The sequence below is a fragment of the Marinitenerispora sediminis genome (assembly GCF_003336425.1).
GTDB classification, from domain to species: domain Bacteria; phylum Actinomycetota; class Actinomycetes; order Streptosporangiales; family Streptosporangiaceae; genus Marinitenerispora; species Marinitenerispora sediminis.
Window position 1 is genome coordinate 1 of sequence record NZ_QEIO01000004.1, and the last position, 57,142, is coordinate 57,142.

At 74.0% G+C, this 57,142-nt stretch carries 45 protein-coding genes, 2 tRNA genes and 3 pseudogenes; 24 read left to right on the forward strand and 26 right to left on the reverse strand.

What is annotated here, in order from left to right; all coding sequences use genetic code 11:
* Positions 1 to 97: 97 nt before the first annotated feature.
* Positions 98 to 170, forward strand: a tRNA-Val gene (locus DEF28_RS01210).
* 76 nt (positions 171 to 246) lie between these two features.
* Here DEF28_RS01210 and DEF28_RS01215 read toward each other — a convergent pair.
* Both DEF28_RS01215 and DEF28_RS01220 read right to left on the reverse strand, forming a co-directional pair.
* Complete coding sequence (locus tag DEF28_RS01215) at positions 247 to 1,215, reverse strand: 2-hydroxyacid dehydrogenase (protein WP_114397255.1); 969 nt, start codon at positions 1,213 to 1,215, stop codon at positions 247 to 249.
* 141 nt (positions 1,216 to 1,356) lie between these two features.
* A complete protein-coding gene (locus DEF28_RS01220) occupies positions 1,357 to 3,282 on the reverse strand; it encodes a helix-turn-helix domain-containing protein (protein ID WP_199493080.1) in 1,926 nt (641 codons plus the stop codon).
* 557 nt (positions 3,283 to 3,839) lie between these two features.
* On the opposite strand from DEF28_RS01220, the gene DEF28_RS01225 reads away from it, so the two are divergent.
* From DEF28_RS01225 to DEF28_RS01240, 4 genes are all read left to right on the forward strand, one after another.
* Positions 3,840 to 5,129, forward strand: coding sequence for a hydroxymethylglutaryl-CoA reductase, degradative (locus DEF28_RS01225; protein ID WP_114397253.1), 1,290 nt, complete (start codon positions 3,840 to 3,842; stop codon positions 5,127 to 5,129).
* On the forward strand, positions 5,126 to 5,587 hold the full coding sequence (locus DEF28_RS01230) for a hypothetical protein (RefSeq protein ID WP_114397252.1): 462 nt from the start codon (positions 5,126 to 5,128) through the stop codon (positions 5,585 to 5,587). Before DEF28_RS01225 ends, DEF28_RS01230 begins: the two co-directional genes overlap by 4 nt.
* Entirely contained in the window at positions 5,584 to 6,942 is a 1,359-nt protein-coding gene (locus DEF28_RS01235) for a tripartite tricarboxylate transporter permease (protein WP_233515020.1), read from the forward strand. The genes DEF28_RS01230 and DEF28_RS01235 overlap by 4 nt, the downstream gene beginning before the upstream one ends.
* Positions 6,943 to 7,204: 262 nt before the next feature.
* Positions 7,205 to 7,278 (forward strand) — tRNA-Ile (locus DEF28_RS01240).
* A 70-nt stretch (positions 7,279 to 7,348) separates the two neighbouring features.
* Here the strand turns inward: DEF28_RS01240 and DEF28_RS27190 are convergent.
* Positions 7,349 to 7,792: a hypothetical protein gene (locus DEF28_RS27190; RefSeq protein WP_147280088.1), complete on the reverse strand. Its 444-nt coding sequence runs from the start codon at positions 7,790 to 7,792 to the stop codon at positions 7,349 to 7,351.
* 475 nt (positions 7,793 to 8,267) lie between these two features.
* On the opposite strand from DEF28_RS27190, the gene DEF28_RS01250 reads away from it, so the two are divergent.
* Positions 8,268 to 9,416, forward strand: a complete 1,149-nt coding sequence (locus DEF28_RS01250) for a macrolide family glycosyltransferase (RefSeq protein WP_114397250.1) — start codon at positions 8,268 to 8,270, stop codon at positions 9,414 to 9,416.
* Between the two features lie 119 nt (positions 9,417 to 9,535).
* Here the strand turns inward: DEF28_RS01250 and DEF28_RS01255 are convergent, their stop codons facing one another.
* A complete protein-coding gene (locus DEF28_RS01255; RefSeq protein ID WP_114397249.1) occupies positions 9,536 to 10,276 on the reverse strand; it encodes an SDR family NAD(P)-dependent oxidoreductase in 741 nt (246 codons plus the stop codon).
* Positions 10,277 to 10,325: 49 nt separating this feature from the next.
* Positions 10,326 to 11,513 carry an MFS transporter gene (locus tag DEF28_RS01260; protein ID WP_114397248.1) on the reverse strand — a complete coding sequence of 396 codons (1,188 nt, stop codon included), beginning with the start codon at positions 11,511 to 11,513 and terminating at the stop codon, positions 10,326 to 10,328.
* Between the two features lie 51 nt (positions 11,514 to 11,564).
* On the opposite strand from DEF28_RS01260, the gene DEF28_RS01265 reads away from it, so the two are divergent.
* The gene (locus DEF28_RS01265) at positions 11,565 to 12,602 is read left to right on the forward strand and encodes a LacI family DNA-binding transcriptional regulator (RefSeq protein WP_233515021.1); all 1,038 of its coding nucleotides are present in this window, start codon (positions 11,565 to 11,567) and stop codon (positions 12,600 to 12,602) included.
* Between the two features lie 458 nt (positions 12,603 to 13,060).
* Here the strand turns inward: DEF28_RS01265 and helR are convergent, their stop codons facing one another.
* The 3 genes and pseudogenes from helR to DEF28_RS28240 all read right to left on the reverse strand — a co-directional run.
* Entirely contained in the window at positions 13,061 to 15,211 is a 2,151-nt protein-coding gene (gene helR / locus DEF28_RS01270; protein ID WP_114397247.1) for an RNA polymerase recycling motor ATPase HelR, read from the reverse strand.
* 406 nt (positions 15,212 to 15,617) lie between these two features.
* Positions 15,618 to 15,827, reverse strand: coding sequence for an ArsC/Spx/MgsR family protein (locus DEF28_RS28235; protein WP_233515022.1), 210 nt, complete (start codon positions 15,825 to 15,827; stop codon positions 15,618 to 15,620).
* A gap of 14 nt (positions 15,828 to 15,841) precedes the next feature.
* A pseudogene (locus DEF28_RS28240) lies at positions 15,842 to 16,102 on the reverse strand (GTP cyclohydrolase I); the annotation flags it as partial.
* Between the two features lie 256 nt (positions 16,103 to 16,358).
* Here DEF28_RS28240 and DEF28_RS01285 point away from each other — a divergent pair.
* Positions 16,359 to 17,282 carry a LysR family transcriptional regulator gene (locus DEF28_RS01285; RefSeq protein WP_114397245.1) on the forward strand — a complete coding sequence of 308 codons (924 nt, stop codon included), beginning with the start codon at positions 16,359 to 16,361 and terminating at the stop codon, positions 17,280 to 17,282.
* On the opposite strand, the gene DEF28_RS01290 is transcribed toward DEF28_RS01285, so the two are convergent.
* The 6 genes and pseudogenes from DEF28_RS01290 to DEF28_RS01315 all read right to left on the reverse strand — a co-directional run bounded on the left by DEF28_RS01290 (position 17,279) and on the right by DEF28_RS01315 (position 25,720).
* On the reverse strand, positions 17,279 to 18,340 hold the full coding sequence (locus DEF28_RS01290) for a formylglycine-generating enzyme family protein (protein ID WP_114397244.1): 1,062 nt from the start codon (positions 18,338 to 18,340) through the stop codon (positions 17,279 to 17,281). The genes DEF28_RS01285 and DEF28_RS01290 overlap by 4 nt on opposite strands.
* Complete coding sequence (locus tag DEF28_RS01295) at positions 18,333 to 20,693, reverse strand: arylsulfatase (RefSeq protein ID WP_114397243.1); 2,361 nt, start codon at positions 20,691 to 20,693, stop codon at positions 18,333 to 18,335. Before DEF28_RS01295 ends, DEF28_RS01290 begins: the two co-directional genes overlap by 8 nt.
* A 160-nt stretch (positions 20,694 to 20,853) precedes the next feature.
* Positions 20,854 to 21,687 (reverse strand): annotated as a pseudogene (locus tag DEF28_RS01300) (ABC transporter permease); the annotation flags it as partial.
* The gene (locus DEF28_RS01305) at positions 21,680 to 22,876 is read right to left on the reverse strand and encodes a quaternary amine ABC transporter ATP-binding protein (protein WP_114397241.1); all 1,197 of its coding nucleotides are present in this window, start codon (positions 22,874 to 22,876) and stop codon (positions 21,680 to 21,682) included. The gene DEF28_RS01305 and the pseudogene DEF28_RS01300, both read right to left, overlap by 8 nt.
* The gene (locus DEF28_RS01310; protein ID WP_158562738.1) at positions 22,869 to 23,849 is read right to left on the reverse strand and encodes an ABC transporter substrate-binding protein; all 981 of its coding nucleotides are present in this window, start codon (positions 23,847 to 23,849) and stop codon (positions 22,869 to 22,871) included. Before DEF28_RS01310 ends, DEF28_RS01305 begins: the two co-directional genes overlap by 8 nt.
* Before the next feature lie 1,058 nt (positions 23,850 to 24,907).
* Positions 24,908 to 25,720: a sulfite exporter TauE/SafE family protein gene (locus tag DEF28_RS01315; RefSeq protein ID WP_199493085.1), complete on the reverse strand. Its 813-nt coding sequence runs from the start codon at positions 25,718 to 25,720 to the stop codon at positions 24,908 to 24,910.
* Positions 25,721 to 25,806: 86 nt separating this feature from the next.
* Between DEF28_RS01315 and DEF28_RS01320 the strand changes: the two genes are divergently transcribed.
* The 4 genes and pseudogenes from DEF28_RS01320 to DEF28_RS01340 all read left to right on the forward strand — a co-directional run bounded on the left by DEF28_RS01320 (position 25,807) and on the right by DEF28_RS01340 (position 29,837).
* Positions 25,807 to 26,571, forward strand: coding sequence for an AraC family transcriptional regulator (locus DEF28_RS01320; protein WP_114397239.1), 765 nt, complete (start codon positions 25,807 to 25,809; stop codon positions 26,569 to 26,571).
* A gap of 402 nt (positions 26,572 to 26,973) precedes the next feature.
* Positions 26,974 to 27,549: pseudogene (locus DEF28_RS28245) on the forward strand (cupin domain-containing protein); the annotation flags it as partial.
* Positions 27,550 to 28,188: 639 nt separating this feature from the next.
* Positions 28,189 to 28,611, forward strand: a complete 423-nt coding sequence (locus DEF28_RS28250; RefSeq protein WP_114397258.1) for a YciI family protein — start codon at positions 28,189 to 28,191, stop codon at positions 28,609 to 28,611.
* A complete protein-coding gene (locus DEF28_RS01340) occupies positions 28,608 to 29,837 on the forward strand; it encodes an RNA polymerase sigma factor (RefSeq protein WP_114397238.1) in 1,230 nt (409 codons plus the stop codon). Before DEF28_RS28250 ends, DEF28_RS01340 begins: the two co-directional genes overlap by 4 nt.
* Positions 29,838 to 29,961: 124 nt before the next feature.
* Here DEF28_RS01340 and DEF28_RS01345 read toward each other — a convergent pair whose 3' ends face one another.
* Positions 29,962 to 30,552 (reverse strand): GNAT family N-acetyltransferase, encoded by a 591-nt coding sequence (locus tag DEF28_RS01345; RefSeq protein WP_114397237.1) that lies wholly within the window; start codon positions 30,550 to 30,552, stop codon positions 29,962 to 29,964.
* A complete protein-coding gene (locus DEF28_RS01350; RefSeq protein ID WP_158562739.1) occupies positions 30,549 to 31,154 on the reverse strand; it encodes a TetR/AcrR family transcriptional regulator in 606 nt (201 codons plus the stop codon). The genes DEF28_RS01345 and DEF28_RS01350 overlap by 4 nt, the downstream gene beginning before the upstream one ends.
* A 510-nt stretch (positions 31,155 to 31,664) precedes the next feature.
* On the opposite strand from DEF28_RS01350, the gene DEF28_RS01355 reads away from it, so the two are divergent.
* From DEF28_RS01355 to DEF28_RS01365, 3 genes are read left to right on the forward strand one after another with little or no spacing between them, the layout of a single operon-like run.
* Complete coding sequence (locus DEF28_RS01355) at positions 31,665 to 33,662, forward strand: serine hydrolase domain-containing protein (protein WP_233515023.1); 1,998 nt, start codon at positions 31,665 to 31,667, stop codon at positions 33,660 to 33,662.
* A 48-nt stretch (positions 33,663 to 33,710) separates the two neighbouring features.
* Positions 33,711 to 35,156 (forward strand): sensor histidine kinase, encoded by a 1,446-nt coding sequence (locus DEF28_RS01360; protein WP_158562740.1) that lies wholly within the window; start codon positions 33,711 to 33,713, stop codon positions 35,154 to 35,156.
* A complete protein-coding gene (locus tag DEF28_RS01365; protein WP_114397234.1) occupies positions 35,153 to 35,806 on the forward strand; it encodes a response regulator in 654 nt (217 codons plus the stop codon). Before DEF28_RS01360 ends, DEF28_RS01365 begins: the two co-directional genes overlap by 4 nt.
* A 102-nt stretch (positions 35,807 to 35,908) precedes the next feature.
* Here the strand turns inward: DEF28_RS01365 and DEF28_RS01370 are convergent, their stop codons facing one another.
* Positions 35,909 to 36,484, reverse strand: coding sequence for a DUF4232 domain-containing protein (locus DEF28_RS01370; RefSeq protein ID WP_233515024.1), 576 nt, complete (start codon positions 36,482 to 36,484; stop codon positions 35,909 to 35,911).
* Between the two features lie 695 nt (positions 36,485 to 37,179).
* Between DEF28_RS01370 and DEF28_RS01375 the strand changes: the two genes are divergently transcribed.
* Positions 37,180 to 37,869, forward strand: a complete 690-nt coding sequence (locus tag DEF28_RS01375; protein ID WP_199493089.1) for a cupin domain-containing protein — start codon at positions 37,180 to 37,182, stop codon at positions 37,867 to 37,869.
* Between the two features lie 322 nt (positions 37,870 to 38,191).
* The gene (locus DEF28_RS01385; RefSeq protein ID WP_114397231.1) at positions 38,192 to 38,833 is read left to right on the forward strand and encodes a DNA-3-methyladenine glycosylase I; all 642 of its coding nucleotides are present in this window, start codon (positions 38,192 to 38,194) and stop codon (positions 38,831 to 38,833) included.
* A gap of 670 nt (positions 38,834 to 39,503) precedes the next feature.
* Here DEF28_RS01385 and DEF28_RS01390 read toward each other — a convergent pair.
* The 3 genes from DEF28_RS01390 to DEF28_RS01400 form a co-directional block, all read right to left on the reverse strand.
* Positions 39,504 to 40,664 carry an NAD(P)/FAD-dependent oxidoreductase gene (locus tag DEF28_RS01390; RefSeq protein ID WP_114397230.1) on the reverse strand — a complete coding sequence of 387 codons (1,161 nt, stop codon included), beginning with the start codon at positions 40,662 to 40,664 and terminating at the stop codon, positions 39,504 to 39,506.
* Between the two features lie 54 nt (positions 40,665 to 40,718).
* Positions 40,719 to 41,636, reverse strand: coding sequence for a MurR/RpiR family transcriptional regulator (locus tag DEF28_RS01395; protein ID WP_114397229.1), 918 nt, complete (start codon positions 41,634 to 41,636; stop codon positions 40,719 to 40,721).
* Between the two features lie 192 nt (positions 41,637 to 41,828).
* Complete coding sequence (locus DEF28_RS01400; protein ID WP_114397228.1) at positions 41,829 to 43,163, reverse strand: hypothetical protein; 1,335 nt, start codon at positions 43,161 to 43,163, stop codon at positions 41,829 to 41,831.
* 155 nt (positions 43,164 to 43,318) lie between these two features.
* Between DEF28_RS01400 and DEF28_RS01405 the strand changes: the two genes are divergently transcribed.
* Both DEF28_RS01405 and DEF28_RS01410 read left to right on the forward strand, forming a co-directional pair.
* A complete protein-coding gene (locus tag DEF28_RS01405) occupies positions 43,319 to 43,849 on the forward strand; it encodes a hypothetical protein (protein ID WP_114397227.1) in 531 nt (176 codons plus the stop codon).
* A gap of 121 nt (positions 43,850 to 43,970) precedes the next feature.
* The gene (locus tag DEF28_RS01410) at positions 43,971 to 44,357 is read left to right on the forward strand and encodes a hypothetical protein (RefSeq protein WP_114397226.1); all 387 of its coding nucleotides are present in this window, start codon (positions 43,971 to 43,973) and stop codon (positions 44,355 to 44,357) included.
* A gap of 217 nt (positions 44,358 to 44,574) precedes the next feature.
* Here the strand turns inward: DEF28_RS01410 and DEF28_RS01415 are convergent, their stop codons facing one another.
* The 6 genes from DEF28_RS01415 to DEF28_RS27195 form a co-directional block, all read right to left on the reverse strand.
* Positions 44,575 to 45,642, reverse strand: a complete 1,068-nt coding sequence (locus tag DEF28_RS01415; protein ID WP_114397225.1) for a hypothetical protein — start codon at positions 45,640 to 45,642, stop codon at positions 44,575 to 44,577.
* Positions 45,639 to 46,277, reverse strand: coding sequence for an ABC transporter ATP-binding protein (locus tag DEF28_RS01420; RefSeq protein ID WP_114397224.1), 639 nt, complete (start codon positions 46,275 to 46,277; stop codon positions 45,639 to 45,641). The genes DEF28_RS01415 and DEF28_RS01420 overlap by 4 nt, the downstream gene beginning before the upstream one ends.
* Positions 46,274 to 47,323, reverse strand: a complete 1,050-nt coding sequence (locus DEF28_RS01425) for a peptidoglycan-binding domain-containing protein (RefSeq protein WP_233515025.1) — start codon at positions 47,321 to 47,323, stop codon at positions 46,274 to 46,276. Before DEF28_RS01425 ends, DEF28_RS01420 begins: the two co-directional genes overlap by 4 nt.
* 67 nt (positions 47,324 to 47,390) lie before the next feature.
* Complete coding sequence (locus DEF28_RS01430) at positions 47,391 to 48,056, reverse strand: hypothetical protein (protein WP_114397222.1); 666 nt, start codon at positions 48,054 to 48,056, stop codon at positions 47,391 to 47,393.
* Positions 48,057 to 48,201: 145 nt separating this feature from the next.
* Positions 48,202 to 48,525, reverse strand: a complete 324-nt coding sequence (locus tag DEF28_RS01435) for a hypothetical protein (RefSeq protein WP_147280087.1) — start codon at positions 48,523 to 48,525, stop codon at positions 48,202 to 48,204.
* A gap of 11 nt (positions 48,526 to 48,536) precedes the next feature.
* The gene (locus DEF28_RS27195) at positions 48,537 to 48,818 is read right to left on the reverse strand and encodes a hypothetical protein (RefSeq protein ID WP_147280086.1); all 282 of its coding nucleotides are present in this window, start codon (positions 48,816 to 48,818) and stop codon (positions 48,537 to 48,539) included.
* 237 nt (positions 48,819 to 49,055) lie between these two features.
* Here DEF28_RS27195 and DEF28_RS01440 point away from each other — a divergent pair, with 237 nt between their 5' ends.
* The 5 genes from DEF28_RS01440 to DEF28_RS27385 all read left to right on the forward strand — a co-directional run bounded on the left by DEF28_RS01440 (position 49,056) and on the right by DEF28_RS27385 (position 56,566).
* The gene (locus DEF28_RS01440) at positions 49,056 to 49,349 is read left to right on the forward strand and encodes a hypothetical protein (protein ID WP_114397220.1); all 294 of its coding nucleotides are present in this window, start codon (positions 49,056 to 49,058) and stop codon (positions 49,347 to 49,349) included.
* 809 nt (positions 49,350 to 50,158) lie between these two features.
* A complete protein-coding gene (locus DEF28_RS01445; RefSeq protein ID WP_114397219.1) occupies positions 50,159 to 50,698 on the forward strand; it encodes a hypothetical protein in 540 nt (179 codons plus the stop codon).
* Between the two features lie 835 nt (positions 50,699 to 51,533).
* A complete protein-coding gene (locus tag DEF28_RS01450) occupies positions 51,534 to 51,839 on the forward strand; it encodes a hypothetical protein (protein ID WP_114446091.1) in 306 nt (101 codons plus the stop codon).
* 93 nt (positions 51,840 to 51,932) lie between these two features.
* Positions 51,933 to 56,390 carry an HAD-IC family P-type ATPase gene (locus DEF28_RS01455; protein ID WP_114397217.1) on the forward strand — a complete coding sequence of 1,486 codons (4,458 nt, stop codon included), beginning with the start codon at positions 51,933 to 51,935 and terminating at the stop codon, positions 56,388 to 56,390.
* A 29-nt stretch (positions 56,391 to 56,419) separates the two neighbouring features.
* Positions 56,420 to 56,566: a hypothetical protein gene (locus DEF28_RS27385; protein ID WP_158562741.1), complete on the forward strand. Its 147-nt coding sequence runs from the start codon at positions 56,420 to 56,422 to the stop codon at positions 56,564 to 56,566.
* Positions 56,567 to 57,142 lie beyond the last annotated feature (576 nt).

The window sequence follows — 57,142 nt, forward strand, 5'->3', positions numbered from 1 at the left end:
CATCCCCACCGACCGCCCCTCGCCCGCGCGACCGCCGCGCTACCGTCGCTGGAATCGGTCGCGACCGCGTATCCCCTGCTCGGCCGGAGACAGGGAGGGGCGGTGGCTCAGCCGGTCAGAGCGGGGAACTCACCATCCCCGGGGCGCGGGTGCGAGCCCCGCCCGGCCTGTTCGGAGAAAGTGCGAGGCGGCCGCGCCACCTCAGATGCCCGGGCCGCCGGATCGCACCGATCACACCACGCCCGCTCACTCGGCCGGTACCAGGATCGGGGAGGGGACCGGGATACCGGTGAGCACGGCTTCCACGTTCTCGACGGCCAGGGCGGCCATCCGCGTGCGTGTCTCGGTGGTGGCGGACCCCAGGTGCGGCGCCAGTACCACGTTGTCCATCTCGACCAGCTCGGGCTGCACGGCCGGCTCGTCTTCGTACACGTCCAGGCCCGCCCCGGCGATGCCACCGGAGCGCAGTGCGGCCACCAGCGCCTTCTCGTCGACCACGGGGCCACGGGCGGTGTTGATCAGATAAGCGGAGCTCTTCATGCGCACCAGGGCGTCGGCGTCCACCAGGTGCCTGGTCTCGGGAGTGAGGGGGCAGTGCAGGGAGACCACGTCGGAGGAGGCGAGGAGTTCGTCCAGCGGTAGCCGTCGGCTCGGGCCCGCGGCGTCGAGGCCGCGCCGGGAGAAGTGCACGATCTCCATGCCGAACGCGGCCGCTCGCTGCGCGACGGCCTGCCCGATACGTCCCAGGCCGACGATGCCCAGTCTCTTGCCCCGGAGGCCGGTCCCCAGCATGAACGAGATGTCCCACTCCCACGGGGTCCCCGATCGGATCAGCCGGTCGCCTTCCGACACCCGCCGGGTGACGTCCAACAGAAGTGCCATGGTGAGGTCCGCGGTGGCGTCGACCAGCACGCCCGGCGTGTTGGTGGCGATCACCTGGTGCGCGTTCGCTGCGCGCAGATCGAGGTTGTCGTAACCGGTGGCGACGTTGGCCACGACCCGCAGCTGCGGCCCGGCGGCCTTGAGCACACCTTCGTCGATGCGGTCGTTGATCGTCGCGATCACCGCGTCGGCACCCCGGACGGCCTCCCGCAGTTCTCCCGGGGACAGCGGCCGCTCGTGCGGTGAGACCCAGACCTCTCCCAAGCGCTCAAGGGGGGCGAGGACCTGGCCGGGCAGGGCCCGAGTGACAACAATTCGAGGATTCGGACTCATCGATTATCCCGCTTTCTTCCTTGGGGCGGAGAGCTTCGAATGGTTTACCGGATCAGAAGTCACGTGACCAGGTGTCGCGACGCGGCCTGTGCTCCCGTCAGGCGATCAGAGACGCAAGCGGAAGGGGATCGCCGAAAACCGTCAGGAGTCCTGGATCCGCTGCGAAGCGCTGGAGTCTGTCGCCGAAAGAGCCTGCAGGCGCACCGCCACCGAGATGCGGAAGAACGGCTCCGGTTCGCGCCACGCATGGCCGAGCAGCCGCGTGATCCTCTCCAGGCGCTGGAGCACGGTGTTGGTGTGCACGCCCATCAGCCGCGCCGTGCGGGCGGGACTCGCGTTGCAGTCCACGAACCGGTGGAGGGTGGTGAGCAGGTCTGTCCTGCGTTCGGTGTCCCAGCACCGGATGGGACCGATCGTGTGGTCGATGAACCGCCGTACGCTGGTCGGGTCGTGGGCGAACATGGCGGTGTAGGGCAGGTAGGCATCAGCCGCGACCGCAGCGGATTCGATCCCGAGGGCGACCAGCACACGGCCGCAGTCCCGCACCGCGGAGAAGCGGGCGCTCAGTTCGTCGAGGGTGTCGGCAGGGGCCGCGGCCACCGTCAGCACTTCGCTGGTACCTGTTCCGGCACACACGCGGTCGCGGGCGGCGGTCGCGGCATGCCGCGGGTCGGTCTCCGGAACGACGAGTGTGATGAAGCCGTCCACATCGCCCGCCAGGCCGCCCCGTGCGGCCGCTGCCTGTGCGGCGCGCAGCGCTGCACGGCGCTGCGCTGGCGCCACCACGGTGATGACGAGGGTGCGCAGGTCCTCCGGGCGCAGCCCGCGGGCACGCAGCCGGGCAGGCAGATGGGAACGGCGTCGGACGTCTGGGCTGACCAGGTCACCGAGGAGTTCGCCGCGCACCCGGCCTTCGGCGTAGACGACCGCGTCCTGGTTCAGGGTGAGCAGCGCGGTGATCTGTGCGGCCCGTTCGATGGTGCGCTGCTCCACCGCGCCGAGCTCCACCGCGCCGTCGCCGATGAGCAGGCCGCCGAGCATCGTCTCCCCGGCGAGGACGGCGACCGCGGCGTGGACGTCGTCCACCGGTGGGTCCAGCAGAGTGCAGCGTCCGGAGCGCCGACTGGCCGTGATCGCCGACCGGACAGCGGGCGGGTCGATCACGGCGGCCGTGGTCCGGTCGTCGGATGAGGCGAGCACGGCGTAGTTCTCATCGAGGATCACGACGGGCCGCTCCAGGGAGGCTCCCAAGGTCCGCGCGACGTCGGCGGCTCCGCCGCCGCGCAGAATCGCCGCGGTCAGCTCCGCGTGCACCCGGCTGGAGCGTTCCATCGCCTCGACGTGCTCGGCCAGCGCGGCATACGCCAACCGCGCCTCGTTGGCGGCCTCGCGGGTCTGGGTGAGCAGGCGGGCCGACTGCAGCACGACGGCGACGTTGTCGGCGAAGGCCGACAGCAGTGCCACCTCCTCCGGGGAGAACGCGTGCTCGTCGCGGTTCGCGGCGAACAGCACGCCCAGCACCTGTTCGCCGGCGATCAGCGGAACACCCAGGAGGGAGACGAGGCCTTCGGCGCGGACCGCGCTGTCGATGCTCTCGGAGCGCGGCACATCGTCGAGCTGTTCGTAGCGCGAGGTCCACTGCGGAGCGCGGGACTCAACGACTTTGCTGGCCAGGCCGATGTGGGGCGGCACCCTCAACCGCTGGAAGGACGGGGCGACCGCCCCGGCAGTGGAGCGTACCCGCAGCTCGCGCGTCGTCTCGTCGAACTCCGACAGATAGGTGACGTCGGTTCCGGCCAGGTCGTGGGCACGCCGCACCAACCGGGCGATCAGCAGATCGACGTCATGCAGTTCGGCGAGTTCCCGCGCACTGGAGAACAGCGCGGACAGTTCCCGTCCGCGCCGGTGCAACCGGGCCATCGCCCCCTGGAGCTCTCGGACCCGCCGAGCCACCTGCGTCGCCGTGGCGACGTCGAGCCGCTCAGCGAGCAGCAGGTCGACCACGGCGTCCTGCTCGTCCGGGCGGCCCTTGGCCGCGAGGTCGAGCAGCGCCAGTACAGCGGCCACCGAGACACCGGGTTGCCGTGCCGGCTCGGTATGCCGGGGCGTCGCCGCAGCGACCGGCGGATGGTGCGCAGCCCGAGCGTCGTCCGGGTCGCCGATCGGCGGTGGGGGAGCGCTCATCCATCCCAACCTGTGTGAACCGTCCACTGAGTACGCCCACTACATGTACTCATCGTACGTGGTCGGTGCCACAGGAAGTGCCTAGAGTCTGGGGTGTGACAGCGGCGCCACGCAGACGGCATTCACAGGTCGCAAAGCCCCACGACGCGTCCGGCCCGTCTCGGACCGCCCTACCCTCCCCGGCGAAACGGGGGCGTCCGATCCGGTAGCACCGCTTCGGTCGCTGCCGCCGGCTGCCCCCCGAGGCGGCGTTCCACCACGCCGCCAGCCTGGCGTCCCTCAACGGCATGGTGCGGCCGTACCGCGGAACCTGGTCGTCGCCGAGACCGTCCGGGTGCCCGTGAGCGGACGTGCCCGCCACTGACCCTCCATCCCAACGAATCAGACCAACCGCTCGCGGGGCTCCCGCACGGCCGATCACTGGAAGTAGGTAAGGATCCATGGCAGTCAACAGCCGGCTTTCCGGCTTGAAGGACCTGTCGATCAGCGAGCGCCGCGCCCGCGTCGCGGACAGCACCGCTGTGGAGCCGACGAGCCTCGAGGTACTGGACCCGGAGCACGGCCTCACCATCGAGCAGGCCGACCACATGGTCGAGAACGCGGTCGGCGTGATCGGCATCCCGCTGGGCGTGGCGACCAACTTCACGATCAACGGTCGCGACTACCTGGTCCCGATGGCCACTGAGGAGCCGTCGGTGATCGCCGCGGCCAGCAACGCCGCCCGCATCGCCCGCGGCACCGGCGGATTCGCCACCTCGACCACCGAACCGCTCATGAGGGCGCAGATCCAGGTCGTCGACGTCGCTGATCCGCGCGCCGCCCGGCTGCGGCTGCTCGAAGCCCGCGACGAGCTCATCGCGCTGGCCAACGAACAGGACCCCCAACTCGTCCGCTTCGGCGGGGGCGCCCGGGACGTGGCCGTGCACGTGGTCGACGCTCCGGCCGGCACGTATGTCGTGCTGCACCTGATCGTGGACGTGCGCGACGCGATGGGCGCCAACGCCGTCAACACCATGGCAGAGGCGGTCGCCGCGCGGATCGGCGAGGTCGCCCAGGGCCGCTCGCTGCTGCGGATCCTCAGCAACAAGGCCGACCTGCGCCTGTGCCGAGCGCGTGCCGTCTTCGACGCTGACGCCCTCGGGGGCGCCGAGGTGGTCGACGACATCGTGCACGCGGCCGCCTTGGCCGAGGCCGACCCGTACCGGGCCGCCACCCACAACAAGGGGATCATGAACGGCATCACCGCCGTCGTCCTGGCCACCGGCAACGACACCCGTGCCGTCGAAGCCGGCGCCCACTCCCACGCCGTCGGGCCCGACGGCCGCTACACCTCGCTGTCCCACTTCGAAAAGGACGCCGACGGCAACCTGGTCGGTGCTCTGGAACTGCCGATGGCGGTCGGCCTCGTGGGAGGAGCGACCAAGGTGCACCCGGTCGCGCGGGCCGCCGTGGCGCTGCTCGGAGTCGCCACCGCCCGCGAACTCGGCGAAGTCATCACCGCCGTCGGCCTGGCTCAGAACCTCGCCGCGGTCCGTGCACTGGCGACCGAGGGCATCCAGCGCGGCCACATGTCGCTGCACGCCCGCAACGTCGCCGTCACCGCCGGAGCCACCTCCGAGGAACTGCCCCTGGTGGTGGCCCGGTTGACCGCCGACCGCGCGGTGAGCGGCGACCACGCCGCGAAGATCCTCGCCGAGGTGCGGGCCGGTCGGCGGGAGAACGCCCGATGAGGCCAGCCGAGCCCCACCCCGGCCACCAGGACGACCAGTCCTACGTCGAGGTGTGGAACGACACCGTCGACCTGCGCCACCTGGCCGCGTCGCTGGTGATCGGCGTGGTCGGCGGGCTGCCGCTGTTCCTCCTCGCCCGCGCCGTGCTGCGCGGGTGGCTGGACACCCTGGCCCTCGCCGACGGCTACGCACTACTGGCAGGGCTGGCCGGCTGCCTGGCGGCGGGTGCCGTCTGCGCCCGGCGGTTCCCGCCCAAGCGCGTCTTCACCGACGACGCCGAGACATCCGCGGCACTGCGGCGCGCGGCCTTGGCCGAGCTGGCCCGGGACACCGACACCACGACGCCCGACCTGCTGCCCGCCGCTGTGCGGAGCGAGCTGGCGGAACTGGACCTGCTGGAGGACCGAGCGGACTCCGAGACCGGGGCCCAGCGTCCGGAAGGAGCCGGATCACGGTGATCACCGACCTGATATGGGCCCTGGGCATGGGCCTGACCGGTGCCCTCGTCTTCGCCGGGATCGGCCTGGTCTCCGGCACGGACGAGACCTCGACGCTCGGCCCCCTCACCCTGCTGGTGGTACTGCTCGGTGTCCCGCCCGCCGGGGTGATCACCTTCTTCCTCGCCGGCGCGGTGGCCAAGCACATGACCCACGCGATCCCCACCACGCTGCTCGGGATCCCCGGCGACACCACCGCCGTGCCGCTGCTGGAAGACGCCCGGGCGATGCGCCGCATCGGCGCCCCGCACATCGCCCTGCGCAAGGCCCTGGCCGGCGGCCTCCTCTCGGCCGCGATCGCCGTCCCGGTCTCGGTCGGCGTCGCCTCGCTCCTGGCACCCTTCGCGGAGCCGGTGCAGGAGGTCATCCCGTATGTGTTCGTGGCCGTCGCCCTGCTCGTCGCGTACTTCTCGCCGGGCCGGTGGGCCGCCGTCGCCGGGCTGGCCCCGTTCACACTCGCCATCGCCGCGCTGAGCGGCTTCGCCCAAGGCGTGCTCGACAAGCCACTGAGCATCAGCTTCTTCCTCGGCATCGCGATCGGGCCACTGGTGATCGACCTGCTCATCGCCGGGTCCCGCTCCGGCCGCGGAACGCTGCCACGCAGCGCGGGCAAGGCGTTCTCACTGGCCCCGGAAGCCGTCGCTTCGTACAGATGGTTCCCCAACCCCTTCCGGGTACTGACCCGGCGGCAGGCCGGTACCACCGCGGCCGTCGCCGCGGTGACGTCCACGACCTTCATGCTCAGCCCGGTGGCCACCGCCGTCATGGCAGGCGAGGTCGTCGGCGCCCGTATCAAGCATCCCTACCAGCGGCTGAGCACCCTGATGTCGGTGAAGAACGGCACCACGGAGTCGACCTACATCGCCGAGACGCTCATCCCCCTGATCGCCTTCGGCCTGCCGCTCAGCCCCGTTGCCGCGGGCCCCGCCGCCGCTCTGTTCAACGCGCCCCCGGTCTTCACCGTGGAGGGCCGCGTACACAACCTGCACACCCTGCTGTCCACCTGGCAGTTCCTGGTCTTCGGTCTGCTCGCCGTCGCCATCGCCGCGCTCGTCGTCTACCCCCTGGCGATGCGGCACGCCCGCACCGCCAGCGCCTGGGTCGCACGCAGGATCAGTCACGAGGCGCTCATCGGGGCGTTCGCCGGGCTGATCTGCGTGGTGGCCTGGTACGAGGGCGGAGTGCTGGGGCTGCTCGTCACGGTCGCCGTCGGCGCACTGGCGGGAGCCTTCCACCGCCTGCTCGGCATGACATCCGGCGCGCAGTACATGGCCTTCTACGTGGCCACCCTCTTCGTCCCCCTGCTCACCACCTGACAGGCGCCATCGCGCCTGGGAGGGACCGTCCCCGCTGCACGGCGTCGCGCCGGGCCGGAGGGCGATGCCGCTGATCGACGCCGCACAGCTCGACGACCGCGCGCACTGTGCGCGGGCGTGGCCCCGGCTGGTCCCGGCGTCGGGCCCCTGGGTACCGCTTACCGAGATGTTCGGTGACCGAATCCTCCGCCGTGCTACCGCCGTGCTACCGTCGCTAGAATCGGTCACGACCGCGTATCCCCTGCTAGACCGGGGATATGGAGGGGCGGTAGCTCAGCTGGTCAGAGCAGGGGACTCATAATCCCTGGGTCGCGGGTTCGAGCCCCGCCCGCCCTACTGCGCACGAAAAAGCGCCGCCGGCCTGTGAAGACAAGGTCCGCGGCGCTTGGCGTGTCAGGCCGACTAATTACGACTGCATCTGGCCGACCGCAGATGGCTGCGGGGGGAACACGCTGAAGTTCTGCGGCTGCCGAATCCACGGGGTCGGGGGCGCGATCCGTTCGAAGTTCGACGGTGTTGTCTCGTAGACGCAAGCGATGCCGAGGTCCGTGAGTAGCTCTATAAGATCTTCTGGCGGACGTGCGGGCAGGAGCAAGGCGAGCTGCAGGCCCTCAATGTCGAGATGGCGGCTGTAATCAAGAAGCTGCCCGATCCCCATCCGGACGGCTTCGCGGGTCGCTGTCCCTTTGGCTTCCAGCAGTTCCTTCGCCTGCTCGTCGTAGAGATCAGTAAGCAGTGGTCTCGATACGCCGGGAGGTACGATCTTCCATCGCTTTGCTGTGTGGTTCAGTCGTTCGAGATGAGTGGTATAGCGAGTTGACTGCTGGGTATGGTCGCTGGCTCGATGCATGATCAGCTAAATCGAGCCAGTGAGCGTGGGGAACGCGGCAAAGCCCTGCTCAGCGTGCCGACGTGCGAGGCGGAGCACGTGCCGTATGTCGTGCGGTCGAAACTGGGACACGCCACTGTCCCGACTCCGGGGAGGGACCGCAGCCGTCGGGGCTCTGCCTTCAGGTGTGCGGCGTGGTGGCGCCGTCGAGGAAGCGGGCACCTCCCGCGGAACCCGTGCGCGTCCCCCGAGGGGGCGGCGGAAAATGCGGTGCCTGGGGGCCGGGGGCCGGGCTAGAGTCGCGGGCATGTGTTTCTACCTGATCTGCGGCTGACGCGGGTCGGGGCGGCGTTGCGCCCCTTACGCGTGACTGGGTGCGTCCCCGGTGACCGGGTTCTCTACCGGAGAGGGCGGCGTACCGGCTTGCCGTGTGTTCCCGCTGCCGTAGACCTGAAGTGAGTGATCTCCCGTGAGTCGTCGCCGTGCCCATATCGCGATGGTCGGTGTCCCCGCTGTCAGCCATGTCCTGCCGAGCCTGGAGGTCATCCGCGAGCTGGTGGCCCGGGGCCATCGGGTGACCTATGCCAACGACCCGGCGGTGGCCGACCTGGTCGCGGGGGCCGGGGCCGAGCTCGTGCCGTGTGCCTCCGTGCTGCCGGTCGCCGACAACAACTGGCCCGACGACCCCATCGCCGCCATGGGGCTCTTCCTCGACAACGCCATCGAGGCGCTTCCGCAGTTGCGCGCCGCCTACGACGGCGATCCCGCGGACCTCTACCTGTACGACATCGGCGGCTACGCCGCGCGCGCCCTCGCCGAGTCGCAGGGGCGGCCCATCATGCAGCTGTCCCCGACGTTCGTGGCCTGGAAGGGCTACGACGAGGAGGTCGCGGCGCACCTGTGGCAGCTGCCGGGGGCCGCCGAGTACCGGGCGAAATTCACGCGGTGGCTCGCCGGCAGCGGGGCGGCCACCACCGACGTGGACGCCTTCTCCGGCCGTCCCGAACGGGCCCTGGCACTGATCACCCGGGCGATGCAGCCGCACGCCGACCAGGTCGACACCGACGCGGTGACGTTCGTCGGGCCCTGCGTCGACGCACGTGCCGCCGAGGAGGACTGGGCCCGTCCGGCCGACGCGGAGAACGTGCTGCTGATCTCCCTGGGCTCGGCCTACACCCGTCAGCCGGAGTTCTACCGCCAGTGCCTGGCGGCCTACGGCGGCCTGCCCGGGTGGCACGTCGTCCTCCAGATCGGCAGGCACACCGATCCGCGGGAACTGGGCGACATCCCGGCCAATGTCGAGGTGCACTCCTGGGTCCCGCAGCGGGCGATCCTGGAGAAGGCGGACGCCTTCGTCACCCATGCCGGCATGGGCGGCTGCGGTGAGGGGCTGCTGGCAGGCGTCCCGATGATCGCCGTTCCGCAGGCCGCCGAGCAGTTCGTCAACGCCGACCGGCTCGTGGAACTGGGCGTGGCCCGCCGCATCGACACCCCGGACGCCACCGCCGAGACCCTGCGGGCGGCCCTGCACGACCTCGTCACCGACGCGGAGGTCGCCCGCCGCTCGGCACTGCTGGCCGCCGACGCCAGAGCCGAGGGTGGCACCATGCGGGCCGCCGACCTCGTGGAGGAGATGCTCGGCTGAGCTCCCCCCGCCGCGGCCCGGAACGGTGCGGCAGCCCTCCGCTGCCCACCGTCCCTCCGCCGCGGCCTCGGCCCGCCGGGCGGCGCTCCTGATCCGGCGGGCACCGGGGCGGCCGGGTGTCAGGTGAAGTGGAAGCCGCCGTTGACGACGATCCGCTGGCCGGACACGAAGCCGGCTTCCTCGGAGGCGAGGTAGGCGACGGCGCCCGCCACGTCGTCGGGAGTGCCCCAGCGGCGGACGGCCTGCCGTCCCAGCCAGTGCTCCGCCACCTCCGCGGGGATGGTGCCGTGCCGCTCGACCGGGATCCATCCCGGGGCGACCAGGTTGACCGTGATGCCGTCCCCGCCGAGTTCCAGCGCCCATCCGCGGGTCAGACCGAGCAGGGCGCCCTTGGCGGCCATGTACGCCGACCAGCCCGGATCCGCCCGGTCGAACAGGTCGCTGCCGATGTGGACGACCCGGCCCCATCCCGCGGCGCGCATGTCCGCGACGGCCGCGTGCAGCAGGGCGAGGGGGCTCTTGGTGAAGAACTCGAAGTGGCGGAGCATGTACGTCCACGACAGCTCCTCGACGGGCACCTCGCCCTGCGGGCCGGAGGCGTTGGCGACCGTCACCAGGACCGGCCCGAAGCGCTCGCGGGCGGCCTGGACCATCGCGGCCACCTGCTCCGGGTCGGTGGCATCGGCGCTGATCGCCACCGCCCGACCCCCGGCGCGCGCGATGCCGCCGGCGGTCTCCTCGGCCGCCACCGGGTCCAGGTCGTTGACGACCACCGGCCGCCCTTCGGCAGCCAGCCGGCGGGCGATCGCCGCGCCCAGTCCGCGCCCGGCGCCGGTGATCACCGCGGTTCCCGTCTTCATCTCTGCTCTCCTTGGTATCGGGCCGACCCGCGTCCGGGGCGGCGGGGGTTCACAGCAGGTTCCTGCGCCGCAGCGCCGGCAGTACCGGCACGAGGGCGACCAGCACCGCGGTCAGCGCCGCGACCCCCAGGAACGCCTGCCGCACGCCGGAGGCGTCGGCGAGGAGGCCGAAGTAGGCCGGGCTGACGAGGAATCCCAGGTAGGCGACCGAGGTGATGGCGGAGGTGGCTCGTCCCCGGGACCGGTCCGCAACGGAGCGGAGCCCGTAGGACACCAGGGTCGGGAAGATGACGGCGGTTCCCACGGCGGCCGCCGCGATCCCGAGCAGCGCCGTCCACAGGGAGGACGCGACCATGACGACCACCCCTCCGGCGGTCGCCGACACGGCCCCCAGGACCACCGCCGCCACCGGTCGCGCCTGCGCGGGCCCGGCGGCGAGGAAGCGGGTCAGCGCCGCCAGGGCCGCGAACGCGGCCGGCGCCAGCGCGGCCAGCGCGGGCGGGGCGAGGTACTCGTCGGTGAACAGCACCGCGCCCCACGACTGGTAGGCGTTCTCGGAGGCGAAGGCCAGGGCCCCGATGACGCCCACGGCCAGCAGCGGGACCGTCCGGACCGCCAGCGGGCCGCGGCCGGTGCGGCCGGCGCCGTGCGGTGCCGGGGACGGCGCCGGGCGGGCGCCCGCCCAGGCGTAGACCGTCCGCGCCAGCACCACCGTGATCACGGCACCCGCGGTGAAGTTGACGAACAGGTTCCCCGTGACGCTGCCGAGGCCGCCCGCTCCCAGGCTGACCACCGCGACGGTGAGGGAGAACGCTCCGTGCGACCGCGAGACCACGGGGCGCCCGGTGCGTCTCTCCACGGTCGCGGCGAGAGCGTTGATCGCGACGTCCGTCGCCCCCGAGGACGCCCCCACGAGGAAGATGGCGGCGCACAGGGCGGCGAAGTTCGCCGCCGCGCCGGCCACGAGCACACCGGAGAGCCCCAGGGCCGCGAGCAGCACACCCGCGACTCTGAGGCCGAGCGCGTCGATGAGCCGCCCGGTGGCGAGCATCGCGGGCAGCGCGCCCGCGCCGACGAACAGCAGGGCGATACCGAACTCGCCGTCGGTCACGCCGGCCCGCTCCCGTAGCAGCGGCAGCGTGGCGCCCCAGATGCCCCAGAAGGTGCCGAGGCCCGCGAATGCCAGATACGGCGCCGCGCTCCGCGGAGGGGCGGAGAGCGTCTGTGAGACCGTCATTGTGTAACGATACACAGATAGGCTCGGTCTGTGGTAGGCAATCGCAGACGCGTGACGCTGAAGGAAGTGGCGACCCGTGCCGGGGTGTCACCGATGACCGCGTCCTACACCTTCAGCAAGCCGGGCCGGGTCGCACCCGCCACCCGGGAGCTCGTGCGGGAGGCGGCGGCGGAACTGGGGTACCGGCCCGACGCCGTCGGCCGGGCGCTGAGGTCCGGCCGCACGCAGCAGCTCGGGGTCGTCTTCGGCGAGCACCTCTCCTACGCCTTCGACGACCCCCAGGCGGCGCAGTTCCTGGCCGGTGTCGCCGAGGTGTGCGTGGCGGAGGTCTTCGGGGTCACACTCATCCCCACGCGGGGTGACACCTCCGACGTGGACCGCGTCCTGTCCGCCGCGGTTGACGGATACGTGCTGTGGACCACCGCCGAGGACGACCCGGTACTGGACGCGGTCGGCGGCGACCCGCGCCCGGCGGCCATCCAGGGCGGTCCGCGGCGCGACGGCATCGCCTGCGTCACCCAGGACGACTACCAGGCCGCCTTCGCCGTCGCCAGCCAGGCGCTGGGGGAGGACCGCGCGCCGGTCGTGCTCTCCTTCCCGGCCGACCGGTCCCGCCGCAGCGCCGTCGCCACCGGAGCGGACCTCCCCGCAGACGTGCTCTTCCCCGTGACCGCCGCCCGGCTGCGCGGGTACCGCGACGCGATCGAGGCCAGCGGCAGGACCTGGGCCGAGACGCCCGTGGCCGTCGCGCCCAGGAACACCAGGGGCGAGGGCGCCGCGGCGGCCCGCCGCCTTGCCCCCGGGCTGCCGGCCAATACCCTGGTCATCGCCATGAGCGACGAACTCGCCCTCGGCGCCTACGAAGCCCTCCACGCGACCCACCCGGACACCGCCTACACCGGTTGGGACGGATCCCGGCCCGCGCTGGAACTCGGGATGTGGTCGGTGACCAACCCGCTCCGCGAACAGGGACGGCGCTGCGCACGGATCGTGGTCGGCGGAGACGGCGGCGGGGACGCGGACGCAACCGCCGGCCGCTTCGTCCCGTGGAGCGTGCGGCGGGGCCCGCTGCCGCGCGAGCACCGCTGAGGGCCGTCCGCGCCGGCTCGGCGTGCTGGGGGCGGCTTCGGGCCGCGGTCCCGCGCCGGTCCGGCCCGGGCTCCCTCGCCCGCCGCCCCGGCGGCCCGCCCCGGCGCCGCGAACCCGACGCCTGCCGACCTTCGTTCACGCGGCTACCCGCGTGAACGGGGGATCGGCGGCGGCTGGACTTGGCTCCTGGCCCCGGAGCGGAGCCGGCGGGCATGTCCTGCCACGCCCGAAGGGCGCGGGCGGGCCTCCGGCGGTCCCGCCGGCGGGCCGCCACGTCAGCGCGTCCCGAAGCTCTCCCGGCGGTCCGGGAACGCTCTCGGCGGGACCGGGCGGCGTCCCCTCCGGCCCCCGTTGCCTCCGGGACCCCGGGCGCGGAGCCGGCCGGGCCCCACCCGGGCGTTTCGAGCCGTTGCCGGCGCAGCCCCACCAGAACCGCTCCGAGGCCGGAAGTTCCGACGTCAGGAACTCGTGAGGACGACGAGCTGGCGGGTCGCCCGGGTCATCGCGACATAGCGGTCGACCGCCCCTTCGATCCCCTCGCCGAACGCCTCCGGGTCGACGAGGACGACCAGGTCGAACTCCAGCCCCTTCGCCAGCTCCGGGGTCAGCGACCGGACGCGCGGCGTCGCCCGGAACGCGGGATCGCCGACAACGCAGGCGGTCCCCTCCGCGTTCTCGGTGAGCCAGGTGTCGAGGACCGCGCCCAGGTCCGCGGCGGATCCGTGCACGACGGGCACACCGGCGCTGCGGATGGAGGTCGGCACGTTGGCGTCCGGGAGCGCCGCCCGGATGACCGGCTCGGCCTGTGCCATGACCTCCTCCGGCGTCCGGTAGTTGATGCTCAGGGAGGCCATGCTGATCCGGTCGAAGCCGGCCCGTTCGAGCCGCTCCCGCCACGACTCCGTGAACCCGTGCCTGGCCTGGGCGCGGTCGCCGACGATGGTGAAGCTCCGGGACGGGCACCGCAGCAGCAGCATCTGCCACTCCGCGTCGGTCAGCTCCTGGGCCTCGTCCACGACGATGTGCGCGAACGGGCCGGCGAGCAGGTCCGGATCGGGGCCGGGCAGCGCGGCCTCGTCGACCAGGCTGTCCTGCAGGTCGCGGCCGCGCAGCATCGTCACCGCGCCCTCGCCGTCGTCGTCGGCTTCCAGCAGGTCGTCGATGACGGTGGCCATGCGCTCGCGTTCGGCGGCGACGGAGGCCTCATACCGGCGCCTGCGCCGCGACGCCCGCGGGTCGCCGAGCCGCTGCCGTGCCGCGTCCAGCAGCGGCAGGTCCGACACCGTCCACGCCTGGGCGTCCTCGCGCCGCAGCTTGCGGATCTCGTCGATGCTGAGCCACGGAGCGCACTTGCGCAGGTAGGCCGGTACCGACCACAGGTCCCCGACGAGGTCGGTCGGTTCGAGCATCGGCCACGCGCGGTTGAGGGTCCTGGTCAGCTCCGCGTTCCGGCGCAGCGACATCCGGAGCACGTCGGGTGAGATGTCGTCATCGTCGTGCTTGTCGGCCAGGATCGCGACCAGCTCCGCCAGGATCTGCTCCCGCGCTTCGTTGTGCGGCGTCCCCGGTTCGACGGCGTCGAAGGCCTCGGCCCAGTCGTCGGCGCTCAGCCAGATGTCGGACCAGTCCGTCATAACCGTCATCCCCTGCGTGGGCGGCTGCTCGTAGAACCGGACGGCCGGTTCGATCGCCTTCACCAGGTCCGCGGACGACTTCAGCCGGGCCACCTCCGGGTCGGCCTCGACCGCCGCCGCGGCCCCTTCGGGGACGAGGTCCCGCAGCGTGCAGGTCTGCACACCCTCCTCTCCGAGGCTGGGCAGGACGTCGGCGACGTAGGCCAGGTAGGGCTGGTGCGGGCCGACGAACAGCACGCCGCCCCGACGGTGGCCGAGGCGGGGGTCGGAGTAGAGGAGGTGGGCGGTGCGGTGCAGGGCGACGACGGTCTTGCCCGTACCGGGACCGCCGTCGACGACGAGGGCGCCGCGGGACCCCGCGCGGATGATGGCGTCCTGGTCGGCCTGGATGGTGCCGAGCACGTCGCGCATCCGGGCCGACCGGTTGGCGCCCAGGCTGGCGATGAACGCGGACTGGTCGTCGAGTGCGGCGTGGCCTTCGAAGCCGTCCGCGGTGAACACCTCGTCCCAGTAGTCGCTGATCCGGCCGCGGGTCCAGCGGTACCTGCGGCGGCTCGCCAGCCCCATCGGGTCGGCGTGCGTCGCCGCGAAGAACGGCTCGGCCGCGGGGGAGCGCCAGTCGAGGAGCAGGCGGCGCCCCTCGCTGTCGGTGAGGCCGAGCCGTCCGATGTACACGGGCTCGGGGTCGTCCGCCCTGACGATACGCCCCAGGCACAGGTCCAGACCGAAGCGGCGCAGGGCGCGCAGCCGAGCGGCCAGCCGGTGGATCTCCAGGTCGCGGTCCAGCGCCTCCCGGCCCTTGCCGCCGGGCGTCCTGCGCCTGGCGTCGAGGCGGTCGGACAGGTCGGCGATCGCCTGCTCGAGGCTCTCCGAGATGGCCGCGAAGTGCCGCTCGTCGTCGGCGATCAGCGCGGGGTCGGCCTTGGCGGAGAGGGTGTCGGGAAGGCCGAACGCGCTGGTGGCCTGCGGGTTCACGTCGTCTCCCGTGCGGTGGGTGGTGGTCACGGTCGACGATTGTGCGGCATGACCGGGGTCTTGCCGCAAGCCCCCGGGTGCGCTATAAGTTCAAAGTGGAGGGAAGTCTCCGGAATCCTCGCCCTCCGTGCCCCCTTGAGCGCCTACAGTGGACAGCACCGTCGACGGCGCGATCGGAGGTCCGCCCCGCTCCAGGTCGGCGGCCCTGCGCACGGCGCGGGCCGCGGCGTCAGATCGCGCGAGTCGACCGGGGCGACGCACCCCGCTCCACTCGGCGGCAGCCACCCAGCACCCCACACGCAGGTGTCGCCGACGGCGCCCGTACCGGCGCGGCGCTGCACCCGGGGCGTGCGGCGGGCGGTGCCGGGGCGGGGCACGGCCTGCCGGCCGGCGCCTGCCGGCTCCGCTACGGCAGGACGGACCGGACCGACTCCGGGGACCGGCCCACCACGGCGGTGCCGTCGTCCGCGGTGATGATCGGCCGCTGGATCAGCACCGGGTGGGCGGCCAGGGCCTCGATCCACCGGCCGCGCTCCGCCTCCCCGCGCGCCCATGCGTCCATGCCCAGCTCCGCCGCCACGGGCTCACCGGTGCGGGCGATGTCCCACGGCTCCACCCGTGGGCGGTTCCGACGAAGGGCAGGAGGTGGTGCTCGCACACCGACCGGAGCGGGATGCCGCGGGCGAGGACGAGTTCGTCGTAGCCCTCGTCGTTGGGGAAGGTCGTCAGGTCGAAGGGGCGGGGGCTGAACAGCTCGGCGTAGGCGCGGGCCATTCTGCCGGGCGTGCCCCGCAGGCTCTCGGAGTCGGTACTGATGCCCAGGGCCTGCAGGAACTGCCCGGCGGCGAGCTCGGCGGCAGCCAGGTCCACTTCCCCGGCCGGCCGGGCCACGCGGACGGGGCCGGCCCCGAGGCGCCGGGGATCCGCGCGGGACGCGGGCCGGACCGGTCCGCACTACCCCGGGCGGAGCGGCCCCGAGCATCCCGGCCGAGTGCCCCCGGGCCGTCGGCGGCGGCCGGGGCCCGGCCGCGTACCCTGCTACGAGGCGCCCGGAGGGAGCCGCCTGCCGGCGTGCATCGCGGCCGATGCGCGCCGGCGGCAGGCGAGCGGCTGCCGCTGCCCCCGCCCCCAGCCGTAGGAAGGTCATGTGGAGCGAAAGCATCTCGAGTACTTTCTCGCGATCGCGAGCCACGGAAGCTTCACCAGCGCGGCGAGCTCGCTGCGGATCGCGCAGCCGTCGCTCTCCTACGCCATAGGCGTCCTGGAGCGGGAGGTGGGGTCACCGCTCTTCCGGCGCGTCGGCCGCGGGGTGGTGCTGACCCCGCTCGGTGAGGCACTGCTCGCGCCGGCCCGGCAGGTGATCCACGACTTCGCACTGGTGCGGACCGCGGCCCGGCAGGTGTCCGGTCTCGTCTCGGGCCGCCTCGACATCGTCGCGGCCACCACCCTGGCCGTCGACCCGCTCGCCTCGTTCGTCGGCGCCTTCCGGCGCCGGCACCCGGGGGTGACGTTCAACATCGTGGACGCGGAGAACGCCGCCGCGGTCGTCGACGTCGTCCGGCGGGGCCAGTGCGAGGTGGGACTCACCGAGCACGGCACCGCCGCGGCGGGGATGCACCAGCTCGACCTGCCCGAACAGGACCTCCTGGCCGTGTTCCCGCCCACCGCCGCCACGCCCGAGGACCCGCTCCGGCTGGAGAAGCTCGCGGACCTCGACTTCGTCACCACTCCCAGCGGCTCCACCACCAGGAGCGCGCTCGACAGCGCGCTGGCCCTCGCCGGGGCGTCTCCGCGGATCGCCGTCGAGACCACCCACCGCGCCGCGATCGTGCCGCTGGTGCTCGGCGGCGCCGGGGCGGCGCTGCTGCCGCGCCGGCTCGCCTGGGAGGCCGGCAGGCTCGGGGCCGTGGTCGTGGCCCTCAGCCCCCCGCTGACGCGCCGCGGGGTCCTCGTGTGGCCGCCCGACGGGCTCTCGCCGGCGGCCCAGGCCTTCGTCGACCTCGTGCGGGCCTGGCCCCCCGATGGCGGTGAACCGGAGGAGGGCCAGGACCTGGGAGCCGGACAGGGCTAGGCGTCCCGGGCGCAGCGGAAACCGGTGTTGCCCATCGACGAATCGGGGGCGATCCCCTGACGCGCGCTGACGCGGTACCGGCGGCAGTAGGAGTCGTGGCACAGGTAGGAGCCGCCCCGTGCGCTGCGGCGGATCCCCTGCTCGGGTGCGCGGGGCGGCCGCGGGTCTTCCCGCTCCGCAGCCGCTCGGGCGTCTTCCCGCTCCGCAGCCGCTCGGACCTCCACCCGCTCCGCAGCCGCTCGGACCTCCACCCGCTCCGCAGCCGCTCGGGCTGGACCCCCTCGTCGGGGCCCGGGGGAGAAGCGGTCGCGGCACCACTCCCACACGTTGCCGGTCATGTTGTGCAGCCCGAAGCCGTTCGGCGGGAACGCCCCGACGGGGCAGGTTCCGTACCAGCCGTCGTCGCGGGTGTTCTCCCGGGGGAAGGCCCCCTGCCAGACGTTCATCCGGTGCTGCCCGCCGGGCTCGCGCTCGTCCCCCCACGGGTAGGCGCACCCGGTGAGCCCGCCGCGTGCCGCGAACTCCCATTCGGCTTCCGTGGGCAGCCGCAGGCCCGCCCAGGCGCAGTACGCTTCGGCGTCGTTCCAGGACACGTGGACCACCGGATGGTCCGCGAGGCCGTCCAGGTCCGACCGCGGCCCCGCGGGCCGGCGCCAGCTCGCGTCCTCGACCTGGCGCCACCAGGGCGCCGCCGCCACGCCGCGGGTGGGCGGGAAGTCGTCGGGGAGCAGCCCGGCGAAGACGAACGACCATCCGAACCGCTCCGCGTCCGTCCGGTACCCCGTGGCGCCGGCGAACGCGGCGAACTCCGCGTTGGTCACCGCCGTCGGGCTGATCCGGAACGGGGCCAGCCCGACCCGCCGGACCGGTCCCTCGCCGTCCTGCGGGTAGGCGTGCTCGTCGGCGCTGCCCATGAGGAAGTCGCCGCCGGGCAGCAGGACGAGCCCGTCCGGGCTGGTCGCGCCGGCACCGGAGGCCGGCGCGGCCGGCTGGGGGCGGGCGCCCCGCCGGCCGGCCGACGGGGCGCAGCACCCGCCGCGCGGGCGCTGCTCAGTCATGGGCGGCCCGGAAGAGCTGGCGTTCGTTCTCACTCTGGACGTCGCTGTACAGGTCGTCGGAGAGGTCGAGGCGGACCTGCCGCAACCGCCCCGTGAACGCGTTGTCCGCGGTGGGGTAGTCGTCCGTCACCGGCGATGCCCGGTCCACCCCGATGTCGAAGGTCTCGTCGAAGGCGAAGTAGTAGGGGATGGTGGCGTCCACCCGGCCGGCCGCGACCTCCGCTCCGTCGACGTGCAGCGTCACGGTTGCTCCCCTGCCGACACCCCCGCCGTCGTAGCCGAACTCCAGCCGGATCTCATGGGCTCCGGGCGGCAGGACGCCTCCGCCCGCCACCTTGTGCACCCGCAGGCCGAAGTAGTTGTAGGCGTAGGCCGGCCGCCCCTCGTGCACGTACAGGGACCAGCCGCCGAAGCGGCCGCCCTGTGCCGCGATCACCCCCTCGGCGCCCCCGGCGGGCACGTCGACGCGCGCGGTGATCGTGTGCGAGCGGTTCTTCACGTTCGGCGCGGTCTCCTCGGTCAGGCGCAGCCCGGGGCCGTGGAACGTCACCGTGCGGCGGTCGCCCAGCAGGTCGAGCCGGCCCGCCTCCCTCGGGTTCTCCCGCTCGGTCATCCGGTCGTCGAGCGGGAACACGTTGTGCCGGCCGGCCTCGACGAGGAACAGCTGCTGCAGCTGGCGCAGCCTGCCGGGGTGCTCGGCGGAGATGTCGCGCGCCTGGGACCAGTCGGCGTTGGTGTCGTAGAGCTCCCAGACGTCGTCGTCGAAGTAGCGGCGCCCGGTCTGCACCATCTCCCACGGGGTGCCGTGCCGGGTGACCGCCATCCAGCCGTCGTGGTAGATGCCGCGGTTGCCGACCATCTCGAAGTACTGCAGCCGCCGGCGGTCCGGGGCTCCGACATCGTTGAAGCTGTAGAGCATGCTGGTGCCCTCGACGGCCTGCTGGGCCACACCGTCCACCGTGGCGGGCGCGGGGATGCCGGCGGCTTCCAGGACCGTCGGCATCACGTCGATCACGTGGTGGAACTGGTGGCGGATCCCGCCGCGCTCCTCGATCCCGTTCGGCCAGTGCACCACCATCCCGTCGCGCGTCCCCCCGAAGTGCGAGGCGACCTGCTTGGTCCACGGGTAGGGCGTGTTCATCGCGAGGGCCCATCCGACCGGGTAGTGGGCATGGGTCGTGGCGTCGCCGAGCGCGTCGGCGTTGGCGTTGATGTACTCGGCGGTGTCGGGGATGCCGCTCGCGAAGCGGTGCTCGTTGAGCGTTCCGCCCAGGCCGCCCTCCGCCGAGGCGCCGTTGTCGCCCAAGACGTAGATGAACAGCGTGTCGTCCAGGGCGCCGGCGTCGTCCAGGGCGTCGACCAAGCGCCCCACCTGGTCGTCGGTGTGCTCGGCGAACCCCGCGTACAGCTCCATCAGCGACGCCGCCGCCCTGCGCTCGGCGTCGGAGAGCTCGTCCCAGTGCGGCACCCCGTCGGCCCACGGCGCCAGTTCGGCGTCCTGCGGGACGACGCCGAGCTCCTTCTGGCGCCGCAGGGTGATCTCCCGCTGGCGGTCCCACCCGTGGTCGAACCTGCCCCGGTAGCGGTCCCGGTACTCGCGCGGCACGTGGTAGGGCGCGTGCGTGGCGCCGAACGGGAGGTAGAGGAAGAAGGGCGTGTCGGGCCGGAGGCTCCGCTGGGTATTCATCCACTCGATCGCCTGGTCGACGAGGTCCTCGGAGAGGTGGTAGCCGTCCTCCGGCCGCCGGTCCGGCTCGACCGGCGTGGTCCCGTCGAACAGCACCGGATGCCAGTGGTTCATCTCGGCGCACAGGAAACCGTAGAACTTCTCGAAGCCCTCGCCGGTGGGCCAGCGGTCGAAGGGGCCGACCGGGCTCACCTCGCGCGCGGGCGTCTGGTGCCACTTGCCGAACGCGGCCGTGCTGTAGCCGTTGGCGCGCAGGACCTGGGCCAGCGGCGCGGCGCTGCGGGGCCGGATGCCGTCGTAGCCGGGAGCCGCGCTCGCCATCTCGGTCGTGACGCCCATCCCCACCGAGTGGTGGTTGCGGCCGGTGAGCAGTGACTGCCGGGTCGGCGAGCACAGCGCGGCCACGTGGAAGCGCGTGTACCGCAGGCCGCCCGCGGCCAGCCGGTCAGCGGCAGGCATCCGGCACGGCCCGCCGAACGTGCTGGGCGCGCCGAAGCCCATGTCGTCAAGGAGGACGAGCACGACGTTGGGGGCGCCCTTGGGCGGCCGCAGCGGCTCGGGCGGGGTGTGCGGCGGGTCCTGGTCGCGCACGTCGATCGACGCGGCCCGCGGACGCGGCCGGTCCCCGATCGGCAGGTTGTACCTGTTGACGTGCGGATCGGTCATCGGGTCCTCCTTCTGGTCGCGCGCCCGATGCGCGGCGGTCCGGACCTTGGCTGGTCGGCTCCTGCGGTGGCGGCCGTCAGGCGGCGGCGTGCTCGGGCTCCCGGGGCGCTTCCTCCCGCGCCCGCCGGCGGAGCAGCGTGTCCAGGGCGGTACGCGTCCGCCGGCCGGACGACCGCGGCCGGCCGAGGGCGCCCGTCACCCGGTCGAGGAAGATGGCGAGGACGACCACGGCGATGCCTCCCTCGAAGGCGAGGCCGATGTCGAACTGGGTGACCCCGCTCACGACGACCCCGCCCAGCCCCTCCGCCCCGACCATGCCGGCGACGACCACCATGGACAGCGCGAGCATGATCACCTGGTTGACGCCCGCCATGATGGACGGCAGCGCCAGCGGGAGCTGGACCTCGCGCAGCACCTGCCCGGGGCGCGGCCCGAACGCCCGGGCCGCCTCCACGATCTCGGCGTCGACCTGGCGGAGGCCGAGCTCGGTGAGGCGGACCGCCGGCGGTATGGCGAACACCGTGGTGGCGACGATCCCCGGCACGACCCCGATGCCGAAGAAGAACACCGAGGGCACGAGGTAGACGAACACCGGCAGGGTCTGCATGAAGTCGAGGACCGGCCGGACGCAGACGCTCACCCGCGCGCTGTTCGCGGCCAGGATGCCGACCGGCACGCCGACGAGGACGGAGATGACGGCGGCCATGATGACGACCGCGAGGGTCTCCAGCGTCTGCGTCCACAGCCGCATGCCGTCCACGAGCAGGAACGCGAGCACGGTGAACACGGTGAGAACGGCGCTGCGGGTCGTCACGGCGGCCACCAGGCCGAAGACCGCGATCAGCACGAACGGCAGCGGCGAGACGAGCGCGGTGTAGACGGTGTTCACGGCGAACAGCAGCACCGCGGAGACGCCGTCGAAGAAGCCGCCGGCGTGGTCCACCAGCCACTGCAGCGACGACTCGACCGCTGTGCCGACCGGGATCCTAGGCATGCTCGCTCCTGTCCTCGGCGGCGGAGGCGATGGCGTCGAGGACGCGGGCCCTGGGCACGACGCCGACCAGGCGCTTGTCGCGGTCCACGACCGCGAGCGGGACGGCGTGCCCGCCCGTGAGATGGCAGAACTCCACGAGCGGGGTGTCGTCGGGGACCGCGGTGTAGTCGCCGCCGAGGCAGTGCTCCAGGTCGGCGCGGCGCTCGGCGGCCGCCGCGGACAGCGCCTCGGGGGTGGCCACACCGGCGATCCCGCCGTCCGGCGCGGTGACGTAGGCGCCGCGGGCGCGCGACCGCTCCAGCCGGGCCAGTACGGCGGCCGGGTCCTCGCCGAGGGCGGCGGTGACCCACGGGGGCCGCATGACCGCGGCCGCGGTGAGGACGCGCGTCCGGTCGACGTCGGAGACGAAGTCGTGGACGTAGCCGTCCGCCGGCCGGGCGATGATCTCGGGTCCGGTGCCGAGCTGGATGGTCCGGCCGTCCCGCATGACCATGATCCGGTCGCCGAGGCGCATCGCCTCGTTGAGGTCGTGCGTGACGAAGATGATGGTCTTGCGGAAGTCCCGTTGCAGTTCGAGGAGCTGCTCCTGCATCGAGCGGCGGGTGAGCGGATCGAGCGCGCTGAACGGTTCGTCCATGATGAGGACGTCGGGGTCCGTCGTCAGCGCGCGGGCGAGTCCGACGCGCTGCTGCATGCCCCCGCTGAACTCGTCGGGGTAGGCGCCGCCGCGCTGGCCGAGCCCGACCTGCTCCAGGGCGCGGTCGGCGCGCCGCAGCCGCTCGCGCCTGGGCACGCCGCGCGCCTTCAGCCCGTAGGCGGCGTTCTCCCGGACCGTGCGGTGCGGGAAGAGCGCGAAGTGCTGGAAGACCATGCCGACGCGCTCGTTGCGCAGCCCGCGGAGCTGCCGCGGCGTCATGCCGCCGACATCGGTCCCGTCGTACAGGACGCTCCCGGTGGTCGGCACCACCAGCCGGTTGATCATCCGGATGACCGTGGACTTCCCCGAACCGGACAGGCCCATGATCACGAAGAGCTCGCCCCGCTCCACCGAGAAGGACACGTCGTCGACGGCGAGCACTCCGCCGGCCTCCCGCACCGCGCGGGCGCGGTCGGGCCCGGCGTCCAGGGTGCGGCGGGCCCGCGCCGGGGAGAGGTCGAACACCTTGGTGAGATGCCGGGCCTCAATCACGCGGGGCCTCCGCGGGCTCGCCGTCCACGGTCTCGACACCCGCCAGCCAGGCGCCCACCGCGTCGGGGTTGTCCGCGATCCAGGCGCGGGCGACGTCCTCCGCCGCCGTGTTCTCCTGGCTCACCGCGTGGACCCAGTCGGAGGCGGTGCCGCTGTCCACCTCCATCTGGGACAGCAGCCGCGCCACGTTGGGGTTGTCGGTACCGAAGTCCTCGCGGGTGGCGACGCGGATCTCGCCCGCACCCGGCCAGGCCTCCTCGGGGTCGTCGAGGTAGACGAGGTCCCACTCGACGTTCATCCAGTGCGGCTCCCAGGCGAGGAAGACGACCGGCCGCTCGTCCGCTACGCGCTGCTCGACCTCGGCGAGCATGGCCGGGGTGCTCGACTCCACGAGGTCCCAGTCGCCGAGGCCGTAGGCGTCGGCGTCGATGGCGTCCTGGATGCTCTGGTTCCCGGGCGCTCCGGCCTCGATCCCGAGGAACTCGTTGCCGAACGCCGCGGCGTTGGGTGCCAGGTCGGCGAGTGACGTCACGTCGTAGCGCTCCGCCACATAGCGGGGGACGGCGGGTTCGAAGGACGCCTCCGTGACCAGTGTGCCGAGGACCTCCACGCTGCCGGTGTCGATGTGCTCGGCGAAGACGTCCTCCTGGCTCGGCCACCAGTTGCCGAGGTAGACGTCGGCGTCCCCGCTGGCCAGGGCCTGGGCGCCGAGCGGAACAGAGAGCTCCTCGATGCTGACGGTGTATCCGAGCTCCTCCAGGAGTTGGCTGACGATCGCGTTCTCGACCATCAGGTCCTCCCAGGGCTGCTCCACCAGCGTGATCGCGGTCCCGCCCGCGCCGCCGGAGTCGAAGCCCCCTTCGGGTGCACTGCACGCGGTGAGGGCGAGTGCGCTGAGCGCCGCGACGGAGGCCGCCAGGGCGCGGCCTGGCCGCAGGTACCCGGCGGGTCCTTCCGGCCGGCCGCCGGCCATGGACCCTTCCGAGTCGCGGCGCTTTCGCGTGAGGTGGGAGTCCCTAATTCTCATTCCACCCCTCTCGGATCGTGCTCGGTCCGAGTTTGCGTTTGCTGTGGAATTCTGGCTCGCTGCCCGTGGCGCATGTCGCTTGATACTGGTTCAGAGGTATGTGTTCGTTCAATACCTGATGAAATGCAAGCTATACCAATATTTGTTAGTGTTTATAGATGCCTTCTATGATGACAGAAATGTTACAGAAATATTGCGTGGTATCCCGCGCGCGGGCGGCGCCGCGCGGGATGGGGGAGAGGGTGGAAAAGCGCAAGTGGGCAGGTCGGCGGGGCTGTGGAATTCGCGGTGCCCGCGAGACGGTGGCCGCCCGCCGGGCAAGCGATTCCGGCGCACTGGGCGAATCCGTTCACAGTAACGTGCACGGACAGCGGCGGCCGGCGGCCTCCTGCGTGTCGGCGGCGCAGGTCGCGCCCGCCGGCGGACGCGGGCCCGGCCGGTCGCGGGTCCGGCGCGGCCTGGCGGGCGGCTCCGGGGGAATTCAGCTCCTCCGTCCGGCGCCGCGGAAAGGTTCTCTGTCGAATTCGGGAATGTCGTCGATTATGGCGGTCGCGACCTTTCTCGGACATGAGTGGAATCCGAGCGTGATTCGCTCCGGCAGGTCGGCGAAAAGGGCGGTGCCGGCGACGGGGAGCAATGGGCCCGGTGCGGTGTTTCCCCCGGTCGGTGGGCCTGGCCGCGGACGGCCCGCTTTCCCGGTGGGGGCGGGGAGGGGGTTTCCGGGTCGGCCGGCTGGACGGCCGATTCCGGCGCCGGACGCGGTGGAAAGGAGTGCCGTTTCCGGGCCGCGCGCCCACGGCGCCGTGCGGCGGCCCTTTCCTGCCGCGGTCCGAGCGAGCTGGTCGGCACGGCGGAAGACGGTGCCTCCGTGCGCCGCCGCGGTGCGTCCCGCCCGACCGGTCCCGGCCAGCCGCGCGCCCGCGGCACACCCGGCAGGAGCACGGGGCCGTGCTCGCAGACACCCGGTCCGGCGACGTGGCGACTCCGGATCCCGCTCAGCCGCGTCACAACGCCGACACCGCCATCGCCGCCGTCACCGCGACGAGCAGCAGCAGGTAGCTCCACGCGTGCACCCGGTCCGGGATCCGGGGCGGTCGGCGGCGCAGGGCGACGATGACCGGCAGGGCCCCCGCGAGCAGCGCGGCCCCGGCTCCCACGTCCACCGCGCCGAGCAGGAGCACGGTCCCCGGGGAGCCGGCACCGGGTGCGGCGTGGTCGAGCAGGAACACGGCCGTCGCCGGCGCGGCGATCACCAGGGTGAGCGGGTTGGCGAGGGCGGTGGCGGTCCGCATGGGGTGGCCGGACCGGCGCAGCAGCGGCACGGTCATCACGCTGCCGCCGACGCCCAGGAACGCGGCGAGCGCACCGATGGGCAGGCCCAGCACCCGGGGGATGCCCGAGGCCACGTCCGGCGCGGCGGGCCCGTCGGAGGGCTGGCGGCCCAGGAACCCCGGCCGCGCGAGCAGGTCGCCGATCGTGAGGACGAGGTAGCCGACGAACGCCCACTGCGTCACGGGGCTCGGCACCCACCGGGCCGCGAGCGCGCCCAGCACCGCTCCGCAGCCGAGCAGCGCCACCAGGGCGGCGCTGCCGCGCAGCGCCCCGAGGACGTCCCGCCGCGTCGCCGCCGTGGCGATCCCGGCGTTGACCACCATGACGATCGCGGAGGTGGCGACCGCCGTGTGCATCGCGTCCGCTCCCAGAGCGGCGTTCACCCAGACGATCACGGGGACCGTGACGAAGCCGCCGCCGAACCCGAACAGCACCGTTGTCAGGCCCGTGAGGACCCCGATCGCGACCAGCACCACAATGCTCACGGATGGTCAGTCCATCAGTCCGGGACCGCCGCCGGCAATCGAAGATCGGCATGGTTCCTTCGAGACCCGGCCGCTATCGTGGCGAGGTGCGCAACATCCGCCTCGCCGAGGTCGACCGTGTCGCCCGTGCCGTCCTGCCCATCGGAACCGACTACGCCAGCGGCCACCTCCTCGACTGGCACGAGCACCGGCGGGCCCAGTTCCTCTACGGGGCAACCGGCGTCATGGTCGTGGAGACCGACACCGGCACATGGACGGTGCCCACCGACCGCGCCGTGCTCATACCGGCGGCGACCCGGCACCGCGTCCGCATGCTCGGCGTGAGCACCCGCAGCCTCTACATCGAGCCCGAGGCCGTCCCGTGGTGGCCCGCCGCCTGCACCGTCGTGGACGTCACGCCCCTGCTCCGCGAACTGCTGCTCGCCGCCGTCGAGTTCGACGCCGACTACGACCTCGCGGGGCGCGAGGGCGCCGTCGCCAAGCTGCTGCTCCACGAGATCGCGGCGCTCGCGCCGCTGCCCCTGCACGTGGACCTGCCGTCCTCGCCCGACCTCGCCGCGCTGTGCCAGGACTACCTCGCGCGCCCCGACGCCCGGCTCACCAACCGCGACTGGGCCGCGCGGCTCGCCATGAGCGAACGCGCGTTCACGCGCCGCTTCCGGCAGGAGGTGCACGTCAGCCCGGCGGTCTGGCGGACGCGGGCGCGGCTGCTGGCCGCCGTGCCGCTGCTGCGCACCCACCCGGTCACCCGGGTCGCGGCCCGTCTCGGCTACGCCTCGCCCGCCTCGTTCACCGCCGCGTTCTCCCGCGCGTTCGGGATCGCCCCGTCGAAGCTGGTCCGCCCGGGCTGAGCGGCACCGGCCGGCCGGGGCGCACGTCGGAGCCGGCGGGCCCGCCCGGTCCGGTCAGCCGTCCGAACGTGCTCCGGTGCTCGCGCCGTGCCGGCACCGCCGGAGCGGGCCGGCAGGTGCGCAGGTTCCGCCGCCCTGGGTGCCGCCCCCGTCACTCGATGCGACATTGGGAATATTTCGGACGCCTGTTCGACTACTTAACGAAGCAGGGCCGTCACAGCGCAGCGGGAGTGGGATCACCGGAGGTTCGGGAAGTAAAGCCGGGCGAAGGAACTGGCCGCCTCCCGGGGAGCGCGGACCGCTGCGCCGGAATCGGAGGTCGCGCATGCCGGACGCCCCCAGCCGGTCTCCGGCAGAGGGGCGAGCGGCCGCCCAGGTCAGCTGGAGGGAACGCGCCCGATGATGGAGAAGGTGTTCGACAGCCGGGACCTGCCCCCGGCTGAGCGGATCCCGGTATGGCGGGAAGCCACGGCGAGCGCCCTGGTGCCGAACGAGTTCGATATCGACCCCGAGGCCGACTTCCTGGCCTCCATCCGCGCCGTGCACCTGGGCGAGGCGCAGGTGACCTCCCTGACGTACTCGACGCTGAGCTCCCGGCGGACTCCGGAGCTGATCCGCAGGTCCGACCCGGGCATGTACGCGGTGGGGCTCATCCTCGGCGGCCGGCAGCAGATCATCCAGGGGCGGCGCACGTCCTCCCTGCGTGCGCGCGAACTGGTGGTGTACTCCACCTCGCAGCCCTACCAGGGCGTGGTGGACGCGCCGTGCGGCAGCGCGGCCTCCGTCGTGGTGCAGGCTCCGTACCACACGCTGCCGCTCCCCGCCGACCGCGTACGGGCGCTCATGGCGACCCGGCTGCCCGGGCACGAGGGGATCGGCGTGCTCCTCGCGGGCTTCCTCACCCACCTCGCCACCGACGCCACCCCCTACCGGGCCGCGGAGGCGCAGCGGCTCGGATCGGTGCTCCTCGACCTGATCGCCGCGTGGCTGGCCCACCACATGGAGGCCGAGGACCGGACCCCCACCGAGACCCGCGAGCGGACGCGGTTCCTGGAGGTCCAGGCGTTCATCCTGCGCCATCTGGGTGATCCGGACCTGACGCCCGCGACCGTCGCCGCCGCGACCTGGCCGACCCCCGCGCGGCCACCCGCCCGGTCCAGGCGGTCGCCGCCCGCTGGGGCTACACCCGGCCCGCCGACTTCACCCGCGCGTTCCGCACCGCGTTCGGCGCGACCCCGACCGAGTACCGCCGCACCTGCCTGCCCGAGATCGGCGCGTCCCGCCGGGCAGCCGGTGCCGAGGGGTGACGGCGCCCTCTGGTGCCGCGGTGCCGGTGACCCGGACGCGGCGGCCGACCGCGCCCACGCGGCCCGGTCCGGCCGCCTCCCGTGGCAGGTCCGCCCGCGCAGCGCCGCCGGCCCGGACGCCGCGGCGGCCCGGACGCCGCGGCGGCCCCGGACGCCGTCACCAGCGCGCTTCCCCTTCCGGACGCCGCGCGCACCGGTCTATCGTCACCTCCAGAAAAAAGTTCCGTCGAGATGTCGATCCTGTCGCGCGCCGTTCGACGTCCAGATGAGAGGCGCCGAACGCGGCGCCGTCCGACGAAGGGGACCGGCCATGAAGTACATGCTCATCATGCGCACCACGGAAGCGGCGATCGCGGCTGCGAAGGAGGTGCCGTTCGAGGAGATCATCAACGCGATGGGCGCCTTCAACGAGTCGATGATCAACGCCGGCGTCCTGCTGGCGGGCGAGGGCCTCGCCGACGCCGAGGAGGGGGCCGTGGTCGACTTCACCGGCGAGGAGCCCATCGTCACCGACGGCCCGTACGGCGAGACGCACGAGCTGTTCAACGGCTTCTGGATCCTGCAGGTCGCCAGCAAGGAGGAGGCCGTGGAGTGGGCCAAGCGCATCCCGTTCAGCAGCTGCTCCAAGGTGGAGGTGCGCCGGGTCACCGACGAGAGCGACTTCGCGGACTTCGCCGACAACGAGTACGTCAAGAAGGAAGAGGGCTGGCGCGAGCAGCTCGGCACGAAGTGACCGACGACGCGCGCCGGACCGTCGAGGCGGTCTGGCGGATCGAGGGCGCCCGCGTCGTCGCGACGGTCGCCCGCATGGTCGGCGACGTGGGCCTGGCCGAGGACCTCGCCCAGGACGCGCTCGCCGACGCGCTCGCCCAGTGGCCGGAGTCGGGCGTCCCGCGCAACGCGGGCGCTTGGCTCACGGCCGTGGCCAAGCGCAGGGCGGTCGACGGCTGGCGCCGCCGGGAGCGCCTCGACGAGCGGTACCGGGCCATCGGGCGCGACCTGGAGGTCGCGGCGGAGGACGAGTGGGAGCCGATCGAGGACGACGTGCTCAAGCTCGTGTTCGCCGCCTGCCACCCGGTGCTGGCGCGTGAGGCGCAGGTGGCGCTGACGCTGCGCGTGGTCGGCGGTCTGACGAGCGAGGAGATCGCGCGGATGTTCCTCGTGTCGGTGCCGACGATGCAGCAGCGCATCGTGCGCGCCAAGAAGACGCTCACCGCGGCCCGGGTGCCGTTCGCGGTGCCCGAGCCGAGCGAGTGGGCCGAGCGCCTGGCCGGGGTGTTCGCGGTCGTCTACCTCGTCTTCACCGAGGGGTATGCGGCGACCTCCGGGGACCGGTGGATCCGTGCCGACCTCGCGGCCGAGGCGCTGCGGCTCGGGCGCATGGTCGCGGCGCTGGCCCCGCGGGAGCCCGAGGCGCACGGCCTGGTCGCGCTGATGGAGCTGCAGGCCTCTCGCTTCGCGGCCCGCACCGGCCCCGGCGGGAGCCCCGTCCTCCTCGCCGACCAGGACCGCGCCCGGTGGGACCGCGGGCAGATCACGCGCGGGCTCGCGGCCCTCGCCCGAGCGGACGCGCTGGGCCGCGGGCGGGGACCCTACGCGCTGCAGGCGGCGATCGCGGCGTGCCATGCGAAGGCGGGCAGCGTCGCGGAAACCGACTGGGAGCAGATCACCACGCTTTATGCGGCGCTGGAGCAGATCACGAGGAACCCGGTCGTCACGCTGAACCGGGCCGTGGCGGTGTCGATGGCAGCGGGTCCGGAGGCGGCGCTGCGCGTCGTCGACGAGGAGGTCGACGCCGAGCGCCTCCGCGGTGGCTACCTGCTGCCGAGCGTCCGCGGTGAACTGCTCGCCCGGCTCGGCCGCCGTGCCGAGGCCCGCGAGGAGCTGCTGCGGGCCGCCGAGCTCACGCGCAACGAGCGCCAGCGGGAGGTGCTGCTGGACAAGGCGGCGGCGTTGTGAGGCCCGGGCGGGGTCCCGTCCGGGAGGTCCGCCCGGACCGCGCCGGCGGGCTCGGGGCCTGCGGGTGGCCCGCTCCGCGCGACCGCCGCGCGCCGGTCCGCGCCCCGAGCGGGCGGTTCCCGCCTCAGCCCCGCACGAGCCGCAGGGAGACGTAGTAGCGGATGCCCGTCCAGCGGGTGTGGCGGACCCTGCGGCGCCGGTACTCGGTGAAGCCGAGCTTGCGGTAGAGGGACAGCGCGGCGGTGTTGGTGTCGGCGACGTCCGCCAGCACGTACTCGGTGTACCCGGGGAGCGCGAGCAGGTGGTCGAGGACGGCCGTGGCGACGCCCCTGCCCTGGTAGTCGGGGGAGGTCGCCACGAACTCGATGGAGGCGGCGCCGGGCCGGATGCCGGGCACTCCGCCCTGGAACTCCGACCGGAACGCGAGGTCGGCGATGGTGCCCCGCACCAGGCCGAGGTGCCGGCGGAGCTCCGCGGCGCTGTGCCGGGTGGAGGGCCGCACGCCGTCCGTGAGCGCGGCGATCCCGGCGGGCCGGCCGTCGACGAGGCCCACGTGGAACGTGTCCAGGACGAGCATGTGCTCGAAGGCGTCGGCGAGCCGGCGGGGGTCCTTCGAGAGAGAGGCGAAGTCCGGGCCGAAGCCCCCGACGAACACCTCGGTGATCCGGCGCCGGTAGCCCTCGCCGAGCCGCGCGGCCGGGACGACCTCGATCATGGATTCCTCCCTGTCAGCAAGCCCGCCAGCACGTCCGCGCCGGGCGGGACGAAATCGCGCCCCAAGGCGAGGCGCATAGTGACCAGCCCGCTGACGGCCGCGAGGTAGCAGGTCGCCAGCTGCCGGGCGTCCCCGGCCCGGAACTGGCCGAGCCGCTGCCCCTCTTCGACGAGCGCGACGACGGCCTCGACCACGGCGTAGTGCTGCCGGACGAGCTCGCGTACTTCGTCGGGCGGGTCCGGCATCGAGAACGCCTGCGTCATGAGCTGGAAGAACTCCGAGGCGCCGTCGTCGGCGGCGATGTCGGCCACCATGACGGCGCTGAACTCGCGGATCGCGGCCTGCGGGGACTCGGCGTCGCCGAACCTGCCGACCAGCCGCTCCAGCCCTTCGGCGCCCTGGGTGACCAGTGCGGCGAACAGGGCCTCCTTCGTCGCGTAGTGGCGGTACATGAGTCCGGTGCTGACCCCCGCGGCGCGGGCGATGTCGCGCACGCTGGTCGCGGCGTAGCCCCGGCGGACGAAGAGCCGGACCGCCGCGCCCGCCAGGCGTTCGCGCGTGGCGGTGCGCAGTGCCTCGTTCTGCTTCTCGGTCCTCGGCACCCGGCTCTCCCTTCCGTTTTTGGATGAACGCTCGTTCATTATATGTGCGGCGGCGCCCGGGCGCCACCTCCGCACCCGGCCGCCGCCACCCCGCCGGAGTCCGGGGGCCGGACCGGGTCCGGGGCGGCCGCACCCAGCGGGGCTCGCGCCGGGCGGCTGCCGTGTACGCAGCGGCGCACGGCGGAGCGGCGCACGGCCGGAGCGGCGCACGCGCCGACGTCCGGCATCCGGCCGCACCCGCGCCGGTTCCCTCCCCGCATCCGCCTCCCCGGGCGCGCACGCCGCCCCGCGCGGCGGAGGCGGGCGGCCGCCGCCGTCCGCGCTGGTCGCGCCGCCGACCTCCCGCCCGGGGCGGCACCCGCCTCCTCCTTTGGTCGCAATCCGGTTGCCGACCTGTGCCCGATGCCCCGGCCCGGCGCTCCCCGGCATGCTCGGAGAGCGACGCCGGGCGGCACCTGAAACAGGCCGACCCAACGCCCGGCGCCTCCCACCAAGAGCAGGAGCACGTTCGTGACGACCAACGACCAAGCCACGCGGACCGACCGGGTGGAACCGGCGAGACCAGGACCCTCCCAGCGCGGGTCCCGCAGCCGGCGCGGCATCGGAGCGCGGATCACCGCGCTCGTGGCGGCCGGCCTCGCCGCCGCGGCCATCACCGGCTGCGGCGCCCCCGCCGCCGCGGGGGCGCCCGCCCCGCCGATCCCGGCGCCCGCGGCGGCCGGCGACCTCACCGAAGCCGACGTCAACGCCTGGTTGGACGGCTTCATGCCGGCGGCGCTGGAAGACGCCGGTATCGCGGGCGGCGCGGTCTCCGTGGTCCACGACGGCGAGGTGCTCACCGCGCGCGGCTACGGCTACTCCGACACCGGGACCGGCGACGGCGAGCCGCGGCCGGTCGATCCGGAGGAGACGCTGTTCCGCGTGGGGTCGGTCTCGAAGCTGTTCACCGCGACGGCGGTGATGCAGCTGGTCGAGAGCGGGGACCTCGACCTCGACGCCGACGTGAGCGAGTACCTCGACTTCGAGCTGCCCCGCAGGTTCGAGGGCGACATCACCCTCCGCCACCTGCTGACACACACGGCCGGCTTCGAGGAGCGGATCGGCGGCCTCATCGGCTCCGAGGGCGGCACCGTGGACCTGCGGGAGGCGGCCACCGCTGACCCGCCGGAGCAGATCTTCGAACCCGGCACGGTTCCGGCGTACTCCAACTACGGCAACATGCTCGCCGGGTACGTCGTCGAACGCGTCAGCGGGACGCGCTTCGAGGAGTACGTGCGGCAGAACATCCTCGACCGGACCGGCATGGCGTCCTCCACCTTCGAGCAGCCGCTGCCGGAGGACCTGCGGGAGCGGATGTCGAACGGCTACGCCGTCGACTCCGACCCCGCCGCGCCCTTCGAGACCATCGGGACCCCGCCCGCCGGCTCGCTCACGGCGTCCGCGACCGACATGGCGCGCTTCATGCAGGCGCAACTGGGCGAAACCGGCCCGGAGCAGGCGCTGCTCGACCGCGAGACGCTCGCCCTGATGCACGAGCCCGCCCTCACCTCCGACACCCTCGGCACCCTCGCCGACGGCCAGCGCATGACCCTGGGGTTCTTCGACGAGAGCCGCAACGGCCGCCGCATCATCGGCCACGGCGGCGACACCAACTACTTCCACTCCCACCTGCAGATCTACCCGGAGGAGCGGACCGGGATCTTCGTCACGCTGAACGGCGGCGGGAGTGCGGCCTTGGACTCCCTGACCCTGCGCAGCTCCCTGCTGTCCGGGTTCGCCGACCGCTACTTCCCGTCGGAGGGCGGGCAGGCCCAGGTCGAGTCGACGGCGGCCGAGCACGCCGCGATGGCCGAGGGGCGCTACGAGAGCTCGCGGTCGATGCAGAGCACGTTCCTCTCCGCCACCAGGGCCCTGAACCAGACGACCGTGACCGCCCGCGGCGACGGGACCATCCTCATCTCACCCGGACCGGAGACCGTGCACCCGACCGTCTACGAGGAGATCGCCCCCTGGGTCTGGCAGGAGGTGGGCGGTCAGCGGATCGTCACCATGCGGGTGGCCGGCGGCCAGGTCCAGGAGATCGGCTACGCCTCCGCGTTCACGCTGACGCGCGTCGACCCGGTCCACGACTCCGCTGTCGTCCTGCCCATCCTGCTGTTCTCGGTCTCGGTCCTGCTGGTCAGCCTGCTGTCGCTGCCGATCGGCGCGATCGCCCGGCGGTGCCTGTCCGCGCCGGCCCACCGCCGTCCGGGCCGGGTGGCCCGGGTCCTGACCCGCCTCTGCTCGCTCGGCGCCGTGCTCGCCCTCGCGGGGTGGGCGGGGAGCATCGTCATGATCATGGGGCTCCAGGACGTGCCGGAGGCCGCGATCCGCGTCATCCAGGCCGCGCAGTGGCTCGGGGTCGCCGGAGTGCTCCCGGCGGCGGTCAGCCTGGTCGTGGACATCCACCGCCGCACCGATTTCCGCCGATCCCGACTTCCTGATATCAACCACACAGCTCTCGAATGACGTGACGACATGGGCGGGCGAACGCCCCAGCGGAGGGAAGGCCACAGCGTGGACGTCCGGACCGACACCGACGGGGCGCTGCCCGAGGCGGGGCCCTCCCCGCTCGGGGGCCGCCTCGACCGCCTGCTCACCCGGGTCGGGATCGCCGGCGAGTTCGCCCGCGACTGCGCCCTCGCCGGCGTCGTGGCCCTGTGCTCGGCCGCCATCCTGGTGCCGCTGCCGCGCATCGCCGAGGCGGAGGGCTTCCTGCTCACGCCGCTGTCGGTGACGGCGATCGGCGTCCTGGCCGCCGCGCAGTCGCTCCTGCTCGCCATCCGGCGCACGAACCCCGCCCTCTGCCTGGTCCTCGTGGCGCTGACCCAGATCGCGCTCGTCACCGCCGTCCCCACCGGCCTGTCCTTCCGGGGGCTGGCGCCCTTCATCGCCGCCTACACGTGCGGGACCCGGCTGGCCGGCCCTCCGATGCTGCGCTTCGTCGCGGCTGTCGCGGTCGTGGAGGGGATCGTGGCGGGAGCGGCTGCCAGCACCCTCACGGGGCTGATCGCACCGGAGCAGCCCGCGGAGGTGGCCGGCAGCCCGCTGGGGGACGGGCCCCTGGCGCTGTGGACGCTGCAGTTCGTCGCCAGCGTGCTCACCTACCTGCCGGCGGCCCTGATCGGCGGCCACATGGCGACGCGCCGGCGCTACGTCGAGTTGGTGAAGGTGAGCGCGGCCGAGCGGGTGCGGGCCCAGCAGGACCGGGCCGACTCCGCGATCCGGGCCGAGCGCGCCCGGATGGCCCGCGAACTGCACGACATCGCGGCGCACCACCTCTCCGGCATGGTGGTGCAGGCGGCGGCGGTGGAGCGGCTGATCGACCGGGACCCGCGGGCCGCCAAGGAGGCCACCGCGTGGATCCGGGGGCAGGGCAAGGAGACGCTGGACAACCTGCGCCTCGTGGTCGGGGCGCTGCGGGATCCGGCGGACGGTGCCGCCGCGAACGGTACCGTCGGCCGCGGAGGCCGCGACCTGGGCGGGGACGGCGCGCCGGTGCCGGGACTCGCCGTCCTGGACCGGCTGGTCCAGACGGAGCGCGACCTCGGGGCGGACGTCGAGGCCGAGTGCGAGGGGGAGCGGTACGAGCTCGCGCCGGTCGCCGACGTCGCCTTCTACCGGGTCGCGCAGGAGGCGCTGTCCAACGCCCGGGACCACGCACCGGGTGCCCGCGTGCGGGTCGGGGTCCGCTACCGGGAGTCCGCCGTCGCGCTTGAGGTGACGAACGAGCCCCGCCCCGGCAGCCGCCCCGCCGGGCCCGGTGCACACGGCCCCCGGGCCTCTGGCGCCCCCCGCGGCCACGGCCTGATCGGCATGCGGGAGCGGGCCCAGCTGATCGGGGCGGCCTTCGACGCCGGGCCGACGGAGTCCGGCGGCTGGCGGGTGTCCCTCGAACTTCCGGTCGACCAGGACACGAAGGCGGCCGGCTCCCTCACCGCGGAGACGGGTGGTGCGGCGTGATCAGAGTCCTCCTCGTGGACGACCAGTCCGTCGTCAGGGCCGGGTTCCGCGTCATCCTGGAGCTCGCCGGCGACATCGAGGTGGTCGGCGAGGGCTCCAACGGCCCCGCCGCGGTCGAACTCGCCCGCCGCCTGAAGCCGGACGTCATCTGCATGGACGTCCGGATGCCGGGCGGCGACGGTCTCGCCGCGACCCGCGAGATCGTCGCCGCCGAGGAGACGCCGCCGGCCGTGCTCGTGGTGACGACGTTCGACCTCGACGAGTACGTGTTCGGGGCGCTGGAGGCCGGTGCGAGCGGCTTCATCCTCAAGGACACCGAACCCGACGACCTCATCGACGCCGTCCGCAGGCTCGCGAAGGGCCACGGCCTGGTCGACCACACCGTGACCCGGCGGGTGATCACCGAGTTCGCGCGGCGCAGGTCACCGCGTCGCGGCAGCACGGAGGTCCTCGACCGTCTCACCGCGCGGGAGGTCGACATCGTCCGCCTGCTCGCCGAGGGGCTGTCGAACGCCGAGATCGCGCGGCGGCTCTTCATCGAGACGAGCACGGTCAAGTCGCACCTGGGGCGGGCCATGGCCAAGATCGGCGTCCGCGACCGCCTGCAGACCGTGGTCTGGGCCTACCAGAACGGGGTGGCGCCCCACTGAGGGGGTGTGCGGCCATCCGCTTATCGGAGCACGGACCGGTCGGGCGCGGCGCCCACGGGCGCCGCGCCCGGCCGGTCCTGGTGAGTGGTGCGGTCAGTGCCGTCAGGCCCCGACCGGGGTGATCGCCGAGACGCGCGACGCGCCCAGTTCGGGGTTGGCGCAGACGCGGTCCCTGCCGTCCGTGGGGACGTACTGCGCTCCCTCGTCGTTCAGGAAGAACAGGTGCGCGCCCGCGACCTCGGTCGGCTGGCACTCCACCGGGTCGTAGTTCTCCGGGTTGGGACGGGCGATGGTCACCACGGCCTGGTCACCGGGGAAGAGGGCGAACGGCCCGGTGGTGACGCTGTCCTGCTCGGCGGACGCGCCGATCCGGTGGCCCTCGGAGTCGCCCCAGTACACCTGGGCCAGCTCGCCGTACATCACACAGGCTTCGTCGGAGTAGGGGGTGCGCGGGGGCAGCTTCTCGATGAGGAGGTCGACGTACACCGTGCCGGCCGCGCCCTGGCGGCTCTGCTCGGTGACCTCCAGGTCGGCCGCGGTGCAGTCCGCGACGCTCATCGTCCCGAACTCGGACGTGCTGTCCGCGAGGGCCGCCGGGGCGCCCATGGCGAGGGCGGAGGCCGCTACGGCGCCGACAGCGAGCGCCTGGGCGGCGCGAATACCCGTCGATTTCGACATTTCAGACATTTTTCTCTTTCTTGGTCAGGTTTATATGGGGTGCGCCAATGGGACGCCGGACCACGGGATGTGGTTGACAGGTGGAACGGAGATCGCCGGGCGCTCGGCCCCGTCGAAATCTCCTCTTCGGCGGTAGGGGAGGACGGAAATGGGCGCTGTTGCCGGGGGAGAGGTGTCTGGGGGGCGGCCTCGCCTGGCTCGCGATCCGTGCGGGGAGGGGGCGCCGCATTTCGATGAATAACAATATTTCGGACATTTGGTGTGGGGTGGTGGGAATGCGCCCTGCTTTCCTGCCCTCTTCCTGCCGTCCGGAATTCGGCGCCGCCAGCCGCCCCCCGTCGGAACGGCTGCTCCGGCGCGTCGAGGCATCGACCGCCTGGCGCCACGCGCCCTTTCGGTCACCGGTCCGGCCGGGTGCGCACGCAGGTACGCGGACCGCGTCGGAGCCGTCCCGGGTGATCGGGGCGTCCGAGGCGCCCCCGCGCCGTGCCGTCCCGACGGCCACGCGCCTGCGTGCGCACCCCGGTGGCGCGCGGTTCCGCGGTGGCCCGCGCGCCTCCTTCGAGGGAGTGGAGCGGCGTGCCAGCATGTTGCTCCGACCGCGCGGGCCAGGCCCCGGACGCGGCCGGTGACGGTGAGCGGCGGCCGGCCGCGCACCGGCTCCTGTTCGGCCGACAGAGGCGGGGGACACCGGAATGCCCGACGACCGCGACCGCAGCGATCCCGGCGTCCAGCCGGACATGGACTCGGGCTTCCGGCACCGCCCCACGCCGAACGCCGGACGGGCCACCGGCACCCCGCAGCCGGGGACCGTCGTGCCGGGCCGCGACGCCGACCCGGCGGTCCCGCACAACTTCCCGCTGTCCCGGTCCGAGGCGCGGTCCTTCGACGGCGGCCGGCTGCAGGGAGCGCACGGCGCGAACTGGCCGATCCTCGTCGACCAGCAGGCCGCCGTCTACCTCATCACCCTGGGGCCTGGCGGCATCCGGGAACCGCACTGGCACCCCAGCGCCTGGGAGGTGAACTACGTCATCTCCGGCACCGTCCGCTGGACCTTCGTCGGGCCCGACCAGACCCAGGCCGCCTTCGAGGCCGGTACGGGGGACGTGGTCTTCGCCCCGCAGGGCCACTTCCACTACTTCGAGAACGCCAGCGACACCGAGGACCTCCGAGTCCTCGTGGTGTTCAACTCCTCCGCACCCGAACCGGGGGACGACATCGGGATCGTCCACTCGCTCAGCGCGATGCCGCGGCACGTCCTCGCGTCGGTCTTCGGCACGGGGCCGGAGGCCTTCGACGCGATCCCGAAGCGGCTCGGCCGCGTCGTCATCTCCCGGCGCACGGGTCCGGCCGAGGAGGACGCGGCGCCGAGCGGCGGGAGGTGACCGGCGGCGGTCGAGGCGGCGGCCCCCGCACCGCGGCCGCCGCCCGGGAGGGGGTCGAGGCCCTCGGAGCCGAGACTCCCTCCGGACGGCGGCTGGACGAGATGACGCGGTTCTTCGAACTGGTCAGCCGCGACATGGCGGAGATCGCCGAGCACTGGCACGCGGTGTTCTCCGCCCGGCGGGGCGATGACGGGACGCCGGAGGCCGGCGCTGCGGCCGCTCCGCCGGGGGCTGACCCGGGCCGCGGCGCACGTCCCGGGGCCGCGGAGCGTCTACCCTCGGACAGGCGCCCCGACGTCGCCCCGCAGGGAGGAAACCGCACATGACCGCCGCCGAGAGCCAGGCGACCCCCGCCGCACCGCCCGCCGCGACCGGCGCGGTGCTGTGCGAGGACGGCCTCGCCCGCCCGCCGTGGGCGGCGACCGACCCGCTGCTGCGCGCGTACTACGACACCGAATGGGGCATGCCGGTGCGCGACGAGCAGGGCATGTTCGAGCGCATCAGCCTGGAGGCGTTCCAAGCCGGCCTGTCGTGGGCCACCATCCTGCGCAAGCGCCCCGCCTTCCGCACGGCCTTCCACCGCTTCGCCCCCGACACCGTGGCGGCCTACACCGAGGACGACGTCGAGCGCCTCATGGCCGACGCCGGGATCGTGCGCAACGAGAAGAAGATCCGCGCCACCATCACCAACGCCCGGGCCACCGTGGCGCTGCGCCGCGAGGGCGGCCTGGCCGCGTTCGTGTGGTCGTTCCAGCCGGAGGAGACCCCGGAGCCGCGGACGGTGGCCGACATCCCCACCCGCTCCGCCGAGTCGGTCGCGCTCTCCAAGGCGCTGCGCGCCAAGGGCTTCGCGTTCACCGGCCCCACCACCATGTTCGCGCTGATGGAGGCCACCGGCATCGTCGACACCCACCTCGTGGACAGCCACCGCCGCGGCAGCTCCGGGGTGTGGCCCAAGGCGTGAGGGGCGGAGCGCCCGGCACCGCCGGTGCGCCCGGTCTCCGGCACGGCCCACCGGCACGGCGCCGGCGGAGCGCGGCTCGGGCCGGACGCTCAAGGCCCGGATCCCGGTGACGGCCGTCGGGCGCGGAGCTCGGGGCGGCCGCACCGCGTTCGGCGGGCCGCGGCGGCCCGGTGCGTGCGTGCCGCGCGGGCGCCCCCGGACCGCCGGCGGGGCGGGGCGGGCACCGCACCCGGGGCGCTGCCCCGTGCACGAGGTTCGGCTGGGAGCGCCGGCGCCCGGCGTCATCAGCCGGAGCTGGGAGCGGAGGCGGGCGCCGGTGGCGGCGGCCACCACGCCGCGCGGCGGCGTTTCCGGGGACGTCGCGTCAGCGGCGGCCCGAGCCCGCCCGTCCGGACGGCCTGGCACGGCCGGCGCCGCCCCCGCGGACATCGTGGAGGTGAGTGCGTCGCGGTGGCGCGCCGCGACCGGGAGCGCTTGTTCGGTCCGGTCCGCGAGGCCGCCAGGTCGGCGGGTGGGATCCCGCGATGACGGTCGGGGCCCATGCGGGACCGGTGGCGACCGCAGCATGCGGGGCCGTTCGACGACGCGGGCCACCCCGGGCGTCCGCCCGGGGCGCCGCATGGCCCCGGCTGGCGGCCCGGGGACGGTGCCGTCCGCGGGGGAGCGGCCGTCACTGCTCCCCGGGTTCGCGGGCCGCGGTGACCGGGGGGAAGGGGCCCTCGGCGGCGAAGCGGCCGGGGCGGAAGGCGGCCAGTTCGGCGGCGGGCTCGCCGGTGACCAGTTCGTCCGCGGCGAGCGACCCGAGGAGCGGCGCCAGGGTGACACCGCTGTGGGTGGCCAGCACGTACACGGACGGATGGTCCTCCAGCGGGCCCGCGACGGTGAAGCCGTCCGCGGGGAGGACGCGCCGGCCGGTGCGGACGGACTCGATCCTCGGGACCGGGCCGCCGGCGAGCACGGCGGCCAGCCGGTCTTCGAAGACCGCCGCGAGCGACGCCTCCGGCTCCGCTCCGGGGTCGGCGCCGGAGTCGAGGTCGAGGGCCTGGACGAGCAGCCGGCCGCCGGGCCACGGCCGCAGGTTCACCCGGTCGGTCGTGACGACCCCGCGCACGCCGGCCGCCGCGGCGGCGCTCACCGCCAGGAACCCCACGGCCGCGTTGCCGCGGGCCGGCTCGACCAGCGGCACGGAGGCACCGATGGCGGCCAGAAGCCGCCCGGTGCCGTTGCCCGCGCAGCACACCACCCGGTCGGCGTCCAGCCGCTCGCCCGACTCCAGGACCGCCGCGGCGCCGGCGGGCCGCTCGACGAGCCCCGCCACCCGCGCGCCGAACCGCACGCGCGCGCCGAGCGACCCCGCCTCCGCCAGCAGGGCCTCGGCCAGCGCCGCGGGGTCGCAGTGCGCCTCCTGCGGGAACAGCGCCACGTCGGCGTCGGCCGGGACCAGCAGGTGCGGCTCGCGGCGGCGGGCCTCGGCGGGCGTGAGCCAGCGCGCCGGGTAGCCGCGCTCCGCCAGCCGTTCGACCCGCGCGCGCAGCTCTTCGCGGTGCGCCGCGTCCACGGCCCACTCCAGGTGTCCGGCGGGGTGGAACCACGACGCCGCGCGGCCGTGCCGGCGGGCGAGCTCGTGGTGGGCCGCGACGCCGGCGGCGTTGAGGCCGTGGTAGTCCGGGCGGACCTTCCGGTTGGCGTTGACCCAGGCGAAGCTGGTTGCGGAGGTCCCGGCCGCGGCCCGCGGCTCCGCCTCGACGAGGGTGACGGCGACGCCGCGGCGGGCGAGGGCCGCGGCCGCGGCCGCACCCGTGACCCCGGCGCCGATGACCAGGCAGTGCATGTCGATCTCCGCTTCTGACTCGGCAGGCGGGCGCGAGGTGGTGGGCCCCGGCCCTCAGACGGCCCCGCCGCCGCCGGGGGAGGCGAGCGGCAGTATGTCGAGTGAGCTGCCCACGAGCTCCGCGCGCAGCCGGTTGACCAGCTCCATCCGCTCCACCGCGGCCGCCCGGGAGTGCGCGGCGAGCGCCAGGACGAGCGCGTGGCTGATCACGAGGCCGCCGACCAGTTCGCTCGCGGTACTGATGGTGGACTGCGGGGTGGTCAGGGCCACGTGCACCCGTCCGGCCAGCGCCGTGCCCAGGGACTCGGTGACCAGCACGGTCCGGGCGCCGACCCGCTCGGCGTGGTCCAGCACCACGCCGGTCTCCCGGAACTGCCGGATCGGGGCGAACACGACGACCGCGTCGCCCGGCCGCAGGTTGACCAGGGCGTCGGCGGCCCGGAAGCCGGCGAGGGTGCTGCTCACCGCGTCGACGCCGATGCGGGTGAGGTTGAGGCTCAGGTGCTCGGCGAGCAGGCCGGCCGGCCCCAGCCCGAAGGCCAGCACGCGCTCGGCGGAGCGCAGCACGTCGACCGCGCGGTCCCAGTCCTGCGAGCGGAGGCGGCGCCGCATGTGCTCCAGCAGCCCCACGGTGTCGTCGAGGACGCGGGCGTAGTGCGATTCGGCGCCGGGGAGCCGGTCCAGGCGGTCGTCGAGGGTCGCGGCGAGGTCGCGCTGCCGGGTCAGGGCTCCGAGTAACTCTCGCTTGAGCTCCTTCAGGCCGGCGTACCCCAGCGCCTTGGTCGTGCGCACGACGGTGGCGTCGCTGGTGCTGGTCCGCCGGCCGAGTTCGATGGCCGACGCGGCCACGACCTCGGCCGGGTTCTCCGCCATGTACTCGGCGACGCGCCGCTCACTGGTGGAGAGTTCGGAGGTCAGCGCCGCGACACGTTCGTGGAGCGGCGGTTCGGTGGAACCGGGTGTCGTAGTCACAACTTCCTTGACCTTCTTCCGTAGTGAAAACTACCTTACCCTCGGCTTCGGGAGCCGGGTCGACCGCAGGGGCGAAAGGACGTGCGCCCGGCCCGCGACGTGAGGGGCTCGGGGGCGGGCGCCATCGGAAGTATGGCCCTGTGGCGCCCCGCCCGGCGCGGGGCGCGCGCGGTGGGCGCCGAACGTGCCGCGTCACCAGGTGCAGAGGCGGACGGCGCCGTGCTGGGTGACGGGGTCGCCGTCGGAGGTCTCGGTGAGTGTCCCGGCCACCACCAGGTCGGTGGTCCCGGGCACCCGGACCACCGACGTGCGCTCCAGCGGGTTGGGGGCGGCGTCGTGGTAGACCCGGTCCGGCGGCGCCGCGGCGTCCACGTCGTAGGGCGTCATGGCACCGCCGGGACCGCGGTGCAGGAGGTCGCCGTCGATGGCCGGAGGCTCCGGGAGTATCCCGCCGGCACCCCGGGTGATCCACAGGCCGCCGGCGCCGTCGCCGGTCACGCTGAGGTAGGAGCGGTCCGGGTCGTCGAGGGCCACCTGCCACGCGGTGCCGTCCCAGTGCGCGAGGACCGCTCCGCGCACCGAGGAGAGCCCGTCGGAGTTGACCAGCCGCCCGACCGCCCAGACGTCGTCGGGGGCCTCGGCGTGCACGCCGGTGAACTCGTACCGGTCGCGGCCGCCGGTGCCGGTGGGGAGCGGCTGCTCCGGTACCGGCATCGGCCGCCAGACCGCGCCGTCCCACCGCTCGGCGGTGAGCTGGCGGCCGTCGGTGCCCACCGCGATCACGTTGTCGGGGCCGAGGGCGGCGAGTTCGTATCCGGTCGGCGGGAGCGCCGCCCGGCTCCAGCCCGCTCCGTCGAAGTGCAGCACGTGCCGCGTCGCCCCGGGGCCGCGCGACCACACCTGCGTGCCCACCTCGGCGACCAGCCACACGTCGTCGGGGGCGATGACCTCCAGGTCGGTCACGATGCGCGGCTCGGCGCCCTCCCCGGAGTGCAGGGCGGGGTCCAGCAGGTCGGTCAGGACGTACCGGCGCCACCGCGAGCCGTCGTGGTGCATCGCCGTGTACTCGGCCGGATCTGCGACGAACCACTCGGCCCGCTCCACATCCGCGGCCTCCTCGCCGACGACCCACAGGTCGTCGGGGCCGGAAGCGGCGGCGGCCAGCGTCGCGTCCGGCCACGAGGCGGGGAGGTCGAGCTCGTGCCACGTCTGGCCGTCCCAGCGCAGGCCGCGCGGGACGGGATTCGCGTCGCCGCCGTACGGGTCGGTCCCGGCCGGATAGAAGGTTCCGAAGGCCCAGACGTGCCGCGGCCCGCCCGCGGCGACCGCGGTGAAACCGCCGTCAGCGTCCGCCGTCGGCGGCGGATCGATGCGGTCGCAGCGCGTACCCGCGGGGGGACCGGCGTCGGCGGCCAGCAGCGCGGCGACGGCGACCGCGGCCGTGACCGTCGCCGCCAGGCCGCCGGCCGTCCTCCGCCCGCGCCGTGCGGGCCCGCTCGGGGCGCCGTTCCGGGTGCGATCGGTCATGCTCGACGTTCCTCCTGACCCACGTGCCGTCCCCGCCCCCGACGCCGCGGGCCCGGGCGGGCGTGCACGGAACCGTACCGGTGACTCCGGACGCTCCCTTCCGCGGGCGGGTCCGGGCCTCGCCGGACACGGTGAGGTGAGGCTATCCTTACTTCATGTCGGACGTGTTCTGGTCACTGACCCTGCTGTACGCGCTCGGGTTCGGCGGCGCTTTCGTGGCGCTCGTCCTCACCGGGCAGCTCGTCGCCCGCGACGCCCTCCTGCACGGCTATCCCCCGGCCATCCAGCAGCGGTACGGTCCGCAGAGCGCACGGGGGCGCCGCGTCGCGCGGTGGACGAGTGCCGGAACGGCGCTGCTCCTGGTGGCCACCCCACTGCTGGGGATGCTCTCCCTGGCGCACCACACCGGCGCCCTCCCGGGCTTCTGGGACGGCTTCGTGTTCGGCAGCGTCCTCTTCGCGACCCTGGCGGCGGCCGACCTCGTGATCCTCGACTGGTGGCTGTTCTGCACGCCCCGATCCCGGCTGTTCGTGCTGCCGGGCACCGAGGGGATGCCCGAGTACACGGACCGGGCCTTCCACGTCAGGGTGCTCGTCCCGGCTCCGGTGCCGTGGCCGCTGCTGGCGATCCCGGGCTACGGATTGGCCGTCGGCGGCGGCGCGGCGCTGGCCGGCGTTCTAGTCTGAGCCCCGGCGGCAACCGTCGCCGTCGCCGGCGCGCGCCCCGCTCCGCGGGAACCCCGGGACCGCCGCGGGCGTCGAAGGCGACGCGCGGGCTGTTCCGCGCCGAAGAGCAGGAGTGTGCGACATGAGCTATCCCGGACCTCCGCCGCAGAGTCCGGGGGGCTGGGGGCCTCCTCCGCCTCCGCCCCCGCCGCCCCCTCCACCGGGAGGCTGGTTCCAGAGCGGGCCCTACGGCGGCTCGTCCGAACCGCCCGCGAGCACCGGGAGCGCCGTCGGCGCCCTGATCGCCAACATCCTCGCCCTCTGCCTCTGCTGGGTGTTCGCGGCGCCCGGCCTGATCCTGGCGATCGTCGCCCTGAGCCAGACGGCCAGCAACCCCTCCTCCGCGCGCACCTGCACGCTGATCTCCTGGATCCTCTTCGGAGTGGCCGTCCTGAGCGGTGCGGCGTACTTCGCCTACTGGTTGCTGGTGGGCGGCGCCCTGTGGTTCGAGACCCTCGACACTATGTGAGAGCGCGGCGCCCGCGGCGGGTACCGCGCGAGCCGGTCGTCCAAGGGCGTCATGCGGGGAGACCGCCAGACGCCCACGACGGTCGCAGCGCGGCGGACCCCGGGATCCCGGGGTCCGCCGCGCCCAGGTCCCCGCACGGCTGCCGCCCCGCGGGGGTGGCGGCGCCAGCGCCGGCGTCCGGAACCGACCGGTCCCCGACGCCGGCGCCCCTCTCCCGTCAGCGGTTCTTGAAGTAGCCGAACAGGTGCTTCTCCCGGACCAGCAGCAGCGCGGCGACCGCCCCGACCTGCGCGGCGCACACCGCGGCCAGCGGGCCGCGGATGTCGATGAGGTACACCTCCAGCCGGTCCGCCGGATTGCCCACCGTGACGGTGAGGGCCAGCGCCCCGGCGCTCAGGGCGAGAGCCGCGAGCGACCACGCCGCCGTCTCGACCACCGTGCTCCCCAGCAGCGCCCGGCGGGAGACCCCCACGTGCAGGGCCCCGGCGTACTCCAGGCGGCGCAGCCGGACCGCGACGAAGCCGAGCACCAGCCCGGCGAGGGCGCAGGCCGGCAGCCCGTACCGGGTGGCCCGGCCGGTGAACTCGCCGACGCCGTCGAACGAGGCGCCGAACCGGTTGTTCAGCCGGCCGAGGGTCATGTTCGACGTGGTCCCCGGCCGCACCGCCGCGGCGGCGTAGACGAGCGCGTCCGCCGACTCCGACAGCGGCCAGACCTCCGCCCAGCACTCGTCGAACGTCCCCGCCGCCGGCCGCGGCACCAGCACCGCGTGGCGCAGCCGGCCGTCCCGCCCGTCCTGTGGGTAGGGGTAGGTGCCGGCGACGGTGAGCGGGCCCGCCGTGGTCGCCAGGGTCTCGCCCGCGCGCACGCCGAGGGTGCGCGCGAGGTCGGCCGGCAGCCACACCCCCTCCGCGGAGACCGCGCGCACCCGCAGGACGTCGGCAAGTCCGGGGGTGACCTCGTAGGCGGGGATGGGGTTGGCGAACATGGCCTCCAGGACCACCGGATCGGCGGGCACCAGGGCCCCTGCTCCGCGGACGCCCGCCACCTCGCCGAGCCGGTCGCACGACCGGCCGTCGGTCATCCCCTCGGCGTTGAGGGTGCGTACCGACGCCCCCGACTCGACGAACTCCACCGCCCGCCGCTCTAGGGCGACGATGGACCGCGCGTCGGCGACCGCCAGGCCGCCGCCGATGACGGCCAGGGCGAGCGCGAAGACCGCCGCCCGCGTGGTGCCCGAGGCGACGTTGCGCACCGCCTCGGAGAGCACGGATCTCCACCTCATGGCGCCGTCCGATCGCGCACCGCGTAGTGCGCCATGTCGATGACCCGGCCGCAGGCGGCCCGCGTGTGCGGGTCGTGGGTGGCGACCACCACGATCGTGCCCTCCTGCGCGATCGCCCCCAGCGTCTCGTTCACCGTCGCCGCGGTCCGCAGGTCCAGCTGCGCGGTCGGCTCGTCCACGAGCAGCAGGTCGGGGGCCGAGCACACGGAGCGGGCCAGCATCAGCCGCTGGGCCTCCCCGCCGGACAGCTCCCGGAACGGCTGGTGGACCACCCCGGACAGGTTGAACATCGCCATGACCTCGCGTGCGCGCCGCTCGGCGTCGTCACGGGTGAGGCCCCGGGCCAGCAGCGGCAGGGCCACGTGGTCCACGGCCGTGCGGGCGGGCACCCCGTAGGGGTTCTGGAACACCCACCCCGTGCGCTCGATGCCGACCTTCTCGATCCGTCCGGCGACCGGCTCCAGCCATCCGGCGAGAATGGACAGCAGCGTCGACTTCCCGCAGCCGGAGGGACCGCAGATGCCGACGATCTCCCCGGGCAGCAGCGTGAAGTCCAGGCCGCCGAACAGGTCGTCGGTGCCCGCGAAGCGGTGCCCGAGCCCGGTCGCCCGGACCAGTTTCGGCGCCTCTGTCATGGTTCCCGACCGCATGACTGCGCCGTGATCGCCGGGCCGAGGTCCACCTCGGCCGGCGGATCGCCCTCCAGTTCGATGAGGGACGCCCCGAGGTTGGAGCCGACGATCTCCACCGGGTAGGCGTCGTCGCCGGACTCCACGCACCCGCTGCGGCCCTCGATGGCGAAGACCGCCGCGGGCGGCACCTTCAGCGTCCGCAGCGGGGAGGCGAGCCGGATCTCAGCGGTCACCGGGTCGGCGTCCTCGCTCGCGGTGACCTCCTGGAAGGCGGAGGTCGCCGCGAGCTCCGCCAGGAACTCCGGGTCACTCACCCGGCCGTCCTCGTCCATCGGGCCGGAGACGCCGAGCACGTCCATGGTCCGCTCGCCCGGTACCGCGCCGCCGGGCATCGAGGCGACGCTGACGGCGGTGAGCTGGTTGGACACGGTCCCGAAGGCCTCGCCCGCGGTGACGTTGCGGCCCAGCACGGCCTCGCAGCTCTCCAGCGTGACCGCGTCGGTCGGCAGCCACATGAACCGGTCGACGTCGATCGCGCCGTCCGGCTCGCGGATCCCGGCGTCGTCCTGCAGCTCCCGGACGGCCGCCGCCGTCTGCCAGCCGTAGGTCCCGTCGGCCGCGGCCTCGTAGCCGAGCCGCGAGAGCGCGGTCTGCAGCGCCCGGACATCGCGGCCCCGGTCGCCGCGTCCGAGGTCGCGGTAGAGCGGGACCGACGTCGCCAGCGCCACGAGCGGCGTGTTGTCGATCCGTGCCGCGACCTGGCCGGACCGGATCTCGGCCCCGACCTCGCAGCGCGTCGAGGTGACCCGGCCGGCGAAGCCGACCTCCAGGGCCAGGGCCTCGGGGATCTCGAACTCGACCTCGACGGTCCGCTCGTCGGCGAACTCCTCCACGCTCACGGGCGCGGAGGTCGGTTCGTCCGCTTCGGCCAGCCCGGTGGGCGGATCGGCGGGGCGCAGCAGGAAGCCGGCCGTTCCGCCGCCGGTCAGCAGGAGCAGGCCGGCGAGCAGGGCGGTGCCCGGTGACTGCACGCGCACCCCGCCCCTCACGCTGCCCCTCCCCGCGCAGCCCGGCGGACGCGGCCCGACCCGGGGTCCGGCCGCCGCGTAGCGCCGGTCACGAGGACTCGTCCTGGATCTCGACGTTGTACCCGCCGCGGACCAGGCAGTCCTGGGCGGTCGCGTCCATGGGATCGAAGGGGGCGTCCTCGAACCCGTTCTGGAAGTCCTCGTGCAGCTGCTCCACGGTGTAGTCCGCGGGGACCAGGCCCGCCTCGACCAGGCACTGGAGGGTGACCTCGCGGCCGTCCTCCAGCAGGTCGGGGTTGCTGATCTGGGTCCGGTACAGGGCCTCGATCCGCATGGTGGTGCCGTCGGCGCACTCGATGCTGAGGTCCTGGTAGCGCTGGCTGGCGGTGTCGTCCTCGAACGGCGAGGGCTGGATCTGGTAGATGCCGTCCGGCTGCCGCTCGTAGGACTCCTCCAGGCCGGCGTCCTGCGCGCACTGCCGGTACCGGCTGAACGCCTCCTCGTAGTCGTCGGCGCTGATCTCGCCGTTCTCGATCGCGCGGTCGAAGACCTCGCGCTCGAAGTCCGAGGTGGCCGACGCCCGCGCCTGCTCGAACTGCTCCACGAGCGTGAGGTCCATGGTCGAGCCGGGGCCCTCCTCCCCCTCGGTCCGCTGGCCCTCCTGCCCGACTCCCGAGCAGCCCGACAGCAGCGCGGCGGTCGCAGCCAGGGCGGCGATCCGGGATTTCGTCCGGCGCGGTCTGGCAATCCGCATTCTCAACTCCGATTCCATGCCGGCATCGATGGCAGGCGTGTGTGGGCCATCGAATGCCGGCCACGGCCGTCCAATTCGGAATCCACGCCTTCCCACGCGGCTCGGAATCGGAAATGGCCATGGCCGGTCACCCGTCACCGGTCAGCTAGCTCCACTGGTTCCAGGCGCTGTAACTCGTGGAGACGCCGGCGTCCGCGAACGCCCAGGACGATCCCGTGTACCAGGCCGACAGGGCGGCGACGTTGCCGTGCTGGGCGTAGGAGCGGACGTAGTTGTACGAGGCGCACGTGTCCACGTAGCCTTCGGCGTAGGAGTAGTTGTAACCTGCGTCGACGTAGCCGTAGCAGGCGGCCTCGGCGGGAGCCGCCGCGGCGACGCCCGCGGCCAGCAGGCCCGCGGTGAGGATCGCCGCTGCCGCCCCCGAGGACAGCTTGGCGGGAGTGGTGGCCGACATGATCGCCATGATCATTCCCCAATGATCTAAAAAAAGCGACGAATAGGATTGGTTGCCCAGCCGGTTGGCCGGCCGGCAGGGCGCCGCGAGACCGTCCGGATCGGTTCCGCGCCACCTCGAACGGCGCTCCGGATTGCCGTCGAAGTACCGAAAACATATAGCGGAATTGCGGCCGAGGGAAGTTTTTTATAGTAAGTCGATAATAACGCTCGGTAGTGCCGGGTCTGTTTGCGCAGGTGTTCGGCAAAAGCAAATATTTGATTATCGGCACTGGCCGCATCGGGCCAGCGCAGGGCGGTGATTTCCATTCGCGCTAATGGGAAATCTGGGGCTCGTGTCCGGGTATACGGCATTTATTGTGATCGCTCAGCGTAGTGGAGCGTTCGGGGTGTGCCGACCGCCGAGGGGTGCGGCGGTGCTGGCGGTGGGGGTGCTGCCGCGCCGTTGCCGCCCGCCGGGCCGCCGCGGCGGTGAGTGAGCCCGGCGCGACCTGGGCAGACCTGGCATGACGGCCCGTAGGGTGACGCGGGAGGACAGGGGGCGCAATGAGACTCAGCGAGTTCGCGGCCGCGAAGATGCCGCCGGGGGCGCGCCTGGCCGCCTGGGCGGTGCGCTGGATCGAGCCCGAGGCCTTCCGCGGCCCCAACAGTCCGGTGAACCGCGCCAAGGACGAGCTGACCGTGGAACTGCGCGGCACCGCCCCCGGGGCGACACTCATCTTCGCGGAGGGGGACCCCCGTGCCCTCGACCTGCTGGACGAGGCGCCAGGATCGTTGCGCGCGGCCGCGACGGGGGGCCGGGTCATCGTCGGCATCGCCTACGAGACGGAGCGCGGCTGAGGCGCGGCGAGGAGGGCGTGATCCGGCGCCATGCGGGAGGGGCGGCCTCGCGGACGGGGTGCCGCCAGAGGCGACGCGGGTCCCGCGCCGCCGTGGCGTGGCGGAGCGGGACCCGGTGGCCCCTCGTGCCCGCTGGGGCCGGGGGGCGGAGCCTGAGCCTCATCCGGACCATGGACAGACACAGGGTGACACCGGATCAATCCGGGAACCCTCCGGTGTCGGGCTGCCTATCGTCCCCGTTGAGCCCTGTGTCCGACTTTTCGCCTTTTATGCGGCGAGTCGAACACAATAGTGACCTTACCTGAACGCGGCTGCACGCGGAACGTCTCTGGAGATATTCGAACGGCGGATTGCATCTGTCGCCGCGCCCTCGAATCCGCGTCCCCGGCCTCCTGGGTGAGCTGTGGGTTTCACGCCGGGATCCGTCGAACGAAAACGAACGTGAAAGATACCGGCTGTCCCGACTCTTCCTGTTCTTTTCGGATTTTTTCTCCCCAACGATGAAACGTCGTAGAGGGGGTAGTGTGAGGGAACTCCGCGGCCATCCGACCATGACCTCGCGGTCGGAAGGCTCCGCCTCGTCCGCACAGCCGCCAGTTGCGCGGAAAGGCGACGGCCCGCGGTGCTTCCCGTGAAATTCATCCGGACCGCCTTTGCCGACCATGCAATCATTCCGACACAGGATGACGAAAGAGAACGTCCATGGCGACTGCTGCGCCGCCCCTCCCGGGAACCGCTACCACGTCCATCCCCGCCACGCCGCCGCCGGCCGCCGGAGCCGCGGAGGCGGGCGCCGGTGGGAGCGGCCGATGACGCGCTCCGCCGGCCCCGCCCCCGACCTCCGTCCCGACGCCCTCTACCTCGACCAGCTGGGGTACCGGCGGATCCGCGCGCTGTTCCGCGCCTCCCTGTACGCGCTCGCCCAGTACCCGCAGGGCCGCGGGGACATCGAGGAGACGCTGCGCCGCGTCGCCGTGGTGGTGCGGGTCCGTCCCACCGGCGCCGAGCGGCTCGCGGACTTTCCCCGCCCCGACCTGGCCGCCGACGTCGTCGGCTTCCGCGACCTGCTGAGACAGCTGCGGTTGGCGGCCGGGGAGCCGGCCTTCGCCGCCCTGGCCCGCCGGCCGCCGGTGGGCTCCGCCTCGACCATGTGGAACGTCGCGGCCGGCAGCGGTACCCCCACCTGGCCGGCCACCCGCAAGTTCGTGCGCGGCTGCCTGGAGGAGGCCGGCATCAACCCCGGCAGCTCCGAGGGGGAGGCCTACCTCTACGACTGGGAGTGCGCCTGGCGGCGGATCCGCTCCCAGCGCACCGGGCGGCCCGCGGAGTCCCCGCCGCCCGCGGGCTAGCCGCACCTGCGGGGCGGCTCCGGGAGCCCGTCGCCGACCTCCTGGCGCGGTCCCGAGTCGCCGCGGTGCGGCGGCTTCCGCGGCACGCGGCGAGGACGGCGGGCCCCGTCGCCCGGACCCCTGCCCGCGCTCTCGTCTTCGACATCGGCATGGGGACGGGCGTGCCGCCCGCCGCCCACCCGCCGGGGTACGGCGCTCCGCGGCGGCCGGCCCCCGATTCGGGCGCGGCGGCCTGGGCGCACGAGCACCGCCCGCCTCGCCTCCACCGCCGGGGTGGCGACCGTCCGCGCCGCCCTATCCCCGCGCGGCCGGGCGCTTCGGGCGGTGCTCCCGCGCCGGCCCGCCTGCGGCCGCCGGCGTGGCCGGGCGCGGTCGCCGGCCCGCCCGAAGCCCGTCCCGCGGCTGGTCCGCGGCACCGCTGTTCCGCCGCCCGCGTCGCTCGCGCGACCGATGCGACCTCCTACGCCGGCGCGCCGACCGCCGATCTGGCCGGGGCATTGCCGGGATATGGGGTGAATTGGCTGGTAGCTGGCTTCCAAGAACTGATGCCTGGAACGTTCGCGGGTAGAACAGCCGAGACGGTCCCCGGAGTGGCCGACCCGCGTTCGCGGGCGTTCGCGGCCCGCGGCGGGGGCGGGCACACGCGCGACCGTCGGTCGTGGACCGATCGGCGAGGGGGAGAGGACACATGATCGAAGCGTGGAGGAACCTCGTCCGCAGAGGCGGCGCAGGACAGGCCGCGCCCCAGCCCAGACGCGGTGAAGCGTCGGAGAAGCCGGAAGGCGGGGACGGGCACCGGCGCGCCACCCTCACGGTTCCCATCATCGCCCCGGAGATGCGGGTCCACCGGATCCACGTGCCGGCGCCGTCGGTGCCGAGCGGTCAGGAAGTCGCGCGGGCGGGCCGGTCCGTCGCCGAGCACCTGCCGTCGCCCGGGCAGTGCGCCTACTACACGGGGCTCGGCGCGCTCGCCGTGTTCGGGGTCATCGAGTGGCCGGTGGCCGCCGCCATCGGCGTCGGAACGGCGGTGGCCCGGCGGGCCCGCGGCGGCTGGGCGGCCGCCACGCAGGGCGAGCCGGGCCGGAGCGAGCGGCCCGGGAAGGAGGCCGCCGCGGCCAAGGGCGCCGAACCCGCGTCGTGACAGCCGCGCAGGAGCTGCGACCGGTACCGGTCGCAGCTCCGCTGTGAGTACCCCCGGCCCCGCACCGCTCGATCCGATGAGAAGGCACGGTCCATGCTGCTCGGTCACCTGCTCGGCGTCACCATGGAGATCACCAGGGCGCTGCCCGCGCTGCCCGCGCTCGGCACCGCCCGCTGCGGGGCGGACGCGCCGACGTCCACCAGCCGTTACACCGTCATCACGCCGGGCCGACTCGACGTCCGGCTGCGCGGTGCGCACCGGCCCGGCAGCGAGGAGGCCGCCCGGGAACTGGAACGCGAGCTGATGCGCGTCGGCGGGGTGCACCGGGCCGAGGTGAACGGCGTCCTGGGGCGCGTGCGGATCGACCACGAGCCGGAGATCCGGCCGGAGGACCTTGTCGAGACCGTCAAAGAGCTCGAACGGCGCAACGGGCTGCACGGGGCCGGCTTCTCGCCCATTCCGCACCCGGGCGACCTGGGGACCGTGCGGACCGAGATGCGCCGGGTCGGCGCGAACCTCGCCGGCTGCGGGGTCGCCCTCGCCGCGAAGGCGCTGCGCCTGCCCGCGGTGCCTCCGGCGACCTCCACCGTGCTCATCCTGGCCGGCATGACCCCCGCCATCCGCGACGGACTGGGCCGGGCCGTGGGCCGCCGGGCGACGGACCTGCTGTTCAGCGCGGGGATCACCGTCGCGCACACGCTGGGGCAGGAGCCGGTGGGCCTGGCGATCGACGCCCTCAACGGGGTGGTGCGCTGCGCCGAGGCCCAGGCGCACAAACGGGTGTGGGACCGCCGGGCGCCCGAGCTCGACGCCGACCTCGACGATTTCCGGGCGCGCCCGCTGGAGCACGAGCCGCGTCCGGTCCCGCTGCCGCCCGGCCCGGTCGAGCTGGCCGCCCGGCTGGCCCCGATCACGCTGGCCGTCGGCGGCGCCGCCTACGCCCTCACCCGCAACGCGGACCGCGTGCAGGGCATCCTGGTCGCGGGGCTCCCGCGCGCCGCGTGGCTCGGGCGGGAGATGTTCGCCGCCCTCTTCGGCGCGGCCGCCGCCGAGCGGGGCATCGTCACCCGGGACATCCGCGTCCTGCGGCGGCTGGACCGCGTCAGCGCCGTGCTCGTCGACACCGCGGTGCTCACCAGCGGCGAGTGGCGGATCGACGAGGTGCTTCCCCTCTCCGCCGCCCTCACCGCGGAGGAGTGCTACGCGCAGGCGCTGGCGCTGGTCGACTCCCGTCGCCCCGACCGCCGCCGGACCCGGAAGGGGTGGTCGGTGACCCCCCTCGGCCGCACCCAGGTCCCCTCCGGCGCGCGCGACGCGGTCGAGGCGTGCCTGCGCAAGGGCGGCCACCCGATCGCGCTCCGCCGGGACGGCGAGCTCGCCGCGGTCGCCGCCGTGCTTCCCGAGCTCGACCCGCTGGCGGCGGCGCTGATCGCGGCGGCCCGCCGGGTCGGCCCGGTGGCGATCGCGGGGGAGGGCACCGGGATCGAGGAGCGGCTGCCCGTCGACCGGGTGCTCCCCGGGGACGGGGAGCTGCGCGCGTCGCTCCGCAAGCTCCAGCGCGAGGGGTACGGTGTCGCGCTTATCTGCGACCGGCGGCCGTCCGCGCTCGCGGTGGCGGATGTCGGCATCGGGCTGCTCGGCCGCTCGCCCGGCACCCCCTGGGCGGCGCACTTCCTGTGCGGGCCCGACCTCGCCGGGGCCTGCCGGCTGCTCGACGCGGTGGAGGCGGCGCGGACCACGAGCCGGCGCAGCGCCCGTATCTCCAGCGTCGGCTCGGCCGCCGCACTGCTGCTCGCCGCGGCCGGCCCCGGGTTCGGCTCGTCGGCGCGGGCCGCCATGGCGGTGCACGCGGCGATGGCCTTCGCCATGGCCGACGGCGCCTGGGCCGCGATGACGCTCGCCCGGCGCCCCGACCCGGTGCCGGAGCAGCGCACCCCCTGGCACGCGTGGCCGGCCGAGGCCGTGCTCAGCTCGCTGGACTCCTCGGCCTCCGGCCTGGCCAGGGAGGAGGCGGCACGGCGCCGCGCCGCCGGCGAGGAGGAGCGCGGCGAGCCGGCGTCCCCCGGCTTCGGGCGGATCCTCCTAGAGGAGCTGGACAACCCCCTCACCCCCGCGCTGGCGGCCGGCGCCGGCATCTCCGCCGTGCTCGGCTCCGCCGTGGACGCGGCGCTCATCGCCGCCGTCCTCGGGGTGAACGCCTCCATGTCCGGTGTGCAGCGCCTGGGCGTCGACCGGGCGCTGCGCCGGCTGGTCGACCTGAGCGCGGTGCGCACCCGGGTGCGCCGCCCGGACGCTGACACGCCTGTCCCGGTCTCCGGCGACGAGCTCGTGCCCGGCGACGTGATCGCCCTGACGGCCGGGGACGCCGTCCCCGCGGACTGCCGGCTGCTCGCCGCAGAGGACCTGGAGGTGGACGAGTCCAGCCTCACCGGCGAGTCCCAGCTGGTCGCGAAGTCCCCCGCTCCGAGCACCGCGGGTGCCGTGGCGGACCGGTACTCGATGCTGTACCAGGGCACGGTCGTGGCGGTGGGCGAGGGGATCGCGGTCGTCGTGGCCACCGGCGACCGCACCGAGATCGGCCGGACCACCCGTCTGGCACCCGAGCAGCGCCGCCCCGGCGGCGTGCAGACCCACCTGCGCCGGCTCACCGACGTCACGCTGCCGCTCTCGCTGGGGGCGGGTGTCGTCCTCATGGTCGCGCAGCTGCTGCGCGGCCGGACCCTGGGCCAGGCGCTCGGTCCGGCGGTCGCGCTCACGGTGGGCGCGGTGCCCGAGGGCCTGCCGTTCGTGGCCACCGCGGCCCAGCTCGCCACCGCGCGCCGGCTGTCCGCGCGCGGCGCGCTGGTCCGCGACCCCACGACCATCGAGCCGCTGGGCCGGGTCGACGTGCTGTGCTTCGACAAGACCGGCACCCTCACCGAGGGCCGGCTCCGGCTGCGGCAGGTCTCCGACGGCGTCACGGCCCGCCCGCTGGACGACCTCACGCCGCGCACGCGGGAGGTCGTCGCCGCGGCGCTGCGCGCCAACCCCGACCACAACGGCGGCCGGCTGCCGCACCCCACCGACCGCGCCATCATGCGCGGCGCCGAGCAGCTGGAGATGGCGCCCACCGAGGGGGTGGGGGAGTGGGAGCGGGTGGACGAGCTGCCGTTCGAGCCCAGCCGCGGCTACCACGCGGTGCTGGGGCAGGCCCCGGAGGGGCAGCTGCTCAGCGTCAAGGGCGCGCCGGAGATCCTGCTGGACCGCTGTTCGCGGTGGACCACCGACGACGGCACCGCCGACTTCGACGACGCCGCGCGCGCCGCGGTGCACGAGGAGGTGGACCGGCTGGCCCGCACGGGGTACCGGGTGCTGGCCGTCGCCGAACGGCCCGCGTCGGACCGCGCCGACCTCACCGAGTCGCGCATCCGCGACCTGCGGTTCGTGGGGCTGCTCGGCATCGCCGACCCCATCCGCCCGACCGCGGCCGACGCCGTGGTGCGGCTCTCCGCGGCGGGCGCGCAGGTCATCGTCATCACTGGCGACCACCCGAGCACGGCCGAGGCGGTCGCCGCGGAGCTCGGCGTGCTGGACGGGCGGGTGGCCACCGGCGCGGAGCTCGACGAGATCGCCGATGACCGGCTGGCCGAGGAGATCGCCGGGATCGCGGTGTTCGCCCGGATGAGCCCCGAGCAGAAGGCCCGCGTCGTGCGGGCGCTGCGCGGCGCGGGCCGGGTGGTCGCGGTCACCGGCGACGGCGCCAACGACGTCCCCGCGATCCGGCTGGCCGACGTGGGGATCGCCCTGGGGGAGCGTGCCACGCCGGCGGCGCGCGAGGCGGCCGACGTGGTCGTCACCGACAACCGGATCGAGACGATCGCCGACGCGATCGCCGAGAGCCGGGCCATGTGGCGGTCGACCCGCAACGCGCTGGCGGTGCTGCTCGGCGGCAACCTCGGGGAGGTCGCGTTCACCGTGGGAGCCGGGCTGCTCAGCGGGCGCAGTCCGCTGAACGTCCGCCAGCTGCTGCTGGTGAACCTGCTCACCGACATGCTGCCCGCCATCGCGCTGGCGATCCGGTCGCCGGAGGGCGCGACCCAGGAGGAACTGCTCCAGGAGGGGCCGGAGCGCTCGCTCGGCGCGGTGCTCGGCCGTGACATCGCGGTGCGGGCGGCGACGACCGCCGCGGCGGCGCAGACCGCCTGGCTCCTGGCCCGTCCGCTCGGCACCCGCGGCCAGACCGACACCACGGGACTGGTCGCGCTGGTCGGGACCCAGCTCGCGCAGACCGTCGCGGCCGGCGGACGCGATCCGCTGGTCGTCGGCGCCGGCCTCGTCTCGCTCGCCGTGCTCGCCTTCGTGGTGCAGACACCGGGGGTGAGCCACTTCTTCGGCTGCCGACCGCTCGCCCCGCACGGCTGGGCCGTGGCGCTGGGGACCGCTGTGGCGTTCGCGCTGGTCGCGGCGGTCCTCACCCGCCGCCTCGGGGTGCAGAACATTGCCGATCGTTCACCTGGTCGTCACTCCGATGACTCCCACACAGCCGCCCAAGCGGCTACGAATGGGGTGTAACGCGTACGTAATCCACCAAAGTCTGATAAATGGGATTTTCTGTGCCTCACTTCCTGTCGACCCTGCTCGCGAAGGCCCTCGTCGTGATCGTCGAGGCCCTGGTTGCCGAGATCGTCCTCATGGTGCTGAAGTCCGTGCGTTCCCGGATGGCAGCCACGGCCCCGGCCGCCGCCTGACCTTCCGCGGCGGCCCAGCCGCCGCCACAACACCGCCGCCGCGGACGGAGCCGCCGGGGCCCACCAGCCGCCCCGCCGGCCCGTCCGCGTCCGTTCTCCCGGGCTCTTCCCGCTCCCGGCGGCCCGTCCCGCACTCCCCGGCCCACCGTCCTCCGGGCCGCTGCTCCGGCCCCCGGGGGCGGGCACCGCGGGCGCCCCGCAGACCGGGCGCCCGCGACGCCGCGCCGTCCTCCCGGTCGCGCCCGCGATGCCGGCCGGATCGAGGTCCGGCGGCACCGCACATCTGATGGGGCGTGGCCGGACCCGGCCAGTGCGGCGGCTCGGTGTGCGCCGGCAGGACGTCCGCTGGCGGTTGGTCGTCGCTCAGGGGGCCGCCCGGCGCCGTGGGGGCGCTCGGGGGAGGGGTGCGGGTGCTGCCCGGTGAGTGCCGGCACGGTGGTGGTGCCGTCGCGGGCCCGTTTCCGTTCCGCGGGCAGGGACTCGGACCAGCCGCTTCATATCGGGCCGGTGGCTGTCCAGGGCCGTTCGGCCGTTGACGCTGCGCGATGCGCTGTTAGCTTTTCGGGTGCCCGGCGG

Excerpts from the sequence above, each read along its gene's own strand:
- DEF28_RS01215 (WP_114397255.1), bottom strand. The coding sequence starts at position 1,215 with ATGAGTCCGAATCCTCGAATTGTTGTCACTCGGGCCCTGCCCGGCCAG.
- DEF28_RS01225 (WP_114397253.1), top strand. The coding sequence starts at position 3,840 with ATGGCAGTCAACAGCCGGCTTTCCGGCTTGAAGGACCTGTCGATCAGC.
- DEF28_RS01230 (WP_114397252.1), top strand. The coding sequence starts at position 5,126 with ATGAGGCCAGCCGAGCCCCACCCCGGCCACCAGGACGACCAGTCCTAC.
- DEF28_RS27190 (WP_147280088.1), bottom strand. The coding sequence starts at position 7,792 with ATGCATCGAGCCAGCGACCATACCCAGCAGTCAACTCGCTATACCACT.
- DEF28_RS01250 (WP_114397250.1), top strand. The coding sequence starts at position 8,268 with ATGGTCGGTGTCCCCGCTGTCAGCCATGTCCTGCCGAGCCTGGAGGTC.
- DEF28_RS01255 (WP_114397249.1), bottom strand. The coding sequence starts at position 10,276 with ATGAAGACGGGAACCGCGGTGATCACCGGCGCCGGGCGCGGACTGGGC.
- DEF28_RS01260 (WP_114397248.1), bottom strand. The coding sequence starts at position 11,513 with ATGACGGTCTCACAGACGCTCTCCGCCCCTCCGCGGAGCGCGGCGCCG.
- DEF28_RS01290 (WP_114397244.1), bottom strand. The coding sequence starts at position 18,340 with ATGACTGAGCAGCGCCCGCGCGGCGGGTGCTGCGCCCCGTCGGCCGGC.
- DEF28_RS01295 (WP_114397243.1), bottom strand. The coding sequence starts at position 20,693 with ATGACCGATCCGCACGTCAACAGGTACAACCTGCCGATCGGGGACCGG.
- DEF28_RS01310 (WP_158562738.1), bottom strand. The coding sequence starts at position 23,849 with ATGGCCGGCGGCCGGCCGGAAGGACCCGCCGGGTACCTGCGGCCAGGC.
- DEF28_RS28250 (WP_114397258.1), top strand. The coding sequence starts at position 28,189 with ATGAAGTACATGCTCATCATGCGCACCACGGAAGCGGCGATCGCGGCT.
- DEF28_RS01345 (WP_114397237.1), bottom strand. The coding sequence starts at position 30,552 with ATGATCGAGGTCGTCCCGGCCGCGCGGCTCGGCGAGGGCTACCGGCGC.
- DEF28_RS01370 (WP_233515024.1), bottom strand. The coding sequence starts at position 36,484 with ATGTCGAAATCGACGGGTATTCGCGCCGCCCAGGCGCTCGCTGTCGGC.
- DEF28_RS01375 (WP_199493089.1), top strand. The coding sequence starts at position 37,180 with ATGCCCGACGACCGCGACCGCAGCGATCCCGGCGTCCAGCCGGACATG.
- DEF28_RS01385 (WP_114397231.1), top strand. The coding sequence starts at position 38,192 with ATGACCGCCGCCGAGAGCCAGGCGACCCCCGCCGCACCGCCCGCCGCG.
- DEF28_RS01390 (WP_114397230.1), bottom strand. The coding sequence starts at position 40,664 with ATGCACTGCCTGGTCATCGGCGCCGGGGTCACGGGTGCGGCCGCGGCC.
- DEF28_RS01400 (WP_114397228.1), bottom strand. The coding sequence starts at position 43,163 with ATGACCGATCGCACCCGGAACGGCGCCCCGAGCGGGCCCGCACGGCGC.
- DEF28_RS01405 (WP_114397227.1), top strand. The coding sequence starts at position 43,319 with ATGTCGGACGTGTTCTGGTCACTGACCCTGCTGTACGCGCTCGGGTTC.
- DEF28_RS01410 (WP_114397226.1), top strand. The coding sequence starts at position 43,971 with ATGAGCTATCCCGGACCTCCGCCGCAGAGTCCGGGGGGCTGGGGGCCT.
- DEF28_RS01415 (WP_114397225.1), bottom strand. The coding sequence starts at position 45,642 with ATGAGGTGGAGATCCGTGCTCTCCGAGGCGGTGCGCAACGTCGCCTCG.
- DEF28_RS01420 (WP_114397224.1), bottom strand. The coding sequence starts at position 46,277 with ATGACAGAGGCGCCGAAACTGGTCCGGGCGACCGGGCTCGGGCACCGC.
- DEF28_RS01430 (WP_114397222.1), bottom strand. The coding sequence starts at position 48,056 with ATGCGGATTGCCAGACCGCGCCGGACGAAATCCCGGATCGCCGCCCTG.
- DEF28_RS01435 (WP_147280087.1), bottom strand. The coding sequence starts at position 48,525 with ATGATCATGGCGATCATGTCGGCCACCACTCCCGCCAAGCTGTCCTCG.
- DEF28_RS27195 (WP_147280086.1), bottom strand. The coding sequence starts at position 48,818 with ATGGAAATCACCGCCCTGCGCTGGCCCGATGCGGCCAGTGCCGATAAT.
- DEF28_RS01440 (WP_114397220.1), top strand. The coding sequence starts at position 49,056 with ATGAGACTCAGCGAGTTCGCGGCCGCGAAGATGCCGCCGGGGGCGCGC.
- DEF28_RS01445 (WP_114397219.1), top strand. The coding sequence starts at position 50,159 with ATGACGCGCTCCGCCGGCCCCGCCCCCGACCTCCGTCCCGACGCCCTC.
- DEF28_RS01450 (WP_114446091.1), top strand. The coding sequence starts at position 51,534 with ATGCGGGTCCACCGGATCCACGTGCCGGCGCCGTCGGTGCCGAGCGGT.
- DEF28_RS01455 (WP_114397217.1), top strand. The coding sequence starts at position 51,933 with ATGCTGCTCGGTCACCTGCTCGGCGTCACCATGGAGATCACCAGGGCG.
- DEF28_RS27385 (WP_158562741.1), top strand. The coding sequence starts at position 56,420 with ATGGGATTTTCTGTGCCTCACTTCCTGTCGACCCTGCTCGCGAAGGCC.